A 54,312-nucleotide genomic window follows, 5' to 3' on the forward strand; every position below is an offset into this window, starting at 1 on the left:
GCCGGCGGACGAGCAGGTGCAGCGGGCCACACCTGCTGAAGCCGAGCCGGCACCGGCAAGACATGAGCCGATCCCTCTCTTCGGCATCTGATCCGGCGGCAAGAAGCGCATAGGTCTCAATGCGGCGGGCTCGTCCTGGGGCGAGCCCGCCCGCTCAGCCGTGACGCCAGTCCGGCTGGCGCTTCTCCATGAAGGCGCCGATGCCTTCTTCCGCGTCGCGCGCCAGCATGTTCTCGACCATCACCGCGGAGGCGTGGTCATAGGCCGCCTTCAGCCCCATCTCGCGCTGCTCGTAGAAGGCGCGCTTGCCGACCTTCACCGTTGCCGCCGATTTCGAGGCGATGATCGCGGCGAGCCGCTTGGCCTCGTCAACCGCTTCGCCCGCCGGAACGACGCGGTTGATAAGGCCCATGCGCGCGGCTTCCGGTGCCGGCACCATCTCGCCGAGCAGCAGCATCTCCATCGCATGCTTGGCGGAGAGATTGCGCGAGAGCGCCACCATCGGCGTCGAGCAGAACAGGCCGATATGGACGCCGGGCGTGCAGAAGCGCGCGGCTTGCCCGGCGACGGCGAGGTCGCAGCTCGCGACGAGCTGGCAGCCGGCGGCGGTCGCCGTGCCTTCGACTGCGGCGATCACCGGCTGGGGCAGGGCGGTGACCTGCTGCATCGTTGCCGAACAGCGCCCGAGGATATCGGCGAAATAGGCGCGGCCGCGATCGGGATCGGCGCGGTGCGCGCTCATCTCCTTGAGATCGTGCCCGGCGCAGAAGACCGGGCCGGCGGCAGCCAGCACCACGGCGCGGACGCTTGCGTCCGTCGCGATCGCGGCGAACGTCTCCGACAGGGCGGCGAGCATCGCCTCGCTCAGGGGATTGCGCGCTTCGGGCCGGTTCAAGGTCAGCGTCGCGATGCCGTCGGCATCCTCGCGCAGCAGGATCTGCGCTCTGGCATGGGCGTTCATGGCAACAGGCCTTTCGCTGTTTGTCCTATTGTCGGAAGGCTGGGCGCGTGCTGCAAGGGGACTGACGTCCGATCAGACCTTGGCTTTCCGCACGATGACGACCCGTATGAGCGCCGCCGAGATCGAGGCCTATCTCGATCAGGTCTTCCCGCAGCTCCACTATGGCGGCCGCACCTATTTCGTCGAGGAGGTCGGGCCGCTCAGCGCGCGCATGCGCTGCGACTATCACGAGAAGCATCTGCGGCCGGGTGGCACCATCTCCGGCCCGACCATGATGGCGCTCGCCGATCTTGCGCTCTACGTCGCGATCCTCGCCCAGATCGGCCCGGTCGCGCTCGCGGTGACCACGAGCCTCAACTACAATTTCCTGCGCAAGCCGGGACAGGCGGCGCTGATCGGCGAAGCCAAGCTGCTCAAGCTCGGCAAGCGCCTCGCTGTCGGCGAGGTCTGCCTTTATTCGCAGGGCGATGCCGAGATGGTCTGCCATGCGACGGGGACGTATTCGATCCCGGCTGAGAGATAATTGCGGTATCTGGATACCGTTTCTTGCATTGCGCTGAAAACAATGCGTTTTTCGCCAAAGGGACGCATTCTCTTCGCTTGACATTCATAGGGTAGCCGCCTATCCAGCGCCCACACCGCCGCCGGCCTGCCGGCGGCTTGTCCTTTTTTCAAGCAGCCGAAGGGTGCCGCGATGAAGACCATCTCGCTCAAGCCCGCCGATGTCGAGAAGAAGTGGGTTGTGATCGACGCCTCCGGGCTCGTCGTCGGCCGTCTCGCCTCCCTGGTGGCGATGCGTCTGCGCGGCAAGCACAAGGCCGCCTACACCCCGCATGTCGACTGTGGCGACAACATCATCGTCATCAACGCCGAGAAGGTGGTGCTGACCGGTCGCAAGCGCGACCAGAAGGTCTACTACCACCACACCGGCTTCCCGGGTGGCATCAAGGAGCGTTCCGCCAAGTTCCTGCTGGATGGCCGCTTCCCCGAGCGCGTCGTCGAGAAGGCTGTCGAGCGCATGCTGCCGCGCGGCCCGCTCTTCCGCCAGATCCTCGGCAATCTGCGCGTCTACAAGGGCGCCGAGCATCCGCACGCCGCCCAGTCGCCCGAGGCGCTCGACGTCGCGGCGCTCAACCGCAAGAACGCGAGGGTCTGACGATGGCCGAGGTTCTCCAGTCTCTCGAGCAGCTCGGTCAGGTCGCCAAGGGCGTCCAGCCCGAGGCTCCCGTCCACGTCAAGAAGGTCGACGCGCAGGGCCGCGCCTATGCCACCGGCAAGCGCAAGAACGCCATCGCCCGCGTCTGGATCAAGCCGGGCTCCGGCAAGATCACGGTCAACACCCGTGACCAGGAAGTCTACTTCGCCCGCCCGGTGCTGCGCCTGATCCTGCAGCAGCCGCTGATGCTGGTCGATCGCATGACCCAGTACGACGTCGTCGTCACGGTCAAGGGCGGCGGCCTCTCCGGCCAGGCCGGCGCGGTCCGTCACGGCATCTCGAAGGCGCTGACCCACTATGAGCCGGAGCTGCGCAGCCCGCTCAAGAAGGAAGGCTTCCTGACCCGCGACTCGCGTGTCGTCGAGCGCAAGAAGTTCGGCAAGGCCAAGGCCCGCCGCAGCTTCCAGTTCTCGAAGCGCTGATTTCAGTATCGGCTTTGGCCGGTATCGATCGGAAGGGCGGCTCTTGCGAGCCGCCCTTTTTCGTTCAGGCGTTGGTTTTCAGCGAGGCGAGGAGTTCGGCGCGTGGCGGTGCCGCTCTCACATCCCGCAGGATGTCCTGACCAGGAGTGTGAACGGATCGATCTGGAAGTCCTCTTCGAGCGTTTCCCCGAAGAGCCTCAGCCACTTCTCCTGCAGTTCAAAAGCCTTGGCCTCGCGCGCTGCGTCGCATTCGAATTTCGTCTGGTGCGTTTCCTGGAAATGATGGACCAGTTCGTGAACTAGGACAGATAGATCCGCCGCCGTCGCGCCGCTCCAGCTGTCTCTCAGATAGATGATGTTCTCGCGGGCATCGTAGATCGAGATGATCGTTGGCTGAGCCTGTTGCTTTACGAGCTCGGACGCATATTGCCTGAACCGCAGTACGGCGACTTGCTCAGCTGGTTTGAAGACGAGCCTCGGCAATGAGGCGGGGACCGGCTGCCCCAGCTTCGCGCCGACCCAGATCGCAAGGGCCTCCAGCAGCCGTCCGCCCGGATCGGATTGCCTCTCGCCGATGACGATTTCGAAGCCCGAGCCGAGGCGCAGGCGTTCAATTGTCTCGTCGCGTGCCTGAGTTCCAGGGGGCGAGGATGAGACCAGCAGGGCAGCAACCGCGATCAGACAGCGTCCGACAGCTTTCATGGCATTCGTCCGCAGCAAATGCCGTTGATTGCGATACTGGAACACACTCCGATCAGCTTGCTCCGCAAGCTGATCGGAGTGTGTTCCATCTTAAAGTCAGAGACGGATTCACCAATGAGATTGAGTCAATCTGATCGAATCCGGCTCCAGCCGCTGGCACCACCGCGCGTGGTTCACGGAGGGATCGCCTGTTCCGCAAGGTAACACGGCTTGGAGGCGATCCCTACCGACCGGGCCGCTTCTGCTGCATCCGCTGCAACCAGCAGAGGCACGCACTGCGGACTGACGCTAACCAACGTCAACGCGCGTCATGGAAGATGATGCCGACGGTGTGGCGCATGCCGGAACGGACGCGGCTGACGCCATGGCGCAGGTTGACGCGATAGTTGCCCTTCGAGCCCTGCACCGGCCGGTTATGGACGGCGAAGGCGACCGCATCGCCCTGGCGCAGCGGCACGACCTCGACACGGCTCTGCATGCGCGGCCGCTGCTCGGTCAGCGCGAATTCCCCGCCGGTGAAGTCGCGGCCGGGCTCGGAGAGCAGGATCGCCACCTGGATCGGAAAGGCGAGGTCGCCATAGAGGTCCTGGTGCAGGCAGTTGAAGTCGCCCGGGACGTATTGCAGCAGCAGCGGCGTCGGGCGGGCTTGGCCGGCCTGATGGCATTCCCGGAGAAACGATGCGTGTTCGTCGGGATAGCGCTCATCGATCCCCATGCGATCGTTCCAGGCGTTCGCGACACCGGCGAGATGTGGATAGAGCGCCGTCCGCAGGCCGCCGATCAGGTCCGGGAGCGGATACTTGAAGTAGCGGTACTCGCCCTTGCCGAAGCCATGCCGCGCCATGACGATATGGCTGCGGAAATGGCTTTCGTCGGGATAGAGCGCCGCGACCCCGCGGCACTCGTCCGGCGTGAGCAGCCCGGGCAGCACGGCGCAGCCGAAGCCGTCGAGTTCGCCGGCGAGCGCTGTCCAGTCATAGGCGGCGACCCGCGTCTCTGCGGAGGTGCCCGCGGAGGCGCGGGAGAGCGTGGCGATCTTCGCGTTCATGCTGCGGCTTCCTTCTGAATGAGCGCGCGCTTGCGTTCGATGCCCCAGCGATAGCCGGCGAAGCCGCCGTCGCTGCGGACGACGCGATGGCAGGGAATGGCCAGCGCGATCGGGTTGGCGCCGCAGGCGCTGCCGACGGCGCGCGGATTGGCGTACGGGCTGATCCAGCTGGCGAGCTCGCGATAGCTCACGGTCCGGCCGGCCGGGATCGCCCGCAGCTTCTCCCAGACACGGCGCTGGAACGGCGTGCCGCGTATGTCGAGCGAGAGGTCGAGCCCCTCGGTCGGGTTGTCGATGAAACGGCGGACCTTGGCCAGATCGGCCCGGATCGCCGCATCGCTGGGGACGAGCGTGGCCTGCGGGAAGCGGCTGGCGAGATCGCTCGTCAGTTCTTCGGCGCTGTCGCCGAGCAGGATCGCGCAGACGCCCCTGGCGCTGCGAGCGAGCAAGACCTTGCCGAGCGCGGTGTCGGCCGTGGCGTAGAGCAGGATGTCGAGCGGCTCCGCTTTGGAGGCGTTCCGCGACATGTCGTTGGCGATCACGAGGTTCATCGTCGTGGCTCCCTGTTCGGACCTCATGATCGAACGCTAAATCCGGAGGGAGAATCTCGAACTCCGATCCTTGCTGCCAAATCGAAAGGTTGCTCGAGCGGCGCGGCGCAGTTTCCGCTGGAAGGCGGCGCTGCGGGCGGCGAAGCATGCGAGCAGGTCACTTTGCAGGGCTGCCGCAACGAGGCGCGTCCCAGTGCGCGCGACGCGGCTGACGGCGCATTACAACTTTCAACCTGTCCGAAACATTCGGAAACACCGCCGCCGGCATTCCGCCCGACCGCGTGCCGAAACGTCCCATGGCAACGAACGGGGCGGACATGCTCTCAATCCTCCTTCATCCACTGTCTCGCGCCTCGCGGTTGCTGCATCCGCGTGCGGGCGTGCTGCCCCCGATTGCGCTTCTCGTGGTCCTGCTGTCCCTCGCCGTCGCGATCGGCTGGGTCGCGCATGGCTGGGGTGCGAGCAACGGTCCTGCCGGCGCCTTCGGCGGCTTTCGCCAGCTCCGCATGAAGACGATCCAGGCCCAGCTCGACCAGGTCAGGGGTCCTTACCTCGCGATCCTGGGTGATTCCCACGCCGAGCATCTGTTCCTGCCTACGCTCTGCGGATTGCCGCTCGTCAACGCCGGCATCTCGGGCGCGACATTGGCCGATGTTCTCGATCTCGCCAGGACGATCACGCCGCCGCGGCAGGCACAGGCCGTTCTGCTGGCGGTCGGCACCAACGATATCTGGGTGAAACGCAAGCCGGAAACCGAGGAGGCCGAAGGCGGCTTTCGGGCCGGTCTTGCCGCGTTGGCGCAGCGTCTCACCGTCTGGGGCCGCCGCCGGGCCCTGATCGCGATTCCCCCCGTCGGGGACAAGGAGGAGGCCCTTTATCCGCGGGCGACAGCCGCCCGCTATTCCAGCCTGCTGGCCCAGTCATGCGAGCCGGAGCGCTGCGTCTATTCCGACCTGTTCGGCGAGGCGCTGGATAGGACGGGGCGGCCATCATCCTTCAGCGATGGCGTCCACCTGCGCGATTACGCCGGTTTCGTGCAGAGCCGGGAAGCGGAGCTTTGCGACAGGCTTGGCCTTGCGTCATCGAAGAGCGCGAGGTGAGAGGGCCCACGGTCCGGATCAGGCGCTAGCTTCCAGCCAGGCGACGAGCTCGGCCCGCTGTGGATGCGGCTTGCCGGCGGCTGGGAACAGCATGCTCAGACGGTCGTCGCTCGGGAGTTCTTCCGCGAAGGGCGCAACCAGCCGCCCATCGGCGAGATAGGGCGCTACCAGGCTCCGGCGGCCGATCAGGATGCCGGCGCCGCCGAGCGCGGCATCGAGCGCCAGCGCATAGAGCGAATAGGACGGCCCTCGACCGGGATCGGCGCCGCTGACGCCGGCATGGCGCAGCCAGCGCACCCAGTCGCTGCGCCAGACCGCGTCGTGCAGCAGGATCCGGCCGGCGAGATCGGCCGGGCTCCGCAGCGTGGCGGCGAGCGAGGGGGCGCAGACCGGGAACAGGCTGTCCTCGCCGAGCGCGAGCGCGTTGGCCGGCGGCCTGGCGAGGTAGAACAGCGCCAGATCAAAACTCTCGTGCCGGCCTGCCGGTGGCTCCTCCATCGCGCTGATCGAGACGGCGAGGCCGGGAAAGGCCTGCTGCAGTGCCGGCAGGCGCGGCGATAGCCAGAGCTGGGCGATGCAGGGCAGGGCAGCGATGGCGAGCGCCCGGCCGGCATGACTCGCCTTGAGCTCCTGCACGGTCAAGGCGAGCGCATCGAAGGCGGCGCTGAGCCGGGGACGCGCGCCCTGGGCGGCGTCGGTCAGCGCGACGCCCTGCGGCAACCGCCGGAACAGCGTCAGGCCGAGGAAGGCTTCGAGATGCCGAACCTGCTGGGCGATGGCGCCTTGCGTCACCCCGATCTCCTCGGCCGCCCGCGAGAAGCTGCCGAGCCGCGCCGCGGCCTCGAAGGCACGTAGCGCGTTGAGCGGCGGCAAGGGCGGGCGGGGTGGTCTGACGGGCATGGCGGCACGAGGTTCCAGGCCTAGATTTTCTATGCCTCCCGGCGACGATAACTGGTTTGCATAAGCGCCGGCAAATCGCTGCAATGGCCCGACGAAACAAGGCTCGGCGAGGGATGGCGATGACGGTGAAACTGGCGCGGCGCGGTTGGGTGCCGGCGGCGAGCGAGGACTACGTGCTGAGGATCGCCGGTGAGGTCGCCGGCCAGGACCGCACGGCGCGCGAGGCGAGGCTCGCCAGCCTCGTCGCCGAGAACCGCACCATCCACGAGCGCGACTGCGTCAACCTCAATCCCGCGACCAATGTCATGAACCCGCGCGCCGAGGCCGTGTTGGGGCAGGGGCTGGGGACGCGGCCCTCGCTCGGCTATCCCGGCGACAAATACGAGATGGGCCTCGAGGCGATCGAGCAGATCGAGGTGATGGCGGCCGAGCTCGCAGCGCAGGTCTTCGGCGCGAACTATGCCGAGATCCGTGTGCCCTCCGGCGCGATCGCCAATCTCTATGTCTTCATGGCGGCAGCCAGGCCCGGCGACGTCGTGATCGCTCCGCCGCCGGCGATCGGCGGCCATGTCACCCATCACGGTGCCGGTGCCGCCGGGCTCTATGGCGTCGTCACCCATCCGGCGCCGATCGATGCCGACGGCTACACCGTCGATGTCGAGAAGCTGCGCGAGGATGCGCGGCGGCTGAAGCCCAAGGTGATCAGCATCGGCGGCAGCCTCAATCTGTTCCCGCATCCGATCCGCGAGATCCGCGCCATTGCCGACGAGGTCGGCGCGATCGTGCTGTTCGACGCCGCCCACCTCTCCGGCATGATCGCGGGGCATGGCTGGCAGCAGCCGCTGGAAGAGGGCGCTCATGTCATAACGATGAGCACCTATAAGAGCCTGGGCGGCCCGCCCTCCGGCCTGATCGTCACCAATGACGCCGCGCTCGCCGAGAAGCTCGACGCCATCGCCTATCCCGGTCTGACCGCGAATTTCGACGCGGCCAAGTCCGCGGCGCTGGCGATCACCATGATGGACTGGCAGGAATTCGGCCGCGATTACGCGACGATGATGGCCGCGACTGCAAAGGCGCTGGCTGATGCGCTGGCCGAGCGGCAGGTCCCGGTCTTCGCCCGCCATCGCGGCATGACGACCTCGCATCAGTTCGCGATCGAGGCGGCGCCCTATGGTGGCGGGCAGGCGGCAGCGAAGCGGCTGCGCGTCGTCAATATCCTGAGCTGCGGCATCGGCCTGCCGATCGCGGAGGTCGACGGCGACGTCAACGGCCTCAGGCTCGGCACGCCCGAGATCGTCCGCTTCGGTATGAAGCCCGAGCACATGCCCGAGCTCGCCGGCTATATCGCCGATGGGCTGTCGGGCGCGCGTCCGGACGAGGCGATCGCTCGCGACGTCACGGCTTTCCGCCGGCGGTTTGGAAGGCTGCACTATGTGAGGTGAGGCCGGAGCGCGTCATTCTCGGGCGGAGCGCAGCGCAGACCCGAGAATCTCATGACGAGAAGGTGCCGACGGGGGCTTCGTCCGGCATGAGATGCTCGGGTCAAGCCCGAGCATGACGCTGGTCATACCGCTCCAGCATCTCCGCCTTCAGCGCGTCTTCCCCGATCACCTGCGCGGCGCCAATCCAGGCTTCCTCGATCTCGCTTGCGGCGCTGCGGACGAGCTTCACCGGCTCGCCCGGGCTGGCGAAGGCCGAGGCCTTGACGATCCGGCCCTGGTCCTCGCCCTCCAGTGCGATCTCACCAGCGTCGAAGAACGGGTTGAACAGCGCCGGATTGGCCATCAGCACCTTGCCATCGACCGGGACGAGGTCGCCGGCGCCCCAGATCGTCCAGAGCCGCTTGCGCCAGCGCTCGGTCGTCGGCGTCGGCGCACCGTGCTCGGCGAAAGTGCGGAAGATCTGGATCACGCCGTCGAGCCAGGGATGGGCGAGGCCGTCGATGGCGTTGGTCAGCACCGAGACGGTGAGGCCCTGTTCCGGCACGGTTGCGGTGCGGGTGATGAAGCCCTGGAAGCCGCCGGAATGGCCGACCCAGTCCCAGCCATCGCCACCGCCCGAGATGGTGCCGAGCCCGTAGTGGCGGCCGAGGCTGCTCTCGCTATCTGGCCAGAGCCGGCGCGTCATCTCGCGGCGGCTCAGCGCCGACAGGACGCTGCGCTCGGCCTTGGGCGAGAGCTGGGCGATATAGCGGGCGATGTCGGCCGCCGTCGCGACGAAGCCGGCGGCCGAGACCATGGCGTTGCCGGGGTTGTCGGCCGGGATCACCACGCGCCGGCCGAGCGGCAGCGTGCCGCTATGGCCCTTCGCCATCGGCCCGGTCCAGAGGGTGATGTCGGGCCTGGTCTCCTTCAGCCCGGCCGGCGCGACGATCTCGCGGGCGATCCAGTCGGCATAGGGCTCGCCTGTCACCGCCTCGATGACGAGGCCGAGCAGGCCGAAGCCATGATTGGAGTATTTCAGGCGCTGCGAGGCCGGGAAGACCGGCGGTCTGGCGAGGTCGGCAAGCAACTCGTCTTTCCGAGCATAGGGCTTGCGATCGAAGAACTGGCCGCAATCGACGCCGTCGCGCAGGAGCCCGGCGCTGTTGGAGAGAAGCTGCGTCAGCGTCACCGCCGCGACCTCGGGATGCAGGCCGTCGACATAGGCGCCGGCCTTGTCGTCGAGCCGGAGGCGGCCTTGTTCGGCGAGGCGTAAGGTGCCGGCGGCGGTGAAGCTCTTGGAATGCGAGGCGATCCGGAAGCCGTGGCGCGGCGTCAGCGCTTCGCCGGTCGATAAGTCGGCGCTGCCGAAGGCGGCTTCCAATACGATCTCGCCACCGTCGGCGATCGCGACGGCGCAGCCGGGCTGGTCGTGGAACCGGCGCTGGAATTCGAGCCAGCTTGCGACATAATCGAGCGCTGCGGGCAGCCAGGGCTTCATCGGACAATCCATCGTCGATCAAGGCGGGAGCCGGAGCTTGGCACGGGCAATGATCCTGCGTCAGCGCAGGAAAGCGGCGCGGCCATGCGTTGTGGCCGGATCGCCTTCGTTCTTGCTCTCGCGGCTCACGCGTGGCATCCGTCCGCGCAACGCATAAGGATCGTCACCGTGGACAAGACCGAACTCGCCAAGCTCGAAGCCTATCTCCGCCGCACCTTCGCCAACCACAACATCAGCGTGCGCGCGCGTTTGAAGAAGACCGATTCGGCCGAGGTCTATCTCGCCGACGAGTTCATCGGCATCATCCATGTCGACGACGAGGACGGCGACCGCTCGTTCAACTTCACCATGGCGATCCTCGACGTCGATCTCGAGGACTGAGGCAGGGCCCCCGCTCTCAGCGCATCAGCCCGTCGATCGTGCGGCGCACGCCGCCGAGCATGATCTGCCAGTCGGCGACGATCGCGCGCGGGAAGCGGATGTTCACGTCGACGCCGCGATGACGGAAGGTCACGCGGCAGGGCTCGTCGAGGCCGCTCTGGGCGGCCTCGACCGGGCAGCGTGCCGCAAAGCCGCGCCCGTCCGGCACCGAGACATAGAGCTCGTCGCCCTCATAGGGCGAGCCCTTGCGGAAGCCGCGCACCACCAGCCCGCCGGGATTGGACCAGACCGTCGGCGTCAGGAAACGGGCATAGGTCGAGAGCTGCGTCGCCGGCTCGTTGACCTTGTCCGGCGGGCTCAGGGTCACCAGCAGGCGGTGCCGGGTATCGGGCGTCACCGGGCCGAGGCTCGGCCAGTCCAGGCGCAGGCGCGCCATGCCGACGAGGCGCCCATCCTCGCCATCGGCACCCGTCAGGTTCTCCGGAATCGCCAGCACGACCTCGCCGACCCGCGACGCCTGCAGATCGGTGCCGGCGTCGGGGTGGGGGCGGGTGGCGAGCAGGGCAAGCCCGGTGCCGGCCAGTCCGAGTACGACGATCGCTGCCGCGAGCCGCAGCAGGGCCCGGTCGCCGCGTGGCAGCGCCGGCGCAGGGCGGCGCCTGAGATGGTTGCGGATCAGCGCTGCGACATCGGTGGCGCTGGCGAGCGGCTGGGTCTGGTCGGGCGCGTAGAGGCTCATCGGATTCGTCTCCGGGGCCGACGCGCGGCCCTGTCAGGAAACTGAAACAGAGCCGCCTTAACGCCCCGTAAACCATGATGGGGCCGGCGTGGTTAACCAAAGGTTAAAGCTTCGCTTCCGCGTTGAACGACCTTGCGCCATGGTTGGGCCGCATCCGCTGGAAGCCGCGCCCGTGACGCTCGAACCCTCCGCCGTCGAGGCCTTGAAATCGCTGGTCCTCGGCTTCGCCTTCGCCGGCCTGCTGGCCAGCGCCTTCGAATTGTTCACCCAGAAGCGCGCCGGTTTCGAGCTGTTGCAGAGCGGTGGCGTCGGCGCCGTGGCGAGCGTGCCGGTGGTGGTGTTCAGCGCGCCTTTCCTGATTCTGCGCAACACCGTGCGCGGCCGGCGGTTCGAAGGGCGGCCCTTCTTCTTCGTGATGGCGGCGAGCATGATCGCCTCGCTCTGGAGCCTGATCAGCGGCCGGGTCGTGCTCGACCTGCTGATGATGCTCGGAGCCGCTTGACGGCGAGGGCGCCAGCCCTGCAATCCTCCAGAGCAGTTCCAGCAAAAGTGCGTAGCGGTTTTGCGCCCGGAATTGCGTGAAGCCAAAGAGCTGGAACTTTGAAGGCGATCTGTATTCGCCGGCAAGGCTCTAGGTGAAGTAGGAGGATCTGCCATGCCGCTCTATTCGCTCGACGGGACCGCACCCGAGACGCCGCCGGAAGGGCAGTGGTGGCTCGCGCCCGACGCCCATGTCATCGGCCGGGTCCGGCTGGCGAAGGATGTCGGGATCTGGTTCGGCTCGGTGCTGCGCGGCGACAATGAGTGGATCGAGATCGGCGAGGCCACGAACATCCAGGAAGGCTGCGTGCTCCACACGGACATGGGCGCGCCGCTCAAGGTCGGTGCCGGCTGCACCATCGGCCACCGCGCCATCCTGCATGGCTGCACCATCGGCGAGAACAGCCTGATCGGTATGGGCGCGACCGTGCTCAACCATGTGAAGATCGGCCGCAACTGCCTGGTCGGCGCCAATGCGCTGGTGACCGAGGGCAAGGAATTCCCTGACAATTCGCTGATCGTCGGCTCGCCTGCCCGCGCGCTCCGCACCCTGGACGAGGCGGCGGCCGCAGGCCTGCGCGCTGCCGCCGTGGGCTATTCCGAGCGCTGGAAGCAGTTCGCCAAGGGCATGAAGCGGATCGACTGACCGCTTATCTGCTCCACAGCTCGGCTCTTCTGAAAACGAAGCGGGCCGGCTCCCGGGGAAGGAGCCGGCCCTGGACGTGCCCGGTCGGGGACGGGTGGGTGGGGACGTGACCGGACTCGTCGTCTGGTGGCGAAGCCCGTCTAGACTTCGCCGGTCTGGTATTCGCGCCGGGTTTCGTCCCCGCCCGGCGCGTTGTCTTGTTCAGCGCAGCGATGCGACCGTCGAGGTCGAAAGGCCGCCGAGTGAGGCCCAGCCGGTGCGGGCCTGGGATTCACGCTTGACGTAGGTGTAGCCGGTCTGGCTCCACGGCAGGATCGCGTTGCGCTTGTTGTCGAGGATGAAGTCGCCGCGGTCGGTGCGGATCATCAGCACGGCGTGGCCGGCATTCTCCTCGTCGATCACGACGGTGACGCGCATGGCCCGGCGCGGCAGGCCGGCCTCGGCGAGGCGCTGGCGCTTCAGCAGGACATAATCCTCGCAATCGCCCTTGCCGTCGGTCGGAATGTCCCAGCGGTCGACCACGCCCCAATGGTCTTGGTCGGTGATGGCCTCGATGTCGCGGTTGGCCTTGACGTTGGCGGCGACCATCAGCTTCCAGGTCTTGGCTGTCAGCTCGATCTGCTCGGCCTCGCGGGTGTCGACGGCGCATTCGCTCGGCATGCGCTTGCAGAAGTCGACCCAGGCGTAAGGCGCCCGGGCGTCGCCGCCGGCGACGATCGGCGCGCTGGCGACCGGCAGGCCGCTGGTCTGCTGTGCCTCGGCACCGGTCACGCCGGCGAGGGTGATGATGGTAGCAGCGGCCAGGCCGCGAAATCCCCGAAAACCCGAAAACATGTCGTCCCCTTTCCTGTCCCGGGAACGACCATGCTCTTGGGCTGTAGAGATCGCTTGAAATGAAAGCGGACAATTTTACTGAAATCGAGCCTATTGAAGATCAAAGTACTTACAGAAAATCAGGTATAAAACGGTGGGTAAGAATTTTCAGCGCTCGCGTCAGAAAATCTTAACTATGGGTCTCCTTAACCATCCAGTCTCTTAACCATGAGGTGGAGGCCGTCAATCCCATGTTAAGGGTTGCCGCGCCGAGCGGGCAAGGCAGGGGCATTCCTTTTCCCGGTTGGATTCCTCTGCGAAACCGGACGAAGCGCAGGAAACCCCTCCCCCTTGTGGGGAGGGGCAGGGGTGGGGGCGCAAAGTCGGAGCGAATTCGTCGGGAAACGGGCCGATCCGCTTCTGCGATTAGCCTTGCACCCAGTCGTTCGTTCCCCATCCCCATACCCTTCCCCACAAGGGGGAAGGGAGGAGACAGAGCGACCCGCATTTCGCAGAGGAATCCGGCTGGGAGACGGGTCGGAGTGGGAGGCCGACATTGGTCGTTAGGGAGAGGTTGCTGCCACTGCGCCTCATACGGAGGGGCCGACCTTCATCCGCGCCGTTCTCCCGCGGGCGAGGGGAAGGTTCAGCGAATACCTCTTCTGCCGAAGACTTCTGGAGCCGGTATGCATGGCGAGTGCTGCCTGGCCCTTATCGGGGCCGGCGCAGTACCGCTCGATTGCTTGAAGGCTCAGCCGAAAGGAAGAAGCGCTTGCGCGCCCTCAGAGCTCGAGATTCTCGTCGAGCGCGTCGGCCGAGAGCGGCATGCGGAACTGGGCGGCGTAGCCGCCGTCGAAGCGGCGCACGATCATCGCCGCGGTCCCGCCGAGCCGGATCGCCGTGCCCATCTCGAACTGGTGGTCGCTGGCGAAGGCAGCGCCCGACAGCGAGATGTCGATCAGCCGCACGGCATGTTCGCTGCCGTCTTCCAGGGTGATGATGCAGCGCGGGTTGCGCGGTACGATGCGCTCATGGCGCCGATCCTCGGGCAGGCCGAGCTCGTCGCGATTGGCGAGCCAGGTCAGCTGCGCGGTGAACTTCTCGCGCTTGCGGCTGGTCGCGGTGATGGTCATCGCGAAGCCGGCGGGCGTGGTGCGCACCGCCGTGCCTTCGATTCGGCCGAGATGCTCCAGGTAGACGATGACGCGATCGCCGATCATCGGCTTGGCCGGCGCGACCATGTGCAGGCCGCCCGGCGAAATGTCGGTGGTCTGGCAGGGATATTCCATGCGATTGGGCAGCATGTAGCGTCCGAGCAGGACGACTTTCATGCGCTGATGCCGCCGGCGCTCGACCGGGACCGAGCCCGTCTTCGGATTTTGGGGCGCCGTGAGCATTGCAAACTCTGTTTCTACCAGAGTGATGCTACCGGCTCGCGGGTTAAGAGGTAGTTAGGGCAACCTCACACACGTCCACCGGGCAGAAGCATCAGCTTCGGCCGCTTGTCCTGAGCTGCAGCTTCGGTCGGGCGCTGCGTGCGCGCATCCGGCCAGATCATCCTGAGCGAGATCATCCGCATCGAATCGAGCGTGTCGAGTCCGAGCCATTCCGGCGACAAGGCCGGGGACAGGGCGCCGAGGATGCGGGCATGGGTGCGTCCGCGATAGCGCAGCGGCAGCAGCAGCAGTTCGAGATGGACGCTCGCGCCGTTCTGCGTCTGGGCCGAGAGCCCGGCGACGGCGCCTGCTGTCTCGTCCATCACGGTCTGCACGAGGCGGCGCATGTCGCCCTGCGCCTCGACATCGGGCCAGAGCGCGGTGAAGGCGCGTCCGCGCAGTTCGCGGCCGAACAGGGCGCAGAGCCGCGTCCCGGCCAGGCGGAAGACCGGGCCGATCGGCTCGTTCTCCAGCACGAAGGTGTCGGCCAGCGCATGGCGCAGCGCGCCCGGCTCGATTTCGCCCCGTTCGGGGGCGCTCCGTTCGCCGCGCAACGTGTCCCAGTAGTCGAAAACCAGGCGGGTGCTCGGATTCTTCATGTCGTGTCCAGTCCGGTCTGCGCCGTCCCTGTTCGTGCGAATGCGTGTCAAATCGGAGCGCTTTCGTTCGAGGTGGGGACTGTCGGGCCCTTGCGAATCGGCAGGACGCAGCCCGCATGCCGTCTTGCCACGCGACCCGGACAGGGGGAGGCGGCAGGGGCTGTTAAGGTTAATCAGGCGTTAAGCTTGTGGAAGATCCCTAAAATGCCGCATAAATCGGTCGTCGAATTCGAGCCGGCGCGCAGCGTCCGGGCTTAACGGAAATGGCAGGGGCGCGGGGGCGTGACCGGCCGGGGAGGAGAGGGGAGAGCGACCGCTCTCCCCTTTTCTGTTGCCTGCCGCAGGCCCATGCGCCAGTGAGGCACGATGTCGGCGAACCCAGACGATCCCCATGGCCCGCCAGCGCGCGAGCCTGTCTTCAACCTGCCCGGCGCCGTCGTCTGGCTGATCGCAGCCTTGGCGCTGATCCAGGGCGCGCGCGAGCTGCTCAGCGAGCGCGACGATTTCCTGCTCGTCTCCTGGCTTTCCTTCGTGCCGGCGCGCCTGACGCTCTGGTTCGCCCCGGAGCGCCTGGAGGAGATCGCCCGTTCGCTCGGCACCTCCGGCACGCCCGATTTCGTCCAGCGCCTGCAACTGGTCCGCCTGCTGCTGGCCGATGGCGGTGGCCAGCCCTGGACGCTGCTCAGCTACGGGCTCCTGCACGGCTCCTGGCTGCATCTGGTCTCGAATGTCGTCTGGCTCGCGGCTTTCGGCAGTCCGGTCGCGCGCCGGCTCGGGGGCGGGCGCTTCCTGCTGCTGATGGCGGTGTCCACCATCGGCGGCGCCTTGCTGCACTGGTGGTCGCGCGAGCTCGACGTGCTGCCGCTGGTCGGTGCCTCCGCCGGTGTCTCAGGGGCAACGGCGGCGGCGATCCGCTTCGTCTTCTCGCCGGGGGTGCATTTCGGTGGGCTCGGCCATGACGAGGTGGTGCGTGCGATTCCGGCCGAGCCCCTCGGCGGTCTCTGGCGCAATTCGCGGGCCATGCTGTTCGTGGTGATCTGGTTCGTCACCAACATCATCTTCGGTGCCGGCCTGGTGCCGATCCTCGGCGAGGAGACCAGCATCGCCTGGGAAGCGCATATCGGCGGCTTCCTCGCCGGGCTCCTGCTGTTCCCGCTGCTCGATCGCGGGCCGGTCCGGCGCTAGACATCACGGGAAGGCGCAACCGTAGCGCGCAGGCTTCGTCCAGCAATCGCCTTGCCGTCGCCTCAGAGTTCGCTCACATTGAAATCAGTCCAGCGTGATGCCGCGCCTCGGAGGGCAACGCTCCGTCCGATCCGGCATTGCGATCGTCGAACCCATCAACGAGCGCCGGTCAACGGTGCCGCTACCGTCGGAGGAGAAGTCGATGAACGTCGTTCATATTCTCGGCAACAAGGGCGCGGAGGTGGTCTCGGTGCAGCCGCACCGGACGCTCGGCGAGGCGGCGCGGACCCTGGCCGAGAAGCGGATCGGTGCGGTGGTCGTGACCGGCGCCGATGGCGGCCTGCTCGGCATCCTGTCGGAGCGCGACATCATCAAGGCCCTGGGCACGGACGGCGCTGCCGCACTGGAAACGCCGGTATCGCGCGCCATGACCGCCAAGGTCGTGACCTGCCGGCCTGACACCAGCGTAGACGATCTGATGGAGATCATGACCTCGGGCCGCTTCCGGCATGTGCCGGTGGTCGATGGCGGCCGGATCGCCGGCATCGTCTCGATCGGCGACGTGGTCAAGCATCGCGTCGCGGAGATCGAGGCCGAAAGCCGGGCGATGCGCGACTATATCGCGATGGCCTAGGGTCCGAGCCGCGACCTGCCGCCTAGTTCAGCGGCAGGTGATTGGCCGCGACGATCGCGGCGATCTCGTCGAGCGCGCGTTCAGCCGCCTGCCGGCCGAGCGCGATCGCCTCGTCGGCGCGGTGGAAGTCGAACAGGCCGACGCGGCCGAGCCTGGGGCCGATCATCACATCGGGCGGATCGCCGGCGAGGCGCGAGCGCGAGATCCGGTCCTGGGTGATGTTGAAGGCGTCGATCATCACGCCGGCGAGCCCAGGCTGCTGCTCGTGATTGGCCTTGCCGACGATGCCGCGCATGCGCTCGCGCACGCTGCCGAACCAGCCTGTCGCCGGGCGCTGCTCGGGCGCCGGCTCAGGGTCGGGATCGGCGCCGTAGGACTGGATCACCGTACCGCGACCGGTCATGTCGCTGTTCAGGTTGACGCAGAGCACGACGTCGGCGCCGAGCGCACGCGCCACCGTGACCGGCACCGGATTGACCAGCGCGCCGTCCATCAGCCAGCGCCCGCCGAGCTTCACCGGATCGAACACGCCGGGCAGCGCATAAGAAGCGCGCAGCGCATCGACCAGCGAGCCTCGGGTCAGCCAGATCTCATGGCCGGTGCCAAGCTCGGTCGCGACGGCGGCATAGGTCTGCTTGAGGTCGCTGATCTGCAGGCCGGCGAGGTCGCGTTCGAGCAGGCGCTTCAGTCGGCCACCGGAGATCAGTCCGGCGCCGCCGAGATGGAAGTCCATCAGCCCGACGACGCGGCGCTTGGTCAGGCCGAGCGCGAACTCGCGCAATTGCCCGAGCTTGTCGGCGGCGTAGCAGCCGCCGACCACCGCGCCGATCGAGGTGCCGGCGATCACTTCGGGTGCGTAGCCGGCCTCGGTGAGGACATCGAGGACACCGATATGGGCCCAGCCGCGCGCGGCACCGCCGCCGAGGGCGAGGCCGATCCGCGGCCGGCTGAGGCGCGGGACGGGTTCGGAAACGAGATCGTTCATCGCAGCTCCGCCGCCGCCCAATCCAAAGGCCCGTCTGGCGATGTTCTCCAGTCTCATCGGCGCGATCCCTCCGCGGGAGAGTCAGGATCGCGCGAGCCGATGAGCGAAAGATGAACGGCGCCGGGACCCTAGGCGGCTATCAGTCGCTTTTGAAGGAAACATGAAAGCTTGGTGAAAGGATTGCCAACGAAGCAGGCAGTCCGGGTTCAGATGGTCAGGGGGCCGTCCGCAGCGGTGCCGACCGGCTTAACCCGATAGAAGCAGCTGTGGCGGCCGGTGTGGCAGCAGCCGCCGTCGCCGCCGACATTGACCTTGATCCAGATCGCGTCCTGGTCGCAGTCGACGCGCATCTCGACGATGCTCTGGAGCTGGCCGGAGGTCTCGCCCTTGCGCCAGAGGCTCTGGCGCGAGCGCGACCAGTACCAGGCTTGCCCCGTCTCGATGCTCAGGCGCAGCGATTCGGCGTTCATATGCGCGACCATCAGCACCTCGCCGGTCACAGCGTCGGTGGTGACGCAGGTGACGAGCCCGTCGCGATCGAATTTGGGGGCGAGGACCGTGCCCTCTTCGATTTCGGCCTTGGCTGAAAGGGTGGGGAAGGCAGTCATGAGAGGATCCTGGGGGATAGTTCGCGCTATATAGCGGCGGCGAGGCCAGCCGTCATTGCGAGCGCAGCGAAGCAATCCAGGGGCCGTCGATCGAACCGTTCTGGATTGCTTCGTCGCTTGCGCTCCTCGCAATGACGGTTGGTGCTACAGCCCCGGCGACTTCACCATGGTGAAGAAGCGCACCTGTTCGGCGGGGTCGCGGAAGCGGCCGGTATACTGCGTCGTCATCGTCGACGAGCCCTGCTTCTGCACGCCGCGCATCGACATGCACATGTGCTCGGCCTCGACGAGGACGGCGACGCCGCCGGGCTTCAGCGTCCGCTCGATCGCCTGGGCGATCTGGGCCGTCATCGTCTCCTGCGTCTGCAGGCGGCGGGCATAGACCTCGACGACACGAGCCAGCTTCGACAGGCCGACCACGCCGCCGTTCGGATAGTAGCCGATATGGACCTTACCGACGAAAGGCACCATGTGGTGCTCGCAATGCGAATAGAACGGGATGTCACGGACAAGGACCATGTCCTTGTAGCCGTCGACCTCCTCGAAGACCCGTTCGAGCATGTCGCCCGCGTCCTCGCGATAGCCCTTGTAGAACTCGCGATAGGCCTTGGCGACGCGCTGCGGCGTATCGAGCAGCCCCTCCCGCGACGGATCGTCGCCGGCCCAGCGGATCAGCGTGCGCACGGCCTCCTCGGCCTCGACCTGCGTCGGTTGCTTGACGATGAACTTGTCTGCGGAGGGGCTGCGCGCCCGCTCTACGGACAAGGACTTAACCACATTATCCATGTGGAGCCTCCCGTTTCGGTTGCGCCGGTCTTGCGACCGGCAGGTCAGACAAGTTCGCCCGCTCGTCCAGCGACATGACACGCTCTCCCTAAGAGCGCATCGGCACTCTATATTGGTTGCGAACGCCGGCAACTCCAGACCCGGCCGGGGCAACCCATGCTGAACGACGTCTACAACAAGCGAATCCTGGAATTGGCAGGAAACATCCCGCTGCTCGAGCGCCTGCCGGCGCCCGACGCGACGGCGAGCGCCCATTCGCGCCTGTGCGGCTCGACGGTCACCATCGACCTGACCATGGACGAGGATGTCGTCACCGGCTTCGGCCACGATGTCCGCGCCTGCGCCCTCGGCCAGGCTTCGTCCTCGATCATGGCGCGCCATGTCGTCGGCTCGACCGCCGCCGAACTGCGCGAGGTTCGCGAGCAGGCGCGCGCCATCCTGAAGGAGGGGGCGCAGCCGCCTGACGGCAAATGGGCCGATCTCTCCGTGCTCGTGCCGGTGCGCGATTTCAAGGCGCGCCACGCCTCGACCATGCTGACCTTCGACGCGGTGGTCGACGCGATCGGCCAGATCGAGGCGAAGCGGCGCGAGACGGTCGCGGGCTGAGCGCTATTTCAGCCCGAAGGCCAGCCGGATCTCCGGCTTGGTCTCGTCATAGCGGACCCTGAAGGTCTTATCGGCCAGCAGCGCCTTGGCGACGACGCGACCGATCTTGTCGCCGGCTTCCAGGTCGCTCGGATAGTGGAAGCCGCAGACGAGGCGGCTCTCGCCATAGCTCTTGACCCGCTCCTCGAACTTGTCGGCGAGCTCGGGCACGGCGTCTGAGAGCAGCGTGGCGTAGAGCGCCGCGGTCGCGGCATGGGCCGACGGGAAGGAGGTTCCTTCGGGCCGCCCGCCGGGGCAGGGCTTGACCCTGACCTTGTTCCACATCTGGAAGGGACGGATGCGGCTGGTCAGGCGGTTGACGCTCTTCAGGAGGATGGCGAGCTCTATCTGCGCCTCGCGCATCAGGAGCCGCGTCTCGCGATGGGTGCCGTCGATATAGTTGTGGTCCATGCCCTTCAGGAAGGCATTGAGCGTCTGGTACTGGTCGGCAATCGCCTGCTTCTCGCGCTCCGGCGTGCGGGCCGAGGAGATGGCGAGCACCTTCTCGAACTCGGCGCGATGCTCCGGCGAATTCTGCGCAGGCGGCAGGCCCATCACCTTGGCGACGTCTATTTTGGCGGCGTCGAGCCAGATCAGATAAGGTCGCTGCTGTGCCGCCGCCGGTGTGGCGAGGGCGAGCGCGAGCAGCGGCCCGCAGAGGGCGGTAGCGGAGGCTAGGAAACGTGCGCGCATCATGACCGGGATCTGGGAAGGCGGGATCGAAAAGGGGCGATGGAAGAGTGGCTGGAGGGAGTCGGCAGGGTTTGCCTGAGTCATACTTGCCTAAACATGCTGAAAAAAGCCTTTCTTGGCGACGCAGCGTCGCGCTTGCGCCGCGCCGGGGCGCCCACCTGCTGATCCGCGGCTACCAGCTCAGCCTGTCCCTGTTGATCGGCCGGCAGTGTCGGCACTGGCCATCCTGCTCGGAATACACCGACGAGGCGATCCAGCGGCACGGGCTCTGGGCCGGTGGCTGGGTCGGCTTCGCCCGCATCTGCCGCTGCACGCCGCTCGGCACCTCCGGCATCGACATCGTCTGCGAGGAGCTGCCGCCGGAGGGGGCTTGGTACAAGCCCTGGGCCTATGGCCGCTGGCGGGGCGTCAACGATCCGGCATCTTGACCGGCGCGCTCGCCGGCTGCTCGGCGATCGTCCTCTGCTCGGGCGCGGAGAGAGGTTCGTTGAGCCAGTTCCGGGCCTTGAGCAGCGACTGGCAGTTGCGCCGGTGGTAGGTCTGCCGGTCTAGGTACTCCTGGACCGGCTTCGACAGCCACCAGCTCATCGAGACCTCCTTCAGCACCGTTGCCCGGTTCGGCACGGCCGGAGGAGGCGCTCCCTCGGCCGGGGCTTTTGCTCCGGTGGCGAGCTCGATCGTCGGATTGGTCCGCTCGAAGCATTTCGGTCGTTCGATCTCGGGCGGCACGTATTCGAAGCCCGTCAGCCTGTCGACAACGGCGAACTTGTCCTGCGTCGGGGCCGAGGGTTCGCCGAAGACGAGGAAGTCGGCGACATTGTCCTTGCCGACCACGCCCGCAAGCGTGGCAAGGGCATAGGAGCCGCGCGCCCCGCGGGTCGACAGCACTGTGCTCACCGGTGCCATCAGCAGTGGCATCAGCGAATCGTCGCGTGGAGGAGGACGTTGGTCGCGCTCCGGATCGGCGGTCAGGTCGACCGGATCATTGGCGATGTGGATCACGACGGGCGCGAGCCCGAAACGCTTCAGGGCATCGGCGATCTCCGCGGTGGTCGTTGCCCCGTCATTCTCGAAATAGCCGCCGTCGACAGCCCGGAGCGTGACATCGCAGCCATCGGCGAAGCGCCCGGCCGGTGAGATGATCGGAAAGCGCGCGCTGTTCAGGGCGGCGCTGGCGAGGGTGAGGTCGAGGCCGTTGCCGCGTGCGATGGCGCAACTCGGCCTTGGCGAGGTCAATTCGCCAAGGAAGCGTGACGCTTCGAAGGCGTCGACGAACAGCGTCGGCCGATCGAGCTTGATCTGGGTGGCCGGCTCCAGCTGATTGGCGAGCTGGCTGGCGAGAACCCGCTTGCCGGTTTCCTCCGAGGTCGCATTGAGCACGAGGAGCGGCAGCCAGTTGCCATCCTTGCGCGCGCCCTGCCCGAAGCGGCTGAACGACTGGGCGAGATCGCCCCGGGCCGGCAGCGTCTGCGCGCCTTGCGCCGCTGCGACGACATTGTCCTGATAGTGGTTGATCCAGCTGTTCTCGAGAATGGCGGCGCGGTCGAGGAAATGGCCGTTCGGCCAGAAGCGGCCGAGCAACGGCTCGAGAAACAGGAATGGTTCGCTCGTCACCAGCGCGAGCACGGTCGGCGAGAGGAAATCCTCGCCTGCGAGCACCTGGAGGCAATCACGCCATTTGCTCTCGTTCGGGGACTTGAAGAAATGCGCCGGGCTCTTGTCGATGCAGGGCGGCGACAAGGCCCGAGACTTCGGATCCCGGCGCGCATCGCTCATGGCGGCGACAGCCTGGATCGCGCCGAGCGAGCCGCCTGACACGCCCGAGATCGCGAAGACCCGCTGCGCCAGCAACGGCGCGGTGGCGTCCGGCTTTTCGCAGGCGCGGCCGGGCTGGCGGCAGGGGTTGTCGAGCAACTCGCCGAGGATCGTCGCAGCGAAGAAGGCAGCGCGTGAGGCGCCGCCCGCGATCGTCACCAGCACCGGGCGCGGGCAGGTGCCACCGCTTACGCAATTCGCCTGTTTCCAGGCTGCGACGGCCTCGCCGAGCTCCATGGCCGGCTGCGGTTCCTGCTTGGCGCGCGAGACGAGATTCGAATGGCCGCAGGAATTGGCGGCCAGGAGCCAGGCGACCAGAAGCAGCACGGTGAAGGGGAAGCGGGTCCTCTGGCTCGCCATCCCGATCTGCGTGAAGACCGGAATCCAGGCGCCGAGCAGGATCGGAACGAGATAGACGCCGGAGACGACCGCCAGCAGGCGATCGCCGAAGGCTGCGACCGCCCCGAGCATCAACAGGCCGAGCGCAAGCCAGACGGACGCGTGCAGGCTCACCGCCTCGCGCCATTTGCTCCCGCGTTCGCTGTCCGCCGCCTTCTTCTCACGGAAATGCGCCTCGGTTTTCGCGATGTCCCTGATGTTGCGGCCCCACAGAAAGAGATGAGCCGCGATGCCGCAGGCGAGGGCGACATAGAAACCCGCCGAGCCGCTGCGGAGAATGCCAGCGGACAAGGCCAGGGAACCGACGCCGTCGCGAGGCAGATCGGCCAGCGCAGCCTCATAGCCGCGCCAGACCGCGAAGAAGGTCAGCAGCGCGAGCGCATAGGGCACGATGACGACGAAGGCGCGGAAGCGGCGATCGTAGATCGCCATGTCGCGCGGCGTGAGTTCCCGGGACGGGCCGATCAGCCAGGCGCTTTCGCCGAGCAGATGCTCGGCCGAAGCCTGGACGGCGCTGCTCCAGGCGATGATGTGGATGAGGAAGTAGACCAGCCAGCGGAAGAGCATCTCCCAGAAGCGGGGATAGTCGGTTCCCGGCCCGAAGGCGGGTCCCTGGAAGACCAGGAAGAGGTCGCGTGCTTGCGGAACCTTGGTCAGCAGCAGGTAGCCGAGCAGGACGGAGATCGCGGCGACGCGGCAGGCATAGATCACCCGCAGCAGGTCGCCGATCCAGTTGAATGGCCACGAATCCACGTCTCGCAGGACGGGCGCCGCGGCGTCCGGTGACATCGCTGGCTGCATGGCTGTCGAACCGATTGCCGAGATCGGAGGTCGATTGCGTAACCTATCGTCAGTCTAGCCATGGTTGCAAGCGGCGAGGCCGCGATCTGCAATCCCGCGATTGCCTGCGTCCTCCCGCTCGTATACGCCTCCCCGGCGCGTCCGATCCGGCTGCCGGCCGCGCCCCTCAAAGGCAGCCGGCCTTGACTTACGGGGCTCGTATCCCCGAGTGAGCAGGAGCGCGATCGATGACGATCTCCCTGACATTTCCCGATGGCGCGCAGCGCGAATTCCCGGCCGGCATCACCGGCAAGGATATTGCCGGCGGCATTTCTCCCTCTCTTCTGAAGCGCACGGTCGCGATGGCGCTCGACGGCGTGGTCGTCGACCTCGGCGATCCGATCGAGCGTGACGCGAAGATCGAGTTCCTCAACCGCGAGGACCCGCGCGCGCTGGAGCTGATCCGGCACGACACCGCGCACGTCCTCGCCGAAGCCGTGCAGGAGCTCTTCCCCGGCACGCAGGTGACGATCGGCCCGGTCATCGAGAACGGCTTCTTCTACGATTTCGCCCGCAACGAGCCCTTCACCCCGGAGGACTTCCCGGCGATCGAGAAGAAGATGCGCGAGATCATCGCGCGCGACAAACCTTTCACCAAGGAGGTCTGGAGCCGCGACAAGGCCAAGGATTTCTTCGCGAAAAAGGGCGAGGCCTACAAGGTCGAGCTGGTCGATGCGATTCCCGCCGACCAGACGCTGAAGATGTACGCGCAGGGCGATTGGATCGACCTCTGCCGCGGCCCGCACATGACCTCGGTCGGCAAGGTCGGCAACGCCTTCAAGCTGATGAAGACGGCCGGCGCCTACTGGCGCGGAGACAGCAACAACGCGATGCTGACCCGCATCTACGGCACGGCCTTCGCCCGGCAGGAGGAGCTCGACGCCTATCTCAAGCAGCTCGAGGAAGCCGAGAAGCGCGACCATCGCCGCCTTGGCCGCGAGATGGACCTGTTCCACTTCCAGGAGGAGGGGCCGGGCGTCGTCTTCTGGCACTCCAAGGGCTGGCGGCTGTTCCAGGAGGTGCTGACCTATATGCGCCGGCGGCTTGCCGCCGACTATGAGGAGGTCAACGCTCCGCAGGTGCTCGACAAGTCGCTCTGGGAGACCTCGGGCCACTGGGGCTGGTACCAGGACAACATGTTCGCGGTGAAGTCGGCCTCGGCTTTCGAGAATCCGAACGACCAGGAGCGCGACCACAAGGTCTTCGCGCTCAAGCCGATGAACTGCCCGGGCCATGTCCAGATCTTCAAGCACGGCCTGAAGAGCTATCGCGACCTGCCGATCCGGCTCGCCGAGTTCGGCAACGTCCACCGCTACGAGCCCTCGGGCGCGTTGCACGGACTGATGCGCGTGCGCGGCTTCACCCAGGACGACGCGCACATCTTCTGCACGGAAGAGCAGCTCGCAGCCGAGTGCATGAAGATCAACGACCTGATCCTCTCGGTCTACGAGGATTTCGGCTTCACCGAGGAGCTGGTGATCAAGCTCTCGACGCGGCCCGAGAAGCGCGTCGGCTCCGATGCGGTCTGGGACCATGCCGAAGAGGTGATGAACCGGGTGCTGGAGACGATCGCCAGGCAGTCCGGCAACCGGATCAAGACCGAGATCAATCCGGGCGAGGGCGCCTTCTACGGGCCTAAGTTCGAATACGTCCTGCGCGACGCCATCGGCCGCGACTGGCAGTGCGGCACGACGCAGGTCGACTTCAATCTGCCGGAGCGCTTCGGCGCCTTCTATATCGGCTCCGACGGCGAGAAGAAGCAGCCGGTCATGGTCCATCGCGCCATCTGCGGCTCGCTGGAGCGCTTCGTCGGCATCCTGATCGAGCACCATGCCGGGCATTTCCCGCTCTGGCTGGCGCCCGAGCAGATCATCGTCGCGCCGATCACCTCGGAGGCCGATGCCTATGGCGAGGAAGTCACCATGGCGCTGCTCTCGGCCGGCCTGCGCGCCCGCGCCGACCTGCGCAACGAGAAGATCAGCTACAAGGTGCGCGAGCACTCGCTGGCCAAGGTCCCGGTCATCCTCGCCGTCGGCAAGCGCGAGGCCGAGGAGAAGACGGTGACCATCCGCCGCCTCGGCAGCCAGGCCCAGACGGTGATGAGCCTCGATGCAGTGGTTGCAGCGCTGGTCGAGGAGGCAACGCCGCCCGATCTTGCGCGGAAGAAGAAGGTCAAGGCGGCCTGAAGCGGCCGCCCTCGCCAAAACCCGTCAGCCCATGCCAAATAGGCCGCGATGCTGACGGGTTCCTATCGCAAACGGCTTGAAGCCGATCTCGGTCGCTGGGTGGGGGAGGGGCTGGTCAGTCCCGAGAGCGCCGCGATCATCCGCCGTTCGCTGGCCCAGGAGGGCGGCGGCTTCAAGCTGCCGGCCCTGATCGGCCTGTTCGGCGGACTGCTGATCGCCTCCAGCGTCTCCGCCTTCGTCGCGGCGAACTGGGAGGAAATCCCCAGGGTCGCCAAGCTCGTGATGATCCTGCTCGGCCTCGCCGGCGCGCTCGGCATCTCGGCACGTTTGGAGAGCCGTGGCTCGACCGGTGGCGCCGATGCCGCCGCGACCTGCGGCACGCTGATCTTCGCCGCCGGCGTCGCCCTCGTCGGCCAGATGTATCATCTGCCGACCGACTGGCCGGGCGGTGCGCTCCTCGTTGCGCTCGGTGCGCTGATCGTCGCCTTCCTGCTGCGCTCGAACGGCGCACTGATCATCGCCATCGTCGCGATCGGCAGCTGGGCCGGCGGTCGCTGGGACGAGGGCGAGAGCAGGGCGCATCTGCTGTTCTGGCTGCCCTTCCTGCCGGCGCTCTGGCTGGCTGCGACCCGGCACAACCGCCTCGTCCACCATGTCGCGGCTTTGGCGCTGCTCGGCTGGTTCGCGACGCTCCCCGGTCAGCCGGCCTTCCTGCGCTTCGACTATGGCCTGCTCGCCTACGGCCTCGCCGTCTCCGCGCTGTTCGTTGCGCTCGGCGCGCTGGTGCTCGACCGCGGCGGGCCGGGCCTGCTCACCGCCTTCCTGCCCTGGGGCCTGATCGGGCTGATCCTGTCGCTCAATGTCGAACTGATCCGCATCCTTGAACCCGGCGAGGCGCGCGCCGGCACGGCGCACTCGCTGAATTATTTCGCCTATGCGCTGGCGCTGCCGGTGGTGGTCGGCCTCGGCTTGCTGGCGCGCGAGCGCCGCTTTGCCTGGCCGCTGGCGGCAGCGCTCGTCATGTCGCTCTTGGTGCCGGTGCTGTTCTGGAGCGGCGGCGCGGTCAGCATGGCCGGCAAGATCGTCGTGGCGGCGCTGATCCTCTCGATCGCGATCGGCATCGTCGTCGCCGGTGCGGGCGGCGGCGTCCGCCGGCTGAGCATCGCCGGCTCGCTGCTGTTCGCGATCGCGATCGTGACCCTGCTCTGGCAGACCATCGGCACCTTGCTCGACCAGTCGCTGTTCTTCCTCGTCGGTGGCGCGGCCCTCATCGCCATCGCCAGTGGGATGCGCCGGCTCCTCGCCAAATTCAGCAAGCCGACGGAGGCCGCGCCGTGATCCGCTTGCCCTCCGCCGACGCCTTACTCGGGCGCGTCTCGCCGCTCTGGCGCGGGCTTGCCGCCATCATCCTGCTTTGCGGGCTGATCCTGGCCCTCGTCGAGTCGCGTGCGAGCATCCTGCGCTCCGGCACGGAAATCCGGCTGGCGACCGCACCGCTCGATCCACGCGATCTCTTCCGCGGCGACTATGTCATCCTGAGCTACAAGATCAGCACGCTCGAACCGGCCAAGCTCGACGGCGACAAGGCCTTCGAGCGCAACCAGACGGTCTTCGTCCGCGTCGCGCCCGGTGCCGACGGGCTGGCCGAGGCGAAGGGCGTCTATCTGTCCCGCCCGCCTGCGCCTGCGGGTGGGGTCGTCCTCGAAGGCAAGGTGGTTTCGACGGCCGCCTGCGCGGTCAATCCGAACGGCGACCAGGATTGCAATGCCGGCCGCAGCGCCATCCGCGTCGAATACGGGCTCGAAAGCTATTTCGTGCCCGAAGGCACCGGCCGCGCCATCGAGACGACCGAGCGCAAGCGGCTGGAGATCGTCGCAGCCGTGTCGAGCTCCGGACAGGCGGCGATCAAGCGCCTGCTGATCGACGGCAAGCTCGTCCATCAGGAGCCGCCTTATTGAGAAGCGCCCGCGCTAGGCTGCTCGTTCTGACTCCTCCCTTCCCCCTTGTGGGGAAGGGTATGGGGATGGGGGTGGTGCCGCTTGGCGATCGTTGGCAGGAGTCTGGCAGCAGCGGCAGTGCCGCCTTGTTCGACAGATCGCTTCGGCTTTGCGACCCGCACCCGTGCCCCTCCCCATAGGGGGAGGGGTTTCCCGCGCCCGCCTGTCCCGCCCGCATCCGCGCCACGCCGACGCAGCGCTTCCGTGCCGACGCGGCATGCTCTAGAGCATCAGCCGATTCCACAACGGATCGGCTTGAGCGATGTACGACATCAGATGGATTCGCGAGAACGCTGAGGCGTTCGATCGGGGCTTGCAGCGGCGCGGGCTTGAGAAACTGTCGTCGTCGCTGCTGGCGCTCGACGATCAGCGCCGGGCCGCGATCGGCAAGTCGCAGGCCGCGCAGGAGCGCCGCAACGCCCTCTCCAAGGAGATCGGCAAGGCAATGGGCCAGAAGGACCTTGCCTTGGCCGAGCAGCTCAAGGCCGAGGTCGCCTCGCTGAAGGAGCAGGTGCCGGCGCTCGAGGCCGAAGAGAAGGCCGCGGTCGAGGCGCTGAACGCCCAGCTCGCCGCGATCCCGAACACGCCCTTCGACGACGTGCCGGACGGTGCCGACGAGCACGGCAATGTCCTGCTGCACGCCCATGGCGCTAAGCCGGAGGAGCGCGGGCTGCTCACGGGCGTCAACGATCCCAAGGAGCATTTCGAGCTCGGCGAGGCGCTCGGCCAGATGGACTTCGAGACGGCCGCGAAGCTTTCCGGCTCGCGCTTCGTCGTGCTGGAGCGCCAGATCGCCAGGCTGTCGCGCGCCATCGGGCAGTTCATGCTCGACACGCACACCGAGGAGCACGGCTATACCGAGGTCAATCCGCCCCTGCTGGTGCGGGACGCGGCGGTCTACGGGGTCGGTCAGCTACCGAAGTTCGAGGAAGACTTGTTCCGGACCAACACGGGCCACTGGTTGATCTCAACCTCCGAAGTGACGTTGACGAATTTCGTCGCGGAGATGATCGTCTCCGAAGAGGAGTTGCCGCGTCGCTATACCGCGCTGACCCCCTGTTTCCGCTCCGAGGCCGGCTCGGCCGGGCGCGACACGCGCGGCATGCTGCGCCAGCACCAGTTCGAGAAGGTCGAGCTCGTCTCGATCACCGCGCCGGAAAAGTCGCGCGAGGAGCATGAGCGCATGCTGTCTTGCGCCGAAAACGTGCTGAAGAAGCTCGATCTGCATTATCGCGTCATGACGCTGTGCACCGGCGATATGGGCTTCGCCTCGCAGAAGACCTACGACATCGAGGTCTGGCTACCCGGCCAGAAGACCTATCGCGAGATCTCGTCCTGCTCGGTCTGCGGCGATTTCCAGGCCCGGCGCATGAACGCCCGCTACAAGACCAAGGACGGCAAGGGCCCGTTCTTCGTCCACACCCTCAACGGCTCGGGCACGGCGGTCGGCCGCGCCTTGATCGCGGTGATGGAGAATTACCAGAACGCCGACGGCTCGATCTCCGTGCCGGATGTGCTGGTTCCCTATATGCGCGGGGTCACCCGCATCGAGAAGGCGGCCTGATCCCATGCGCATCCTGGTGACCAATGACGACGGCATCCATGCCGAGGGCCTTGCCGTCCTCGAGAAGATCGCCAAGCAGCTCTCCGACGATGTCTGGGTCGTCGCGCCCGAGACCGACCAGTCGGGCGTGGCGCATTCGCTTTCGCTGTCGAACCCGCTGCGCCTGCGCCAGATCGAGGAGAAGCGCTTCGCCGTGCAGGGCACGCCGACCGATTGCGTGATCATGGCGGTGCGCTCGGTCATGGCCGAGATGAAGCCCGATCTCGTGCTCTCCGGCGTCAATCGCGGCCAGAACGTCGCCGAGGACGTGACCTATTCCGGCACCATCGCCGCGGCGATGGAAGGCACGCTGCTCGGCATTCCCTCGATCGCGGTGAGCCAGGCCTATATGGCGGGCGACCGCACTAAAATTATCTGGGAATGCGCCCTGCAGCATGCGCCCGGCATCATCCGCCGCCTGCTTGAGGAGGGGATTCCCGACGGCATCCTGTTCAATCTCAATTTCCCGAATGTCGCTCCCAGCGAGGTCGCGGGTGTCGCCGTCACGGCGCAGGGCCGGCGCGACCAGGAGCTGATGCGGCTGGAACCGCGGCGCGACGGGCGCGGCAATCCCTATTACTGGATTGCCTTCCAGCGTTCGAAGCACGAGCCGGCCAACGGCACCGACCTGCGCGCGCTCGCCGAGCATAAGATCTCGGTGACGCCGCTCGAACTCGACCTGACGCATGAGCCGACGATGACGCGCTTCGCGCGCGTATTCGCCTGAAAGCGGCGGGGATGATCGAGGAAGGCGCCAGCAGCGAGAGCGAGCGCACGGTCGCCTTCCTGTTGTCGCTGCGCGCGCGCGGCGTGCGAGACCTCGCCTTGCTCCGGGCGATGGAACGCGTGCCGCGCGAGCATTTCGCGCCGTCGCGCTTCGCCGATCTCGCCCGCCAGGACGTCTCGGTGCCGCTCCCCTGCGGCCAGACCATGACTGCGCCGCACACGGTCGCAGCGCTGGTCGGCGCGCTCGAGATGAAGCCGGGTTGCCGGGTGCTCGAGGTCGGCTCCGGCTCCGGCTATGTTGCGGCGCTGCTCGCGGCGATGGGCGGCAAGGTCGTTTCGCTGGAGCGCTACCGCACGCTCGCGCTCGCTGCGCATGAGCGCCTCACCGGCGGCGGCTTCGCGCAACTGGTCGAATTGCGCCATGCCGACGGTTTCCAGCCCGACCGTACGCTCGGCCGCTTCGAGCGCATCCTGGTCAACGGCGTGATGCAGACGGTGCCGGAAGCGCTGCTGGCCCGGCTGGAGACCGGCGGGCGGCTGGTCGGAGCGCTGCGCGTCGAGGGGGCAGGGCGGCTCGTCATCGTCACACGCAGCGAGGACGGCTTCGACCACGCGCTCGGCGGGGTCGTTCGCATCCCGCCGCTGGCGCCCGGGCTGTCGCAGGCGCTGTAGGCGATTCCCCTCCACCGTCATGCTCGGGCTTGACCCGAGCATCTCAGGCCGGAGAAGGCGCCAGCCAGCGCCCTATCGTCAGGAGATTCTCGGATCTCCGCTGCGCTCCGTCCGAGAATGACGACTCTGGCCCCTCAGAAATTCACCTGACCTGTCAGCAGCGAAACGCCTTCTTAACCTAACCGGCTCTTTAATGCGGACCGTAGAGTTGCGTCGTTCGCGAGTGCAGAGTCCATGCGTAAGCAAGTCGAGCTGGCCGTCCCGAAATCCGTGGTTCGCGTCGTGTCGGTCTGCGCCCTTGCAGCCGGCCTGGGCGCCTGCTCCTCGGAGGCCATGCGCTTCACCGAGGCGCCCTTTGGTAACCCCTTCAAGACCGCTCAGGCCCCGGCTTCCCAGCGCGATCCAGCCACGACCGGCTCGATCGGCCGCAGCGGGCCGAGCCAGTCCTATGAGACGGCGTCCGCCGCGGGCAATCCGGGCGTGCGTAGCCAGCCTCTGGCGCCGCCGGCCGCGTCCGTCGCGCCGCGCTCGGCTCCGCAGGCCGCTCCCGCTCCAAGCGCGCCGGGCTCGGCCGCCGGCTGGAGCGCCCAGGGCGGCACCCCGATCGTCGTCGCCCATGGCGAGACGCTCGATGTGATCTCGGGCCGCTATGGCGTGCCGCGCTCCGCGCTGATGCAGGCCAATGGTATCCACGGCGAGGTCACGCCAGGCTCGCGCATCGTCGTTCCCGTCTATAACGGTGGCGGCGCCCAGACCGCCGCGCGCCAGCCAGCGCCGAGCGACAACCGTTTCGAGCAGCCGCGTTCGGCGCCGCCGCCGGTCTCGCGCCCGGTCGCTGCTGCGCCGAACACGCTTGCCCCGAAGGTCGCGGCCGTCGATGCCCGGGCGCAGGCCGCCCAGACCAAGGCGCAGGCTGCGGCGGACGCCAAGGAGAAGGCTGCCGCCGACGCCAAGCGCATGGGCGAGGCTCGCGCCCGCTTCGCTGCCGAGGCCAAGGCCAAGGCCGCCGCCAAGTCTGCGGGCGAGGCCAAGACCGCTGCGCTGCCTGCTCCGGCACCCGCTGCCCAGCCGGCCAAGCCGAAGGCGGCCGCGCCGGTCGTCGTCGCCAACGCTCCGGCCGACAAGGTTACCGCGCAGCCGAAGGCGGTTGCTCCCGCTCCGGAGCCGAAGGCCGCCGAGCCGCAGACCACGGCGAGCCTGCCCAAGGCCGAGGAGCCGGCCTCGTCCGGTGCCGAGTTCCGCTGGCCGGCCCGTGGCCGCGTCATCAACGGCTATGCCGGCAAGGGCGGCAATGAGGGCATCAACATCGCGGTGCCGGAAGGTACCCCGGTCAAGGCGGCCGAGGGCGGCGTCGTCGCCTATGCCGGTAGCGAGCTCAAGGGCTACGGCAATCTCGTGCTGATCCGCCACCCGAACGGCTATGTCTCGGCCTACGCTCACAACGGTGAGCTCAGCGTCAAGCGCGGCGAGCAGGTCAAGCGCGGCCAGGTCGTCGCCAAGTCGGGCCAGTCCGGCAACGTCAACTCGCCGCAGCTGCACTTCGAGCTGCGCAAGGGTTCGACCCCGGTCGACCCGATGCCCTATCTCAGCAGCAACTGATCCGGTTTAGTCTTCGGCCGGTATTCGCGAGACCCCGCCGGTCGAACCAGGCGGGGCGGTCCCAGGAAAGGCCGCCCCGTTTTTCTTTTTTACATGCGTCATGCTCGGGCTTGACCCGAGCATCTCAGGCAGGGCGGGGCGCTGGTTGGCGCCCTTCTCGTCATGAGATTCTCGGATCTACGCTTCGCTCCGTCCGAGAATGACGCCCTTTTCACCCCTCCAGCCGCTTCTCCAGCCGCCCGGCCAGATCCTGGATGTATTGCCAGGCCGTGCGGCCCGAACGCGAGCCGCGCGTCGTCGCCCATTCCAGCGCTTCCCGCCGCAAGGCTTCAGGCTCGATCTTGAGCCCGAAATGGCCGACATAGCCGTCGATCATCGCCAGATACTCGTCCTGGCTGCATTTGTGGAAGCCGAGCCAGAGGCCGAACCGGTCCGACAGCGAGACCTTCTCTTCCACGGCCTCGCCGGGGTTGATCGAGGTCGAGCGCTCGTTCTCGACCATCTCGCGCGCCAGCAGATGCCGACGATTCGAGGTCGCGTAGAACACGACGTTCTCCGGCCGGCCCTCGACGCCGCCGTCGAGCGCCGCCTTCAGCGATTTGTACGAGGTGTCCTGACCGTCGAAGGAGAGATCGTCGCAGAAGACGATGGCGGGGTGCGGATCGGCCTTGAGCAGCCCCATCAGCACCGGCAGGCTCTCGATGTCCTCGCGATGGATCTCGATCAGCTTGAGGGGGAGAGCGCCTTTCGGCAGGCGTTTGTTGGTGTCGGCATGCACCGCTTTGACCAGCGACGATTTGCCCATGCCGCGCGCGCCCCAGAGCAGGACGTTGTTGGCCGGCAGGCCGCGGGCGAAGCGCTCGGTGTTCTCGGCCAGCGTGTCGCGGACCCGGTCGACGCCGCGCAGCAGCGACAGAGCGACGCGGTTGACCTTGGCGACCGGCGCAAGCTCATGGCCGGCGGCGTGCCAGACGAAGGCGTCGGCGGCGGACAAGTCGGGCTTGCGCTTGGCGGGCGGCGCGAGGCGCTCCAGCGCGTCGGCGATGCGCAGCAAGGTGGCGAGCGTCGGGTCGGGGGCGGTGTCGGTCATCGCAGCTGGTCCGCTAATATGGCGTACCGAACGGTACGGTACGCTCATAACGCCTCTCTGCTCGTGAAGGCAAGGCCATTGCGCGCAGGGCAGGGAGCGCTTAGCTGGGAGAACGGTCGGAAGACCGGTCGCTTTCGATTGATTTCACGACATCGCTGGCTATAGTCCGCGCGATTTTGCAACCCCCGCGCCGGCCGGCCGTCAATCGGCGGCGACGTGAAGGAGCCTTCCCGTGATCACCCCCGCTTTTGCCCAGGGCTTTGGAGGCGGCGGCACCAACGACGTCCTGATGTCGCTGGTTCCGTTCGTCCTGATCTTCGTCATCATGTGGTTCCTGATCATCAGGCCGCAGCAGAAGCGGGTGAAATCGCATCAGGAGATGATCAAGAATGTGCGCCGCGGCGACACGATCGTCACCTCGGGCGGCATCATCGCCAAGGTCTCGAAGGTGATCGACGACGCCGAGCTCGAGGCCGAGATCGCCGATGGTGTGCGCGTGCGCATCCTCAAGGGCATGGTGTCGGACGTGCGCGCCAAGGGCGAGCCGGTCAAGAGCTGAAGGCCGTGAGGCGCGGGGCCTGAAGGCGCCCGCGCCCGCCAACAAGGCTGTTCAAACAGATGCTTCGTCTCCAGGCCCGCAAGGTCATTCTCGTTCTGCTCGTGCTGGTCTTCGGCTGCGGGCTCGCCGTGCCGAACCTGTTCTCGCCCGAGACCCGCAAGGCGATCGAGCAAGGCGCTCCGGCCTGGATTCCGCGCTTCCTGCTGCCGATCCATGCGATGACGCTCGGCCTCGACCTGCAGGGCGGCTCGCACGTCCTGCTCGAGATCGACCGCGCCGACCTGATCCGCAGCCAGGTCACGCAATTGCGCGACGACGTCCGCCGCATCCTGCGCGAGGAGCGCGTCGGCCTTCAGGGCGGCATCGGCCTGACCCCGCGCGGCGTGCAGCTGCGCGTTCCCGAGGCGGCCGACCGCGCCAAGCTGATGCCGAAGCTGCGCGAGCTCGCCCAGCCGATCGGCACCTTCGGCGCCTTCGGGCCCTCCGGCAACCAGTCGATCGAGGTCACCGAGAACCCCGACGGGCTGATCCAGCTCAACGTCACCGAGGCCGGTGCCAACGAGCGCATCCGCCGTGCCGTCGAGCAGGCGATGGAAGTGTTGCGCCGCCGCGTCGACGCGCTCGGCACCACCGAGCCGAACATCCAGCGCCAGGGCCTCGACCGCATCCTGGTCCAGGTGCCGGGCCTGCAGGACCCGCAGCGCCTGAAGCAGATCCTCGGCGAGACCGCCAAACTGCAGTTCCGCATGGTCGCGGATGCCAATGCCGGCGATGTCGACATGCTGCCGTCGCAGGATCAGGGCGGCCAGCCGATCCCGATCAGCCGCCAGGTCATCGTCGAGGGCGAGGACCTGATCGACGCCCAGCCGGCCTTCGACCAGCGCTCGAGCCAGCCGATCGTCAATTTCCGCTTCAACATCCGCGGCGCCCAGCGCTTCGGCCAGGCGACCACCGAGAATCTCGGCCGCCAGCTCGCCATCGTGCTCGACAACAAGGTGATCTCGGCCCCGGTCATCCAGTCGCCGATCACTGGCGGCTCGGGCCAGATCTCCGGCAATTTCACGGTCGAAGCGGTCAACAACCTCGCCATCCTGCTGCGCGCCGGCGCGCTGCCGGCGAAGATGACGATCGTCGAGGAACGCACCGTCGGCCCCGGCCTCGGCCAGGATTCGATCCAGGCCGGCAAGATGGCGACGATCATCGCGACCGTGCTGGTCATCCTCTACATGATCGGCAATTACGGGCTGTTCGGCATCATCGCCAGCATCGCGCTGCTCGTGCACGTCTGCCTGATCCTCGGGTTGATGTCGCTGCTCGGGGCAACCATGACGCTGCCGGGCATCGCCGGCATCGTCCTGACGATCGGCACGGCGGTCGATTCGAACGTGCTGATCTACGAACGCATGCGCGAGGAATCGCATCTCGGCAGATCGCTGGTCTCTGCGCTGGAGGCTGGCTTCCAGCGCGCCTTCGCCACGATCATCGATTCCAACGTCACCATGCTGATCGCCGCGGTTGCGCTGTTCGCCCTCGGCTCCGGCCCGGTGCGCGGCTTCGCCGTCGTCTTCATCCTGGGCATCCTGACCACGGTCATCACCGCGGTGACGCTGACGCGCATGCTGATCGCGCTCTGGTATCGCTGGGCGCGGCCGAAGGCCCTTCCGTTCTGACGCCGCAGGCCAGGAGATAACAGACCATGCGCCTGCTTCGCATCGTTCCCGACAACACCCGCTTCCGCATCGTTCACTGGCGCCGTCTCGCCTATCCGTTCTCGGCCGCCTATTCGGTGCTGGTGCTGGTACTGTTCCTGACGGTCGGCCTCAATTTCGGCATCGATTTCCGCGGCGGCACGCTGATGGAGATGCAGGCCAAGAGCGGCAAGCCCGACATCGCCCAGGTCCGCCAGACCGCCAACAGCTTCGGCTTCGGCGAGGTCGAGGTCCAGGAATTCGGCAATGCCGGCGACCTCTCCATGCGTTTCGCGCTGCAGCCGGGCGGCGAGGTCGCGCAGCAGGCGGTGGTGACCAAGGCCCGTGCCGCCTTCGCCGACGCCTACGAGTTCCGCCGCGTCGAGACGGTCGGTCCGCGCGTCTCGGGCGAGCTGGTCCAGGCCGGCACGCTCGGCGTCGTGCTCGCGATCATCGGCGTGCTGGTCTATCTCTGGTTCCGCTTCGAGATGCAGCTCGCCATCGGCGCGATCGTCGGCACCATGCACGACATCGTGCTGACCATGGGCTTCTTCCTGATCACGCAGCTCGAATTCAACTTGACCTCGATCGCGGCGATCCTGACCATTGTCGGCTATTCGCTGAACGAGACCGTCGTGGTGTTCGACCGCACGCGCGAATTGCTGCGCCGCTACAAGACCATGCCGATCCCGGAGCTGCTCGACCTATCCGTCAACTCGACCCTGTCGCGCACCGCGATCACCTCGACCACCACCATCCTGGCGCTGATCGCGCTGGTGTTCTTCGGCGGCACGGCGATCGAAGGCTTCGCGCTGGTCATGCTGTTCGGCGTCATGGTCTGCACCTATTCGGCGATGTTCGTCTCGACGCCGGTGCTGCTCTATCTCGACGTCCGCGCCGGCCGCCTCGACCAGAGCGAGGAACTGGCCGAAGCCAAGGCGCGGGTCTGAGGGGTTGGTAGAACGTCGCTTCGACGGCTTCGTACCCGGCCGCTACCAGCTCGACGGCTTCGGCGCCGGCGGCTTTCGCTTCGCCGAGATGAGCCATCGTGGCTCGATCCTGGCGACGCCGGCCGGCATCCGGATCTGGCCGGTCACATCCTTTGCGCAGGTGACGCTTGAGAGCTTGCAGCCGGTTCTCGACGAGGCCGGGACGATCGACTTCTTGATCCTCGGCATCGGCCACGACATCGCTTTCCTGCCGGCCTCGCTGCGCGATCCGTTCAAGGCGGTCGGCATCACCGTCGAGGCGATGGCGACGCCGGCCGCGGCACGCACCTGCAATGTCCTCGTCGGCGAGGAGCGGCGCGTTGCCGCAGCGCTGATCGCGGTCGACTGATTAGCGATCAAATCCAACCAGCCATGTCGCTCCCGCGTAGCCAAGGCCGCCGGCTGAGCCTAGACTGCCGCCGCTTCGACCCGCGTGGCGGCGGGAGCGGGGAGGGCGCATGACCACGAAAACCGAGGACCGCGCCGGCACTGCGCCGGGCCCGCTCTCCCAGGCCTATGGCCATTGCCTGGCGCTGGTGCGCGAGCATGACCCGGACCGCTACATCGCCTCGCTCTATGCGCCCGAGGCGCTCAGGCCCGGCCTGTTTGCGCTCTATGCCTTCAGCCACGAGATCGCCCGCGTGCGCGAGCAGGTCAGCGAGCCGTTGCCCGGCGAAGTCCGCCTGCAATGGTGGCGCGACGTGCTCGAGGCCGGTCCCGACGCGCCCGCGCCGGGCCACCCGGTCGCGCAGGCGCTGCTCGACACCGTCAGGCGCTTCCGCCTGCCGATCGCCCCGCTCTCAGGCCTGATCGAGGCGCGCGTCTTCGATCTCTACGACGACCCGATGCCCTCGCTCGCCGATCTCGAAGGCTATGCCGGCGAGACCGCGAGCGCGCTGATCCGGCTCGCCTGCCTCGTGCTGGGGCAAGGGCGCGATCCCGGCGGCGCGACGGCCGCCGGCCATGCCGGCGTCGCCTATGCGCTCTGCGGGCTGATGCGCGCCTTCCCCTGGCATGCGGCGCGCGGCCAGGTCTATCTGCCGGCCGACCTGCTCAGCCGCAACGGCGTCACCCGCGAGGACATCGTCCGAGGCCGCGGCGGGCCGGGGCTGACCTATTCGCTCAAGGAGATGCGGGCGCTGGCGCGCATCCATCTGCGCAAGCTCAACGACCTCGGAGCGACGGTGCCGGCCTCGATTCGGCCGGCCTTCCTGCCGGCTGCGCTGGTCGAGCCCTATCTCAGGCAGATGGAGCGGCGCAGCTACGATCCCTATCGCACGATCATCGGCCTTTCGCCGCTGCGGCGGCAATGGACGTTGTGGCGCGCGGCGCGGGCGTAGCAGAGAAGCGCGTCATGCTCGGGCTCGACCCGAGCATCTCAGGCAGATGAGGCACCTTCTGGCGCCTTCTCGTCATGAGATTCTCGGGTCTGCGCTTCGCTCCGCCCGAGAATGACGGTGATTACTCTGCCGCCTGCGTTTTCACCTCGCCAACCCAGCCATCGAGCTCGACTTTCGCCCGCGCCGTCAGCGCCTGCTTGCGGGCGACGCTCTTGGCCGGGCCCTTCAGGCGCTTGCCGTCGGGCCCCGTCGTCGCCACCCCCTCGATATGCGGAAACAGGCCGAAATTGATGTTCATCGGCTGGAAAGAGCGCGGACCCTCGTCGATGGTGACAATGTGGCCGCCGGTGATGTGGTTGACCAGCGCCCCGAGCGCCGTCGTCGCCGGCGGCAGTTCGAGCGGCCGGCCGAGCCGTTCGGCGGCGGCGAGCCGGCCGGTCAGCAGGCCGATGGCGGCGCTCTCGACATAACCCTCGCAACCGGTGATCTGCCCGGCGAAGCGCAGGCGCGGATCGGCCTTCAAGCGCAATTGCGGGTCGAGCAGCTCCGGCGAGTTGAGATAGGTGTTGCGGTGGATGCCGCCGAGGCGGGCGAATTCGGCGTTCTCCAGCCCGGGTATCATCCGGAAGATCGCAGCCTGCTCGCCATATTTCAGCTTGGTCTGGAAGCCAGTCATGTTGAACAGCGTGCCCAGCGCATTGTCCTGGCGCAGCTGGACGACGGCATAGGCCTTCACCGTCGGGTTGTGCTTGTTGGTCAGTCCGACCGGCTTCATCGGCCCCCAGCGCAAGGTCTCGCGGCCGCGCTCTGCCATCACCTCGATCGGCAGGCAGCCGTCGAAATAGGGCGTGCCCTCCCATTCCTTGAACTCGGTCTTCTCCGCCGCGAGCAGCGCGTCGATGAAGGCCTCGTACTGGTCGCGGTCGAGCGGGCAGTTGATGTAGTCGGCGCCGGTGCCGCCGGGACCCGCCTTGTCGTAGCGCGACTGGAACCAGGCGACGTCCATGTCGACCGAATCGAAATGGACGATCGGGGCGATCGCGTCGAAGAAGGCGAGCTCGCCCGCACCGGTCAGCGAGCGGATGCCTTCGGCCAGCGCCGGCGAGGTCAGCGGGCCGGTCGCGACGATGACCTTGTCCCAGTCCGCCGGCGGCAGGCCGGCGATCTCGCCGCGTTCGATCGTGATGTTTGGGTGCGCTTCGAGCGCGGCGGTGACGGCCTGCGAGAAGCCGTCGCGGTCGACTGCGAGCGCGCCGCCCGCCGGAACCTGATGGGCATCGCCCTTGGCCATGATCAGCGAGTCGAGCCGGCGCATCTCCCAATGCAACTGGCCGACGGCGTTCGAGGACGAATCGTCCGAGCGGAAGGAATTCGAGCAGACCAGCTCGGCGAGGCCTTCGGTCTTGTGGGCGTCGGTGCCGCGCTGCGGGCGCATTTCGTGCAGGACGACGCGAACGCCGGCCTCGGCGATCTGCCAGGCGGCTTCGGAGCCGGCGAGGCCGCCGCCGACGACATGGATGGGGGCGATTGCGTTGGATGTTGTCATGGCCGCGATGTGTCCGCGGCGGCGCCCAACGTCAAGGGCGCCAGAGCAAAAGCAGGCCCGGAAACGCAAAATGCCCGCTCGAAAGCGGGCATTCGCTCTTCGACCAGACCCTGAGGGGAGGAACGCAGGGTCTAGGAGAAACTACTTGAACGGAAATCAGGCAGTCGCGTGGGTACGGGCGACGTACTGGATGTCCGAGCGCGACAGGCCGAGGTCGTCGAGCTCACGGTCGGTGAGGCGGGACAGCTCGCGGACGGTCTCGCGATAGCGAAGATAGGCGCGGATCTTGGCAGCGATCATGGACAGGAACATGGTGATAACCTTTTGGTTTTTCGGGGTTTGGCCCCGACAGCGATGAATTCGTTGTGCACTGCATATAGAGAGATCAGCGTGCCTCTCACAGGGGCGCGGCGTCAGTTCTGTTATGCTCAGAGAGCATGACGAATTAAGAGATCGTTTGGAAACAGCGCCAGACCCGCGCAGAGCGCTTAACGATTTTGTCAGAACAGTGAAAATTTGGCCTAATTTTTAGGCGATGCGTGGCGCGGGATCTCTCTGTGCCAAAATATGGCGCGAAGTCGCGCAAATCAGGTCCGGTTCGCTATGCGATTTGCACTGCAACATTGGTTGCCGAGGCGAAAGGCGGTGTAACACCCTGTTCACCATGCCGGGATTCGCTGAGAATTGCGCCGGTTAGGCTGACGGCGTCATGCGCTCGCATGAGTCTGGCCGCATGATTCGACGATTCGGACAGGCGCGGGGCGGGGCATGCAGGGCGTGGGCTATTGCGAGCGGCTGAGCGCAGCCTTTTGGGCCGAGCCGCTCAATGCGGTCAGCAATGCCGCTTTCCTGCTCGCTGCGCTGGCGGCATTCCTCCTGCTGCGCCGGCAGGGGCGCCGTGACTGGCCGGCCGAAGCGTTGACGGCGTTGATCGCGATCATCGGGATCGGCTCCTTCCTGTTCCACACCATGCCGCGGCGTTGGACCTTGCTGGCCGACGTCGTGCCGATCCAGCTCTTCGCGCTCTGCTATTTCGGCCTGGCGCTGAGCCGGTTCCTGCGTCTGTCGCCCCTGGCCGCGGGGATAGGGGCGATTCTCTTCCTCGCCGCCTGCTTCGGCCTGGCCTCTGGCCTCTCGCCCCAGCTGCCTGCAGGCATGCGTGGCTCGGCCGGCTATGCCGGCTTCCTGATCGGCCTCTTCGGCGTCGCGCTGGCGGCAGGGTGGCGCGGGGATGGCGCCACAGCGGCTCGAATGGCCGTTGCCGGTTTCGTCTTCGCCGCGTCGCTGACTTTCCGCTCGCTCGATTCCGTGCTGTGCGGCGCCGTCCCGTTCGGCCTGCACTGGGGCTGGCACCTGCTCAACGGGCTGCTGCTCTATCTGCTGCTGCGGGCAGCGATCCTCGCGCCGCGCTCCTGAGCCCCATCGCCATGCCAGTCTCGCGCAGAAAAGGCGCTTGACCATGCATAATTGGTTATATAACAAGATAGCTACATAAAGAGGTCGACATGAATAGGTTGGACGCAGCCTTTTCCGCTCTCGCCGATCCGACGCGCCGGGCGATCCTGGCGCGGTTGGCGCTCGGCGAAACCACGGTGATGGAACTCGCCGAGCCCTTCGCGATGTCGCAGCCCGCGGTGTCGCGGCACCTGAAGGTGCTGGAGGAGGCGGGGCTGATCGCCCGGCGGATCGAAGGAACGAAACGGCCCTGCCGACTCGCGCCGGGAGCGCTCGAGGAGATCGACAGATGGCTCGCCATGGTCCGGCGGGCCCTGGAAGCGAACTACGGCCGGCTGGACCACCTTCTGGCCGAGATGGAACCAGACAAGGAGGAAGATCGGACATGACAAAGCTGACTCTGACCACCGAGGGCGATACCCATGTCGTCGTCACCCGCCGCTTCAAAGCCTCGCCCGAGGCGGTCTACCGCGCCCATACCGATCCGGCGCTGATCCAGAAATGGCTGCTCGGCCCCGATGGCTGGACCATGCCGGTCTGCATCAACGAGGCGAGGCCGGGCGGCAGGATCCGCTATGAATGGAGCGACGGAAAAGGCAACGGCTTCTACCTTACCGGCGAATACATCGCGCTCGAGCCATTCAGCCGCATCCAGCATGTCGAGCGCATGCATCTGCCGGAGCCGTGCCCGGACAACCATGTCGAGACCCGCTTCGAGGCCGACGGCGCCGGCACGCTGATGACGATGCGCATGACCGTGCCCGACCGCGCCACCCGCGAGGCCATGCTCGCCACCGGCATGGAGCACGGCATGGAGGCGAGCTATGCCCGCCTCGACGCGATGGCGCCCTGAGCCGTTCCATCCCACGCAGCGGCGACGGCTTGACCCGCCGTCGGCGCGCCCGGAAGCTTCTCCTCACTATAAGGAGAGGGGAAGCGCGCATGCCGGACCTGGCCCAGAAACTCGATCTCGCCGAGCTGAAGGGCCGGCTCTATTCGGCCGTGCTTTCCGATGTGCTTGACGAGCTCGGCCATCCCAACCAGGCGGTGAAGCCCTTCGTGCGCCCGCTCGACGAGGCCAGCGTGCTCTGCGGCTTCGCCCGCACCGGGCTCTACATGAAGCGTTACCATCTCCCGGCCGGGCACAACCCCTATGCGCTGGAGATGGACCTGATCGACAGCCTGAAAGCCGGTGAGATCCCGGTGCTCGCCTGCGATGGGCCGACCGACCGGATCGCGCCCTGGGGCGAACTCCTCACCACCGCCTCGAAGGTGAGAGGCGCCGCCGGCTGCCTCACCGACGGGCTGGTGCGCGATGTCCGCCGCATCCGCGAGCTCGGCTTCCCGGTTTTCCACGGCGGCATCGGCCCACTCGACACCAAGGGCCGGGCCGAGATGATGGCCGCCGACGAGCCGGTCGAGCTCGGCGGCTCCCGCGTCGCGCCGGGCGATTTCATCTTCGGCGACGTCGACGGCGTCGTCATCGTGCCCCGCGCCATCGCGCCCGAGGCGATCCGGCTGGCGCTGGCCAAGATCGAGGCCGAGGATTCGACCCGCGAGGAGCTGCTCGCCGGGACAAGCCTGCGCTCGGTGTTCGAGCGCCACGGGGTGCTGTAGCCCACCACCTCCGTCATTCCGGGGCAGGCCGAAGGCCTGAGCCCGGAATCCAGAGCCGGTGCGCTCGATCGTTCTACAATCGGATGCAGCGCCTTATCCGGCGACGGCATCGGTTCTGGGTTCCGGGCCCTTCGCTGCGCGAAGTCCCGGAAAGACGCGTAACCTTCAGCTACACCGTTCCAGCAGCCGCGAGGCCGCGGTCACGCCTTCGAGCGAGAAGGTGTAGCTGGTCTCGTTGCCGCGGGCCGAGCGCGCCGCCAGCACCATCTCGTCGCCGGCCTTCATCGCTGCGAGCAGTTCGCCCTCGCGCTCCAGTCGCTGCAGCCAGGCATTGTTGCCCGAGGTCAGCATGCGGAAGCTCTCGTCGCCGATCGTCACGGTGACGGTCGAATCCTTGGCGAAATCATAGCCGGTCTGGAAGCTCGACTCGGTGCGGGCCTGCGCGTTCGGCGCGGTCTGCACGAAGAAGAACACGTCGCCATGACGCAAGGTCGCAGGTGTTTCGGCATTCGGCGAGGAGACGATATAGCAACGCTTGCCTTTATCCCCGTCATAGGCGGCCGCGTTCCACTGCTTGAACTGGCCGAGTGGCTGGGCCGGTGCGGCGAAAGCCGAGACCGTGGCCGAAAGAAGGCTGAGCGCCGCGAGAGGGGCCAGTCTGATCATCGGGTCATCTCCTGTTTGCATCGCAGGGATGTCCAAGAGCGGTTTAACAAGGCGTAAACAAGACCCTCACAATGCCGTGCGACGGAAGGGCGCGGGGAGGGGATGAAGGGGCCCTTCTCCGAGCGCGAGCATGCTCCAGGTCGTCGTCCTGTCGCAGCGTCTTCACGCGAAACGCTGCCCGCTTCGCTCGACAGGGCTCTAGCCGATCAAACCGACCATGCTGACGACGATGGGGCCCATCAGCGGCAGCAGCACATTGGAGATCGCGTAGGTGACGGTATAGCCGATGACCGGTGTGGAATTGCCCGCGAGCGAGACGAGCGCGCTGATCGCGGGCGTGCTGCAATGCTGCCCCGCAATGGCACCGAGCAGAATCGGCGCCTCGATCCTGAGCAGATAGCGGCCGATATAGAGCGAGGCGAGCGCGGGCAGGGCCGAGACCAGGATCGACAGCACCGGCAGGATGAGCCCGTATTGCTTGAGCAGGGCGAAGGCCTCCGGCCCGACCGAGAGCCCGACCGCGGCGATGAAGGTCGCGAGCCCGAAATCCTTCATGAAATCGGCGGCCGCATGCGGGATCGCGCCATGCTGCGGCCGGTGCATGTGCAGCCAGCCGAAGACCAGGCCGGATACCAGCGCGCCGCCGCCGGTGCCCAGCGTCAGGTTGAGCGCCCCGATTTGCAGGCTGAGCTCGCCGAGCAGCAGGCCGACGACGATGCCGAGCCCCAGCATGACGAAATCCGTCGCGGCGCTCGCCGGCAGCAGATGGCCGAGCTCCGGGGCGGCGCGGATAATCGCCTCCTCCGAGCCGTAGAGGGTCAGGATGTCGCCCTGCTCGAGTACCGAGCCGGGCAAGGCAGGGATGTTCTGGCCGAGCCGGCGAATGCGCGAGATGAAGACGCCGCGCCGCTGCTCGGCGCTGGCGAGCCGGCGCAGATCGCGGATCCGGCGTCCGCTGACCTCGCGGCGCACGAGTACGACCTCGCGCTCGACCAGCGGGACATTGTCGCCGGCCGGCATCGGCACCTCCGCGCCGAGGCGCTCGCTGACGGCGATGACGGAGCGCCGCCGGCCGAGCACCAGGACGATGTCGTCCGGCTCCAGCGCGGTCTCGGTCGTAGCCTTGGTGAAGCCTGAGCTGCGCCCGACCTGATCGATGGTCACGACGCCGTTGACGCTGTTCTCGAAGGCGCCGACGGTGCTGCCGGCGATCGGCCCGACACGGAAGCTGCGCGAGACGATCTCGGGTACGCCGTTCTCCTTGCCTGCCTCGTCTTCGGCCCCAAGGTCGCGGGCAAGCGCCGCCGAGGCCTCGCGGATATCGACCCCGAGCAGCAGCGGTCCGATCTGCGTGACGACGACGACGATGGCGACGAGGCCGAACAGATAGGTGACGCTGTATGCGGTGGCCATGTTGGCCTGAAGCCGGTCGATCTCGCCGGCCGGTAGAGCGAGCCGCGCAATCGCTTCCGAAGCCGTGCCTAGAACGGCCGATTCCGTCGCCGAACCGGCGAACAACCCCGAGGCCGTGCCGTAGTCGAGCCGGAACAGCGCGACGGCCGCTGCCAGCAACAGCAGCACGGTGACGACCTCGACGAAGGACAGGATGCCGTAGCGCCAGCCGCCGCGAATATTGTTGAAGAATTGCGGGCCGGCCGTAAAACCGAGCGCGAAGATGAAGAGCGCGAAGGCGACGTTCTTCAGGTCCGGGCTGATCTTAACGCCGAGTTGTCCGATCGCCAGCGCGACGAACAGCGTGCCGCAGACTCCACCGATCTGGATGGAGCCGATCCGGACCTTGCCGATCAGGTAGCCGAGGGCCAGCGAAATGAAGAGCGCAACAACCGGTTGTTCAACGAATGACACGATGAAACCCAGTCTTGGAGCAATCTGCGACCAAGACTATCGATTGCCCTCTCGAAGCGCGCAAGGCCAAGCGATTTCGTTGCGTCAGCCGCGGGGCGATGTGATCAGCGAAAGGGGGTCGGGGGCAATGGCGGCTCTTCACTGAGCAGCGTAATCCTCACCCGTCGGTTTGGCGCGATGTAGGGATTGTCGGGGAAGACCGGCTCGGTATCGGCGCGCCCCACCACGGAAGCGAAGCGGTCGTTGGGGAAGCCGGCGCCCGACAGGATCTCGCGGACGGCGAGCGCGCGCCCGGTGGTCAGGCTCCAGGGCTCGGCGCCCTCCGCCGCGCCCGGGCGCGCGGCGGAGGTGTGGCCGGTGATCGCCAGGCGGTTGGGCAGGCGGCGCAGAGTCGGCGCGAGCGTCTCCAGCACGCGACGGGTGCTCGGATAGGGTTGGACTGAGCCCTCGGGGAACATGGAGCGGCCGGACTCGTCCATGAGGGCGACATCCAGCCCCTCCTTGGTCGGCTCGATCACGATGTTGCGCGACAGATCGGCGATTTCGGGCATGCTCTGGAGCGTCTGCCGGAGGCTGGCGATCGCGCTGTGGCTGGCCTGCTGGCCGGCGGCCGAGCGGTTGGCCTCGCGGTCGCCGCTGCCGCCGGAACTGGTCCGGCGTGCCTTGTCCTCCGGCTTGGAGGTCCCCGTCGCCGCCTCGCGTGGCGGCGACGGCTTGCTGCCTGACTTGTCGAGCGCGGTACCCCATAGCATGCCGCCGGCGCCGCTGGTGCTGGGGCTCAAGGAACCCGGCGCGAAATACTCCGCCAGGCCTTCCTTCTGCTCCTGCGTCGTCATGCTGATCAGCCACATCAGCAGAAAGAACGCCATCATGGCGGTCACGAAGTCCGCATAGGCGATCTTCCAGGCGCCGCCATGGTGCGCATGCGCGGCCTTCTTGACCTTCTTGACGATAATCTGCTGGGCGGGCTTGCTCATCGGGTCCCTGCTGGATCTAGGCGGCCAGTTTGGCGGTTGCCGCTTCCACTTCGCTGAAGCTCGGGCGGACGTCGCTCATCAGGGCCTTGCGGGCAAATTCGACCGCCATCACCGGCGGCTGGCCGCTGATATGGGCAAGGAGACCCGCCTTGAGCGACAGGAAGTATTTGGCTTCCGCATCGAAGGTGCTCTTGAGCGACGCCGCCATCGGCGCGAAGAAGCCGTAGGCGACGAAGACGCCGAAGAAGGTGCCGACGAGCGCGCCGCCGATCAGGTGTCCCAGCACCTCCGGCGGCTCCTTGATCGCCCCCATCGTCTTGATCACGCCGAGCACGGCGGCGACGATGCCGAGCGCCGGCGTTCCGTCGGCGATCGACTGCATGGCCGAAACGAGACGCTCCTGCTCCTGGTGGTGCGTCTCCAGTTCCTCGTCCATCAGCGCGTCGATCTCGTGGACGTTGTTGGCGCCCAGCGTCAGCATGCGCATGTAGTCGCAGACGAACTCGACCGCGTGATGGTTCGCCGCAAATGTCGGGAAGGCATTGAACAGCGACGAGCTGTGGGGGTTTTCGATGTGCTCCTCGACCGCGAGCATGCCCTTCTGCTTCACGAGCTTGTACAGGGAATACTGCATCCCCAGCAGCTCGACATAGCATTCCTGGCTGTACTTGGACCCCTTGAAGATCGTGCCGAGCATGGACGGCACGGCCTTGAGGACCGGCGGAGGATTGCCGATGACGAAGGCGCCGATCGCTGCGCCGAGGATGATGACGAACTCGAACGGCTGCCAGAGCACCTCGAGATGGCCACCCATCGCCGCGTAGCTGCCGAAGACGCAGACGAAGACAATGATTGCGCCGACGATCAGCCGCATGGTGTGTCACCCTCGCACCGCAGCAGCTTTAGCCCGTGCGAAGCCACCACTCCTCCGAGGAAATGACTGATCAAGGTTAAGGGCGAGTTAGGGACCTGGCAGGCGAGGGGCGGCAAATTGGCCCAGGGGCGGACGTCGGCGTGCAATGACGAGCCCGCGGCTCCGGTGCGGCCTCTCCACAGGCGTCATGCTCGGGCTTGACCCGAGCATCTCAGGCCGGAGGAGATTCCAACCAGCGCCTTCTCGTCCTGAGATTCTCGGGTCTGCGCGGAGTTTATCCTTGGGCCGACCGAAGGTCGGACCCGAGGGCTGTGCCCGAGAATGACGCATGATCCTGCCCGCCCGCAGGCCTGCCTGCGGGCGCTTCGCGATACGGGGCTGGCGGAGCGCCGCGAGGCGCGTCGAGTAGCATCCGCTTCCGTTGAGCCAGGAAGCGGCGCGGATGGTCCCCATCCGCACGCCCCGTGGCGCTCCGCCTTCGGCTCTTTAAGCCTTCGGGCCGCGCTTCTGCGGTTGGCCTGCCCGTCCTCCCGCTCCTGCCCGGCGCCAGTGCCCCTCAACGGGTGGTCGCGCCGGTGTTCGAGCGGGGCGGCGCCTGGCGGGCCGTCCATCTAGCGAGCTCCTCGCACAGGGATCGTAGTGTCCCCAGGGCGGTGCCCCGAAGCCTCCCGGGAGCGGGGCGTAACCCCCGCCCGCAGGCGCCGACCCTCACCCAGCCTCTGGCATACCTCCGGACGGCCGCCCCGTATGGGTGATGGGCGAGGGGATCATACGGGAGGTTTTGGGCGCGGGGATAAGTTTGCCGCTCCCGTCATGGTCGCCCTTGTGGCGACCATCCACGTCTTGGCGCCGGAACGACTGGAAGAGCGGCGTTTCGTAGGCTGGCGGCTGCCATTTGCGTCGCAAGACGTGGATGGTCGGGACAAGCCCGACCATGACGATGGAGCCCTTGTCGATGCCTTGGCGCCACCGCATCCTGACGCCATGAAGCAGAAGGGCGGCTGGGTCTACATCATGACGAACCGGCCGAACGGCACGCTCTACATCGGCGTGACGAGCGACCTTGGTCGGCGCGTTCACGAGCATCGCGAGGGCCTGATTGCCGGCTTTACGAAGCAGTACGGGCTGAAACGTCTCGTCTGGTACGAATGGCATGAAGAGATCGAAGCCGCGATCCAGCGCGAGACCTCCATGAAGCGTTGGTATCGCGCCTACAAGACCCGCACGATCATGGCTCGCAATCCCGACTGGAACGATCTTTACGACGAGCTGGTCTGACCAATCCGGCAGCTCCTGACCTTTATCGCCGCTCCTCCGTCATGGTCGCCCTTGTGGCGATCATCCACGTCTTTGCGCCAGAACGGCCGGGCGAGCGGCGTTTCGTAGAGTGGCGCCTGCCATTTGCGTCGCAAGGCGTGGATGCTCGGGACAAGCCCGAGCATGACGGAAAGGCGAGGGAACCGCGACCCAACCTTCTCCCGGATGGGAGAAGGTGGCGCGGAGTGCCGGATGAGGGCCTGCCCTCTCCGCTGAGGGCGCTGCGGCTCCCTTGAACCCCAACAACTAGCGATCGCCGCTCTCATTCGGGCCAGGGGAGCGAGCAAAAAATTGGCTCGGGGGCACGAGATGTTGCTATAGTCGTATGAAAGGCAATTTGCTGATTGCGCTATTGATCAACTACATAAAAATTCTTTTCTCCTCGAGGACAGTTCTCTCGGAGAAGCAAGGCGCATCTCATAAGCGAAGCGTCTCCAGTCCCAAAGCTTTCCTCTGAGTGGCCGCACCGATCGCACGTTAGCTCCACGCCTTCTACGGTTCCATAGTCACCATCAAGCTCAACATGGGCTGTCTGCGTCGAAATTCTTGCCATGGCTTACCTCGGTTTTAGGTCTTGCCGATGATAATTTACGACCATCCTAGTCCTTGGATAGAAGGCGAACTCTTAAAGCCTTACGTTGCTGAGCTGGCGTTTTGTTCGCAGTTTTTTGACGATAGAAGCTACGAAAGTCTAGCAACCTGCGGTCAATTTCAAAGTCGATTCGTTCAAATATTTCTGGGCAGTTCGAAGATTGAAAAGAGCCTCGCCATCCGTGAACAGTCAGGTCAATAGCTACCAGTGTCTGAGCATAGCATCTATCTTGGCGCGAAAGTGGGAGATCCGTAACAGCCCTACTGATCGAACGTTGACCGTTCGCGATCAGCAATTGGATTTGAGCCATAAGCCGCATAGAGGCTGCCTCTGCAGGCGGATAAACGCCCGGTACCAGTGCGTACCCTAGAAAAACATGCGGATCGCCGATATTCCCGATAAAAGCTTTTGATGGAGATTTGATCGGATCGTATATGTCCATGTTTAATTCGGATAGAAGCCTTTTTGCAGAATCCATAGCCTTTCTAACTGCCGATAGGGATTTTCCTGTTATAATAAAGTCGTCAATATATCTTATGCACGTGATGCCCTGACTATTCATTTCCCTGTCGAAATTTTCAAGGACAATATTTCCCGCTAGCGCTGAAAGAGGACACCCTTGCGCTACGCCGTCACTTCCTGTTGGAAACAGTTTTCGGTCGTCATTGCTTAGTTTATCGTTATTAGAAAGTTCAACTGTGAGTGCGTTCTCAATAAGTTGAATGAATTCAGATTCGATAGGTTCTTTTCTAAGGAAATCAATCACATTCAATCGGGGTATTTTTGTAAAAAATCCAGAAATATCTGACCCCGCCACAAATCGATCACCGGCTTTAACACGTTCATCGAACAGCGTTATCGCATGATCTACACCGCGGCCGCGGATGCCGCCGATCGACGTCGGGGTCTGCAGAACGCGTTGAACCCCCGAAATTTCCAGTGAATCCTGCAGAACATCTAAGATAGCGCGCTGAACAATCCGATCTTCCAAGGGAGCGACGACAATGGGACGTTTGCCGGGTTTGCCACCACCTTTGGGAGGTGTGGCGCCATATGCTTTGTCGAATCGATAGTTGTCTCTCAAGCGATCTTGAATTTTTCGGAGATTAGTTGGCAAATCTTCCCCGAATTTACGCGCTTTTAGCTTGGTGTTTTCCTGCTGTGAGGTCTCAGCATTTCTGCGGATTGCGTGCCAGGCTGCCACCAGAACACGCATTGAACGGATACGTTTACATAGAGACTTTGACTTGAACCTAGCTGTGGGGCCTGCCGACAAAGTTATCCCCCCGGCCAGTTGCGTCCTTCAAGCGAAGCCCCGACAACGAAAGCCGCCGTGGCATCGACCTGCACCGCGAAGCTACTCGCCACGCGATGGTCCCCGCCTCTCGGACCTGCACCCGATACGGGCCAAGCGAGAATAAGGGCCAGTGACAAAACGGCAGCCGCCCTAAGGCTCAAGGCCAAAGTAACCGACACCGATCCAGCTCCGCGTCCACTCAAGATGACCTCCCCCTTCAGCTTAGCAGCTTTTTGGGCGCGTCAAGTCCTTGCGCGGCTCCCCGCCCAGGCCGACACATAAATTCGGAGACTGATCGGCAGGCCGCCAGCGACGGAACACCAGTCTCGCACATGTCAGCCGGGGTGTGCGGGCGTCCTTCAAGCGAAGCCCCGACAACGAAAGCCGCCGTGGCATCGACCTGCACCGCGAAGCTACTCGCCACGCGATGGTCCCCGCCTCTCGGACCTGCACCCGATACGGGCCAAGCGAGAATAAGGGCCAAGTCAGCTTCTGACACTTACTCGATTAGAGATGAGAAGAAAAGGTGAACATTGGGGTTTCCCCAGCGCGTTTGAAGCAGCCCGCTACTCCGCCGCCTGCCTTGCCCCCTTGCCCTTCAACGGCCGCCGCTGCAGCACTTCCTTGAGGAAGCGCGCGGTGTGGCCCTTGCCGATCCGCACGACATCCTCCGGCGTGCCTTGCGCCACGACCTCGCCGCCGCCGTCGCCGCCTTCGGGGCCCATGTCGATGATCCAGTCGGCGGTCTTGATCACTTCGAGATTGTGCTCGATCACCACCACGGAATTGCCCTGCTCGACCAGTTCGTGCAGCACCTCCATCAGCTTGGCGACGTCGTGGAAGTGCAGGCCGGTGGTCGGCTCGTCCAGGATGTAGAGGGTGCGGCCGGTGGCACGCTTGCTGAGCTCCTTGGAGAGCTTGACGCGCTGCGCCTCGCCGCCCGAGAGCGTCGTCGCCTGCTGGCCGACCTTGACATAGTCGAGCCCGACGCGGGCGAGCGTCACCATCTTGTCGCGGATCGAGGGCACGGCCTTGAACAGGTCCTTGGCCTCCTCGACCGTCATGTCGAGCACGTCGGCGATCGAGCGCTCGCGGTATTTCACTTCGAGCGTCTCGCGGTCATAGCGCTTGCCCTTGCAGACGTCGCAGGTGACGTAGACATCGGGCAGGAAGTGCATCTCGATCTTGATGACGCCGTCGCCCTGGCAGGCCTCGCAGCGGCCGCCCTTGACGTTGAACGAGAAGCGGCCGGCCTGGTAGCCGCGCGCCTTGGCCTCGGGCAGGCCGGCGAACCATTCGCGGATCGGCGTGAAGGCGCCGGTATAGGTCGCCGGGTTCGAGCGCGGGGTGCGGCCGATCGGCGACTGGTCGATGTCGATGACCTTGTCGAGATGCTCCATGCCCTCGATGCGGTCATGGCTGGCCGGGTGCTCGATCGAGCCGTTGAGCTTGCGCGCGATCGCCTTGTAGAGCGTGTCGATGATCAGCGTCGACTTGCCGCCGCCCGAGACGCCGGTGATGCAGGTGAACAGGCCGAGCGGGATGTCGACCGTGACGTCCTTGAGGTTGTTGCCGCGGGCGCCGACGATCTTCAGGCTCCGGCCCTTCTGCGGCTTGCGGCGCTTCAGCGGCACCGGCACGCTCATCTCGCCGGTGAGGTATTTGCCGGTGAGCGAGTTCGGGTCGGCCAAAATGTCCTGCGGCGTGCCCTTCGAGACGATCTCGCCGCCATGGATGCCGGCGCCGGGGCCGACATCGACGACATAGTCGGCGGTGAGGATCGCATCCTCGTCATGCTCGACCACGATCACGGTGTTGCCGAGGTCGCGCAGGCGGCGCAGCGTGCCGAGCAGGCGCTCATTGTCGCGCTGGTGCAGGCCGATCGAGGGCTCGTCCAGTACATAGAGCACGCCGGTGAGGCCGGAGCCGATCTGCGAGGCGAGGCGAATGCGCTGGCTCTCGCCGCCCGAGAGCGTGCGCGAGCCGCGCGCCAGCGTCAGGTATTCGAGGCCGACATCGAGCAGGAAGGTCAGCCGGTCGCGGATTTCCTTGAGGATGCGCGGGGCGATCTCGTTCTGCTTGTGCGACAGCCGAGAGGGCAGGGCGCTGACCCAGGCGAGCGCGTCCTTGACCGAGAGCTGCGAGATCTCGCCGATATGGCGCATGTCGATCTTGACCGCCAGCGCCTCGGGCTTGAGCCGGAAGCCGTTGCAGGCGGCGCAGGGCGTCTCCGACATGAAGCGGCCGATCTCCTCGCGGGCCCAGTCGCTCTCGGTCTCCTTCCAGCGCCGTTCCATATTGGTGATCACGCCCTCGAAGGGCTTCTTCACCTCATAGGCGCGCAGGCCGTCATTGTAGGCCATGCGCACCGCCTCGGTGCCGGTGCCGAACAGGATGGCGTCGCGGGCGCTTTGCGGCAGTTCGCTCCAGGGCTTGGCCGTCGAGAAGCCGAAATGCCTGGCGAGCGCATCGAGCGTCTGGCCGTAATAGGGCGAGGTCGACTTGGCCCAGGGCGCGATCGCGCCCTTCTTCAGGCTGAGCGAATGGTCCGGGACGATCATCTCCGGATCGATCCGCATCTCGTGGCCGAGCCCGTCGCAGGCCGGGCAGGCGCCGAACGGATTGTTGAACGAGAACAGGCGCGGCTCGATCTCGGGGATGGTGAAGCCGGAGACCGGGCAGGCGAACTTGGAGGAGAAGGTGACGCGCTTAGCCTCGCCGTTCTCCTCCTTCTCGTCGGCATATTCGAAGACGGCGATGCCCTCGGCGAGGTCGAGCGCCTGTTCCAGCGAGTCGGCGAGGCGGGCGCCGAGATCGGGCCGGATGACGATGCGGTCGACCACCACGTCGATGTCGTGCTTGAACTTCTTGTCGAGCGCCGGAGCGTCCGGGATCTCGTAGAACTCGCCATTGACCTTGACGCGCTGGAAGCCGCGCTTCAGCCAGTCGGCCATCTCCTTGCGGAACTCGCCCTTGCGGCCGCGCACCACCGGCGCCAGCAGGTAGCCGCGCGTCTTCTCCGGCAATTCGACCAGGCGATCGACCATCTGCTGCACGGTCTGGCTCTCGATCGGCAGGCCGGTCGCGGGCGAATAGGGGATGCCGGCGCGGGCCCAGAGCAGGCGCATATAGTCGTGGATCTCGGTGACGGTGCCGACCGTCGAGCGCGGGTTCTTCGAGGTTGTCTTCTGCTCGATCGAGATCGCCGGCGAGAGCCCGTCGATCTGGTCAACGTCGGGCTTCTGCATCATCTCGAGGAACTGGCGGGCATAGGCCGAGAGCGACTCGACATAGCGGCGCTGGCCCTCCGCATAGATCGTGTCGAAGGCGAGCGAGGATTTGCCCGAGCCGGAGAGGCCGGTGAACACCACGAGCTTGTCGCGCGGAATCGCCAGGTCGATGTTCTTGAGATTGTGCTCGCGCGCGCCGCGCACCGAGATGACACGGGCGTTCGGATCGGCCGCACGGTTGCGGTCGAACATGTCTTCCAGCGTCGCGGCCTGTTCGGCGAGCGTGGTCTTGCGAGCCATGGTGGTGTCCGAATTGAGCTTAAGCCGTACAGATAGGGCAATCGCCGGGCCATGCCAGTGCGGCCGGGCGAGAGGCGGGCATGAGTAGCACGCAGCCGCCGATGTTGCCGCATTGTTCTTGTGGGGTGTGCTGACAGCGATTGTCAGGAGCGTGGCAGGCCGCGGAAGCGCCGCCGCAGCAGGATTGCCGAGACCAGCATGGCCAGCGCCAGCGCCCCCGACAGGATCAGCGCCGCCGAGGCGCCATAGCGCTCGATCAGCAGCGCATAGGCGAGCGGCGAGGCGGCCGAGAGGAAGAAGCCCGGCGCCAGCAGGCGGCCGACATAGGCGCCATAGCTCTTCGGATCGAACAGCATCAGCGGCAGCGTGCCGCGCGTGATCGTCAGCACGCCGTTGCCGGCGCCGTAGCAGAAGGCGAAGACGAGCGCCGCGATGGCGCTGGCGCCGCCGGCGAGCCCGACGACGAAGCAGAGCGGCAGCACCAGGCAGGCGATCAGGTTGAGGTCGAACGGGCTGGTCTTCGCCCCGAACAGCACCTCGCCGAGCCGCGCCAGCGA

Annotated in this window: 55 protein-coding genes (2 of these 55 running past the window's edge); 30 read left to right on the top strand and 25 right to left on the bottom strand. The window is 66.4% G+C overall.

Translation table 11 applies throughout. From position 1 onward, the window contains the following. Window positions 1-91, top strand: the 3' end of a protein-coding gene (locus AC3WLC_RS21825; RefSeq protein ID WP_493686003.1) for a hypothetical protein. Its footprint begins 350 nt before the window's first position; only the last 91 of its 441 coding nucleotides appear in the window; its start codon lies beyond the left edge, outside the window; its stop codon occupies window positions 89-91. 63 nt (window positions 92-154) lie between these two features. Here AC3WLC_RS21825 and AC3WLC_RS21830 read toward each other — a convergent pair whose 3' ends face one another. Continuing rightward, window positions 155-961: an enoyl-CoA hydratase gene (locus tag AC3WLC_RS21830; protein WP_493686004.1), complete on the bottom strand. Its 807-nt coding sequence runs from the start codon at window positions 959-961 to the stop codon at window positions 155-157. Window positions 962-1,055: 94 nt separating this feature from the next. Here AC3WLC_RS21830 and AC3WLC_RS21835 point away from each other — a divergent pair, with 94 nt between their 5' ends. The 3 genes from AC3WLC_RS21835 (at window position 1,056) to rpsI (ending at window position 2,599) form a co-directional block, all read left to right on the top strand. Beyond that, a complete protein-coding gene (locus tag AC3WLC_RS21835) occupies window positions 1,056-1,484 on the top strand; it encodes a PaaI family thioesterase (protein ID WP_493686005.1) in 429 nt (142 codons plus the stop codon). A 171-nt stretch (window positions 1,485-1,655) separates the two neighbouring features. Next, complete coding sequence (rplM, locus tag AC3WLC_RS21840; protein ID WP_092158606.1) at window positions 1,656-2,117, top strand: 50S ribosomal protein L13; 462 nt, start codon at window positions 1,656-1,658, stop codon at window positions 2,115-2,117. A 2-nt stretch (window positions 2,118-2,119) separates the two neighbouring features. Next, window positions 2,120-2,599 carry a 30S ribosomal protein S9 gene (gene rpsI / locus AC3WLC_RS21845; protein WP_092158604.1) on the top strand — a complete coding sequence of 160 codons (480 nt, stop codon included), beginning with the start codon at window positions 2,120-2,122 and terminating at the stop codon, window positions 2,597-2,599. 117 nt (window positions 2,600-2,716) lie between these two features. Here the strand turns inward: rpsI and AC3WLC_RS21850 are convergent, their stop codons facing one another. The 3 genes from AC3WLC_RS21850 to AC3WLC_RS21860 all read right to left on the bottom strand — a co-directional run bounded on the left by AC3WLC_RS21850 (window position 2,717) and on the right by AC3WLC_RS21860 (window position 4,900). Beyond that, window positions 2,717-3,301, bottom strand: a complete 585-nt coding sequence (locus AC3WLC_RS21850; protein WP_493686006.1) for a DUF6647 family protein — start codon at window positions 3,299-3,301, stop codon at window positions 2,717-2,719. A 298-nt stretch (window positions 3,302-3,599) separates the two neighbouring features. After that, window positions 3,600-4,349, bottom strand: a complete 750-nt coding sequence (locus tag AC3WLC_RS21855) for a 2OG-Fe(II) oxygenase (RefSeq protein ID WP_493686007.1) — start codon at window positions 4,347-4,349, stop codon at window positions 3,600-3,602. After that, window positions 4,346-4,900 carry a methylated-DNA--[protein]-cysteine S-methyltransferase gene (locus AC3WLC_RS21860; RefSeq protein ID WP_493686008.1) on the bottom strand — a complete coding sequence of 185 codons (555 nt, stop codon included), beginning with the start codon at window positions 4,898-4,900 and terminating at the stop codon, window positions 4,346-4,348. Before AC3WLC_RS21860 ends, AC3WLC_RS21855 begins: the two co-directional genes overlap by 4 nt. A gap of 404 nt (window positions 4,901-5,304) precedes the next feature. On the opposite strand from AC3WLC_RS21860, the gene AC3WLC_RS21865 reads away from it, so the two are divergent. After that, window positions 5,305-6,000 carry an SGNH/GDSL hydrolase family protein gene (locus tag AC3WLC_RS21865; RefSeq protein WP_493686009.1) on the top strand — a complete coding sequence of 232 codons (696 nt, stop codon included), beginning with the start codon at window positions 5,305-5,307 and terminating at the stop codon, window positions 5,998-6,000. Window positions 6,001-6,018: 18 nt separating this feature from the next. On the opposite strand, the gene AC3WLC_RS21870 is transcribed toward AC3WLC_RS21865, so the two are convergent. Next, a complete protein-coding gene (locus tag AC3WLC_RS21870; RefSeq protein WP_493686010.1) occupies window positions 6,019-6,900 on the bottom strand; it encodes a LysR substrate-binding domain-containing protein in 882 nt (293 codons plus the stop codon). A gap of 119 nt (window positions 6,901-7,019) precedes the next feature. On the opposite strand from AC3WLC_RS21870, the gene glyA reads away from it, so the two are divergent. Next, complete coding sequence (gene glyA, locus AC3WLC_RS21875) at window positions 7,020-8,345, top strand: serine hydroxymethyltransferase (RefSeq protein ID WP_493686011.1); 1,326 nt, start codon at window positions 7,020-7,022, stop codon at window positions 8,343-8,345. Between the two features lie 100 nt (window positions 8,346-8,445). Here the strand turns inward: glyA and AC3WLC_RS21880 are convergent, their stop codons facing one another. Then, entirely contained in the window at window positions 8,446-9,825 is a 1,380-nt protein-coding gene (locus AC3WLC_RS21880) for a serine hydrolase domain-containing protein (RefSeq protein ID WP_493686012.1), read from the bottom strand. Window positions 9,826-9,993: 168 nt separating this feature from the next. Here AC3WLC_RS21880 and AC3WLC_RS21885 point away from each other — a divergent pair, with 168 nt between their 5' ends. Continuing rightward, a complete protein-coding gene (locus AC3WLC_RS21885; RefSeq protein WP_057192263.1) occupies window positions 9,994-10,206 on the top strand; it encodes a DUF3126 family protein in 213 nt (70 codons plus the stop codon). A gap of 16 nt (window positions 10,207-10,222) precedes the next feature. Here the strand turns inward: AC3WLC_RS21885 and AC3WLC_RS21890 are convergent, their stop codons facing one another. After that, window positions 10,223-10,945 (bottom strand): hypothetical protein, encoded by a 723-nt coding sequence (locus AC3WLC_RS21890; RefSeq protein WP_493686013.1) that lies wholly within the window; start codon window positions 10,943-10,945, stop codon window positions 10,223-10,225. Between the two features lie 172 nt (window positions 10,946-11,117). Between AC3WLC_RS21890 and AC3WLC_RS21895 the strand changes: the two genes are divergently transcribed. Together AC3WLC_RS21895 and AC3WLC_RS21900 are read left to right on the top strand one after the other, a co-directional pair. Then, window positions 11,118-11,447: a DUF6949 family protein gene (locus tag AC3WLC_RS21895; RefSeq protein WP_493686105.1), complete on the top strand. Its 330-nt coding sequence runs from the start codon at window positions 11,118-11,120 to the stop codon at window positions 11,445-11,447. A 153-nt stretch (window positions 11,448-11,600) separates the two neighbouring features. Next, a complete protein-coding gene (locus AC3WLC_RS21900) occupies window positions 11,601-12,131 on the top strand; it encodes a gamma carbonic anhydrase family protein (RefSeq protein WP_493686014.1) in 531 nt (176 codons plus the stop codon). A 201-nt stretch (window positions 12,132-12,332) separates the two neighbouring features. Here AC3WLC_RS21900 and AC3WLC_RS21905 read toward each other — a convergent pair whose 3' ends face one another. The 3 genes from AC3WLC_RS21905 to AC3WLC_RS21915 all read right to left on the bottom strand — a co-directional run bounded on the left by AC3WLC_RS21905 (window position 12,333) and on the right by AC3WLC_RS21915 (window position 14,979). Beyond that, on the bottom strand, window positions 12,333-12,965 hold the full coding sequence (locus AC3WLC_RS21905) for a transglutaminase-like cysteine peptidase (RefSeq protein ID WP_493686015.1): 633 nt from the start codon (window positions 12,963-12,965) through the stop codon (window positions 12,333-12,335). Window positions 12,966-13,726: 761 nt separating this feature from the next. Further along, window positions 13,727-14,341 carry a PilZ domain-containing protein gene (locus AC3WLC_RS21910; RefSeq protein ID WP_291679818.1) on the bottom strand — a complete coding sequence of 205 codons (615 nt, stop codon included), beginning with the start codon at window positions 14,339-14,341 and terminating at the stop codon, window positions 13,727-13,729. A gap of 65 nt (window positions 14,342-14,406) precedes the next feature. Continuing rightward, a complete protein-coding gene (locus tag AC3WLC_RS21915) occupies window positions 14,407-14,979 on the bottom strand; it encodes a PAS domain-containing protein (RefSeq protein WP_493686016.1) in 573 nt (190 codons plus the stop codon). Window positions 14,980-15,345: 366 nt separating this feature from the next. Here AC3WLC_RS21915 and AC3WLC_RS21920 point away from each other — a divergent pair, with 366 nt between their 5' ends. Together AC3WLC_RS21920 and AC3WLC_RS21925 are read left to right on the top strand one after the other, a co-directional pair. Next, the gene (locus AC3WLC_RS21920) at window positions 15,346-16,164 is read left to right on the top strand and encodes a rhomboid family intramembrane serine protease (RefSeq protein ID WP_493686017.1); all 819 of its coding nucleotides are present in this window, start codon (window positions 15,346-15,348) and stop codon (window positions 16,162-16,164) included. A 202-nt stretch (window positions 16,165-16,366) separates the two neighbouring features. Next, entirely contained in the window at window positions 16,367-16,798 is a 432-nt protein-coding gene (locus AC3WLC_RS21925; RefSeq protein ID WP_346359739.1) for a CBS domain-containing protein, read from the top strand. A 22-nt stretch (window positions 16,799-16,820) separates the two neighbouring features. On the opposite strand, the gene AC3WLC_RS21930 is transcribed toward AC3WLC_RS21925, so the two are convergent. The 3 genes from AC3WLC_RS21930 to folE form a co-directional block, all read right to left on the bottom strand. Beyond that, on the bottom strand, window positions 16,821-17,783 hold the full coding sequence (locus tag AC3WLC_RS21930; RefSeq protein WP_493686018.1) for a patatin-like phospholipase family protein: 963 nt from the start codon (window positions 17,781-17,783) through the stop codon (window positions 16,821-16,823). A gap of 206 nt (window positions 17,784-17,989) precedes the next feature. Next, a complete protein-coding gene (gene hisI / locus AC3WLC_RS21935) occupies window positions 17,990-18,391 on the bottom strand; it encodes a phosphoribosyl-AMP cyclohydrolase (RefSeq protein WP_493686019.1) in 402 nt (133 codons plus the stop codon). Window positions 18,392-18,535: 144 nt separating this feature from the next. Continuing rightward, on the bottom strand, window positions 18,536-19,177 hold the full coding sequence (gene folE / locus AC3WLC_RS21940) for a GTP cyclohydrolase I FolE (RefSeq protein ID WP_493686020.1): 642 nt from the start codon (window positions 19,175-19,177) through the stop codon (window positions 18,536-18,538). A gap of 156 nt (window positions 19,178-19,333) precedes the next feature. Here folE and AC3WLC_RS21945 point away from each other — a divergent pair, with 156 nt between their 5' ends. Continuing rightward, window positions 19,334-19,783 carry an iron-sulfur cluster assembly scaffold protein gene (locus tag AC3WLC_RS21945; RefSeq protein WP_493686021.1) on the top strand — a complete coding sequence of 150 codons (450 nt, stop codon included), beginning with the start codon at window positions 19,334-19,336 and terminating at the stop codon, window positions 19,781-19,783. A 3-nt stretch (window positions 19,784-19,786) separates the two neighbouring features. Here AC3WLC_RS21945 and AC3WLC_RS21950 read toward each other — a convergent pair whose 3' ends face one another. Further along, entirely contained in the window at window positions 19,787-20,518 is a 732-nt protein-coding gene (locus AC3WLC_RS21950; protein WP_493686022.1) for a phosphatase PAP2 family protein, read from the bottom strand. A gap of 83 nt (window positions 20,519-20,601) precedes the next feature. On the opposite strand from AC3WLC_RS21950, the gene yidD reads away from it, so the two are divergent. Then, the gene (yidD, locus tag AC3WLC_RS21955; RefSeq protein ID WP_346359745.1) at window positions 20,602-20,943 is read left to right on the top strand and encodes a membrane protein insertion efficiency factor YidD; all 342 of its coding nucleotides are present in this window, start codon (window positions 20,602-20,604) and stop codon (window positions 20,941-20,943) included. On the opposite strand, the gene AC3WLC_RS21960 is transcribed toward yidD, so the two are convergent. Beyond that, entirely contained in the window at window positions 20,924-23,482 is a 2,559-nt protein-coding gene (locus AC3WLC_RS21960) for a hypothetical protein (protein ID WP_493686023.1), read from the bottom strand. The genes yidD and AC3WLC_RS21960 overlap by 20 nt on opposite strands. Before the next feature lie 275 nt (window positions 23,483-23,757). On the opposite strand from AC3WLC_RS21960, the gene thrS reads away from it, so the two are divergent. The 7 genes from thrS (at window position 23,758) to AC3WLC_RS21995 (ending at window position 32,352) form a co-directional block, all read left to right on the top strand. Further along, window positions 23,758-25,755, top strand: a complete 1,998-nt coding sequence (gene thrS / locus AC3WLC_RS21965) for a threonine--tRNA ligase (RefSeq protein WP_493686024.1) — start codon at window positions 23,758-23,760, stop codon at window positions 25,753-25,755. A 48-nt stretch (window positions 25,756-25,803) separates the two neighbouring features. Continuing rightward, window positions 25,804-27,093, top strand: a complete 1,290-nt coding sequence (locus AC3WLC_RS21970) for a DUF2157 domain-containing protein (RefSeq protein ID WP_493686025.1) — start codon at window positions 25,804-25,806, stop codon at window positions 27,091-27,093. Next, window positions 27,090-27,713: a GDYXXLXY domain-containing protein gene (locus AC3WLC_RS21975; protein WP_493686026.1), complete on the top strand. Its 624-nt coding sequence runs from the start codon at window positions 27,090-27,092 to the stop codon at window positions 27,711-27,713. Before AC3WLC_RS21970 ends, AC3WLC_RS21975 begins: the two co-directional genes overlap by 4 nt. A 301-nt stretch (window positions 27,714-28,014) precedes the next feature. Then, window positions 28,015-29,316, top strand: coding sequence for a serine--tRNA ligase (serS, locus tag AC3WLC_RS21980; protein WP_493686027.1), 1,302 nt, complete (start codon window positions 28,015-28,017; stop codon window positions 29,314-29,316). Between the two features lie 4 nt (window positions 29,317-29,320). Next, the gene (surE, locus tag AC3WLC_RS21985) at window positions 29,321-30,082 is read left to right on the top strand and encodes a 5'/3'-nucleotidase SurE (protein WP_493686028.1); all 762 of its coding nucleotides are present in this window, start codon (window positions 29,321-29,323) and stop codon (window positions 30,080-30,082) included. 11 nt (window positions 30,083-30,093) lie between these two features. Further along, window positions 30,094-30,753: a protein-L-isoaspartate O-methyltransferase family protein gene (locus AC3WLC_RS21990; RefSeq protein WP_346358695.1), complete on the top strand. Its 660-nt coding sequence runs from the start codon at window positions 30,094-30,096 to the stop codon at window positions 30,751-30,753. Window positions 30,754-30,987: 234 nt separating this feature from the next. Beyond that, entirely contained in the window at window positions 30,988-32,352 is a 1,365-nt protein-coding gene (locus AC3WLC_RS21995) for a peptidoglycan DD-metalloendopeptidase family protein (protein WP_493686029.1), read from the top strand. A gap of 211 nt (window positions 32,353-32,563) precedes the next feature. On the opposite strand, the gene AC3WLC_RS22000 is transcribed toward AC3WLC_RS21995, so the two are convergent. Further along, window positions 32,564-33,442, bottom strand: a complete 879-nt coding sequence (locus tag AC3WLC_RS22000) for an ATP-binding protein (RefSeq protein ID WP_493686030.1) — start codon at window positions 33,440-33,442, stop codon at window positions 32,564-32,566. 289 nt (window positions 33,443-33,731) lie between these two features. Here AC3WLC_RS22000 and yajC point away from each other — a divergent pair, with 289 nt between their 5' ends. The 5 genes from yajC to AC3WLC_RS22025 all read left to right on the top strand — a co-directional run bounded on the left by yajC (window position 33,732) and on the right by AC3WLC_RS22025 (window position 38,018). Continuing rightward, window positions 33,732-34,001 (top strand): preprotein translocase subunit YajC, encoded by a 270-nt coding sequence (gene yajC, locus AC3WLC_RS22005; protein WP_291674929.1) that lies wholly within the window; start codon window positions 33,732-33,734, stop codon window positions 33,999-34,001. A gap of 59 nt (window positions 34,002-34,060) precedes the next feature. After that, a complete protein-coding gene (gene secD / locus AC3WLC_RS22010; protein WP_493686031.1) occupies window positions 34,061-35,671 on the top strand; it encodes a protein translocase subunit SecD in 1,611 nt (536 codons plus the stop codon). Between the two features lie 26 nt (window positions 35,672-35,697). Next, window positions 35,698-36,639, top strand: a complete 942-nt coding sequence (gene secF / locus AC3WLC_RS22015; protein WP_493686032.1) for a protein translocase subunit SecF — start codon at window positions 35,698-35,700, stop codon at window positions 36,637-36,639. A 4-nt stretch (window positions 36,640-36,643) separates the two neighbouring features. Continuing rightward, on the top strand, window positions 36,644-37,027 hold the full coding sequence (locus AC3WLC_RS22020; RefSeq protein ID WP_493686033.1) for an Mth938-like domain-containing protein: 384 nt from the start codon (window positions 36,644-36,646) through the stop codon (window positions 37,025-37,027). Window positions 37,028-37,136: 109 nt separating this feature from the next. Beyond that, window positions 37,137-38,018 carry a phytoene/squalene synthase family protein gene (locus AC3WLC_RS22025; RefSeq protein WP_493686034.1) on the top strand — a complete coding sequence of 294 codons (882 nt, stop codon included), beginning with the start codon at window positions 37,137-37,139 and terminating at the stop codon, window positions 38,016-38,018. Between the two features lie 121 nt (window positions 38,019-38,139). On the opposite strand, the gene trmFO is transcribed toward AC3WLC_RS22025, so the two are convergent. Next, entirely contained in the window at window positions 38,140-39,564 is a 1,425-nt protein-coding gene (trmFO, locus tag AC3WLC_RS22030; protein ID WP_493686035.1) for a methylenetetrahydrofolate--tRNA-(uracil(54)-C(5))-methyltransferase (FADH(2)-oxidizing) TrmFO, read from the bottom strand. 156 nt (window positions 39,565-39,720) lie between these two features. Next, complete coding sequence (locus tag AC3WLC_RS22035) at window positions 39,721-39,876, bottom strand: DUF1127 domain-containing protein (RefSeq protein ID WP_493686036.1); 156 nt, start codon at window positions 39,874-39,876, stop codon at window positions 39,721-39,723. 456 nt (window positions 39,877-40,332) lie between these two features. Here AC3WLC_RS22035 and AC3WLC_RS22040 point away from each other — a divergent pair, with 456 nt between their 5' ends. The 4 genes from AC3WLC_RS22040 (at window position 40,333) to AC3WLC_RS22055 (ending at window position 42,636) form a co-directional block, all read left to right on the top strand. Beyond that, window positions 40,333-40,980, top strand: coding sequence for a ceramidase domain-containing protein (locus tag AC3WLC_RS22040; RefSeq protein ID WP_493686037.1), 648 nt, complete (start codon window positions 40,333-40,335; stop codon window positions 40,978-40,980). 89 nt (window positions 40,981-41,069) lie between these two features. After that, the gene (locus tag AC3WLC_RS22045) at window positions 41,070-41,408 is read left to right on the top strand and encodes an ArsR/SmtB family transcription factor (protein WP_493686038.1); all 339 of its coding nucleotides are present in this window, start codon (window positions 41,070-41,072) and stop codon (window positions 41,406-41,408) included. Beyond that, window positions 41,405-41,872, top strand: coding sequence for an SRPBCC domain-containing protein (locus AC3WLC_RS22050; protein WP_493686039.1), 468 nt, complete (start codon window positions 41,405-41,407; stop codon window positions 41,870-41,872). Before AC3WLC_RS22045 ends, AC3WLC_RS22050 begins: the two co-directional genes overlap by 4 nt. A gap of 89 nt (window positions 41,873-41,961) precedes the next feature. Beyond that, the gene (locus AC3WLC_RS22055; protein WP_493686040.1) at window positions 41,962-42,636 is read left to right on the top strand and encodes an RraA family protein; all 675 of its coding nucleotides are present in this window, start codon (window positions 41,962-41,964) and stop codon (window positions 42,634-42,636) included. A gap of 165 nt (window positions 42,637-42,801) precedes the next feature. Here the strand turns inward: AC3WLC_RS22055 and AC3WLC_RS22060 are convergent, their stop codons facing one another. The 4 genes from AC3WLC_RS22060 to motA form a co-directional block, all read right to left on the bottom strand. Then, complete coding sequence (locus AC3WLC_RS22060) at window positions 42,802-43,302, bottom strand: invasion associated locus B family protein (RefSeq protein ID WP_493686041.1); 501 nt, start codon at window positions 43,300-43,302, stop codon at window positions 42,802-42,804. 198 nt (window positions 43,303-43,500) lie between these two features. Continuing rightward, a complete protein-coding gene (gene aspT, locus AC3WLC_RS22065; protein ID WP_493686042.1) occupies window positions 43,501-45,168 on the bottom strand; it encodes an aspartate-alanine antiporter in 1,668 nt (555 codons plus the stop codon). 104 nt (window positions 45,169-45,272) lie between these two features. Beyond that, entirely contained in the window at window positions 45,273-46,145 is an 873-nt protein-coding gene (locus AC3WLC_RS22070) for a flagellar motor protein MotB (protein ID WP_493686043.1), read from the bottom strand. Between the two features lie 16 nt (window positions 46,146-46,161). Continuing rightward, window positions 46,162-47,019: a flagellar motor stator protein MotA gene (gene motA / locus AC3WLC_RS22075; RefSeq protein ID WP_493686044.1), complete on the bottom strand. Its 858-nt coding sequence runs from the start codon at window positions 47,017-47,019 to the stop codon at window positions 46,162-46,164. An 813-nt stretch (window positions 47,020-47,832) separates the two neighbouring features. Here motA and AC3WLC_RS22080 point away from each other — a divergent pair. Continuing rightward, window positions 47,833-48,297: a GIY-YIG nuclease family protein gene (locus tag AC3WLC_RS22080; protein WP_493686045.1), complete on the top strand. Its 465-nt coding sequence runs from the start codon at window positions 47,833-47,835 to the stop codon at window positions 48,295-48,297. A 638-nt stretch (window positions 48,298-48,935) separates the two neighbouring features. On the opposite strand, the gene AC3WLC_RS22085 is transcribed toward AC3WLC_RS22080, so the two are convergent. The 3 genes from AC3WLC_RS22085 to AC3WLC_RS22095 all read right to left on the bottom strand — a co-directional run. Then, the gene (locus tag AC3WLC_RS22085; RefSeq protein ID WP_493686046.1) at window positions 48,936-50,144 is read right to left on the bottom strand and encodes a reverse transcriptase domain-containing protein; all 1,209 of its coding nucleotides are present in this window, start codon (window positions 50,142-50,144) and stop codon (window positions 48,936-48,938) included. 647 nt (window positions 50,145-50,791) lie between these two features. After that, window positions 50,792-53,707 carry an excinuclease ABC subunit UvrA gene (uvrA, locus tag AC3WLC_RS22090; RefSeq protein WP_493686106.1) on the bottom strand — a complete coding sequence of 972 codons (2,916 nt, stop codon included), beginning with the start codon at window positions 53,705-53,707 and terminating at the stop codon, window positions 50,792-50,794. A 191-nt stretch (window positions 53,708-53,898) separates the two neighbouring features. Next, window positions 53,899-54,312, bottom strand: the final stretch of a protein-coding gene (locus tag AC3WLC_RS22095; RefSeq protein WP_493686047.1) for an MFS transporter. The gene runs 786 nt beyond the window's last position; the window shows 414 of its 1,200 coding nt (coding positions 787-1,200); its start codon lies off the right edge, out of view; its stop codon occupies window positions 53,899-53,901.

Source organism: Allobosea sp. GW821-FHT03A12, from assembly GCF_058986765.1.

What these genes read in the sequence shown, in the direction of transcription:
- AC3WLC_RS22045 (WP_493686038.1), top strand. Translation starts at nt 41,070, where the DNA reads ATGAATAGGTTGGACGCAGCCTTTTCCGCTCTCGCCGATCCGACGCGC.
- AC3WLC_RS22085 (WP_493686046.1), bottom strand. Translation starts at nt 50,144, where the DNA reads ATGCGTGTTCTGGTGGCAGCCTGGCACGCAATCCGCAGAAATGCTGAG.
- AC3WLC_RS21920 (WP_493686017.1), top strand. Translation starts at nt 15,346, where the DNA reads ATGTCGGCGAACCCAGACGATCCCCATGGCCCGCCAGCGCGCGAGCCT.
- AC3WLC_RS21950 (WP_493686022.1), bottom strand. Translation starts at nt 20,518, where the DNA reads ATGATGCGCGCACGTTTCCTAGCCTCCGCTACCGCCCTCTGCGGGCCG.
- rplM (WP_092158606.1), top strand. Translation starts at nt 1,656, where the DNA reads ATGAAGACCATCTCGCTCAAGCCCGCCGATGTCGAGAAGAAGTGGGTT.
- AC3WLC_RS21945 (WP_493686021.1), top strand. Translation starts at nt 19,334, where the DNA reads ATGCTGAACGACGTCTACAACAAGCGAATCCTGGAATTGGCAGGAAAC.
- secF (WP_493686032.1), top strand. Translation starts at nt 35,698, where the DNA reads ATGCGCCTGCTTCGCATCGTTCCCGACAACACCCGCTTCCGCATCGTT.
- AC3WLC_RS22070 (WP_493686043.1), bottom strand. Translation starts at nt 46,145, where the DNA reads ATGAGCAAGCCCGCCCAGCAGATTATCGTCAAGAAGGTCAAGAAGGCC.
- AC3WLC_RS21855 (WP_493686007.1), bottom strand. Translation starts at nt 4,349, where the DNA reads ATGAACGCGAAGATCGCCACGCTCTCCCGCGCCTCCGCGGGCACCTCC.
- serS (WP_493686027.1), top strand. Translation starts at nt 28,015, where the DNA reads ATGTACGACATCAGATGGATTCGCGAGAACGCTGAGGCGTTCGATCGG.
- AC3WLC_RS22055 (WP_493686040.1), top strand. Translation starts at nt 41,962, where the DNA reads ATGCCGGACCTGGCCCAGAAACTCGATCTCGCCGAGCTGAAGGGCCGG.
- AC3WLC_RS22050 (WP_493686039.1), top strand. Translation starts at nt 41,405, where the DNA reads ATGACAAAGCTGACTCTGACCACCGAGGGCGATACCCATGTCGTCGTC.
- AC3WLC_RS22035 (WP_493686036.1), bottom strand. Translation starts at nt 39,876, where the DNA reads ATGTTCCTGTCCATGATCGCTGCCAAGATCCGCGCCTATCTTCGCTAT.
- folE (WP_493686020.1), bottom strand. Translation starts at nt 19,177, where the DNA reads ATGGATAATGTGGTTAAGTCCTTGTCCGTAGAGCGGGCGCGCAGCCCC.
- AC3WLC_RS21970 (WP_493686025.1), top strand. Translation starts at nt 25,804, where the DNA reads ATGCTGACGGGTTCCTATCGCAAACGGCTTGAAGCCGATCTCGGTCGC.
- AC3WLC_RS21880 (WP_493686012.1), bottom strand. Translation starts at nt 9,825, where the DNA reads ATGAAGCCCTGGCTGCCCGCAGCGCTCGATTATGTCGCAAGCTGGCTC.
- AC3WLC_RS21860 (WP_493686008.1), bottom strand. Translation starts at nt 4,900, where the DNA reads ATGAACCTCGTGATCGCCAACGACATGTCGCGGAACGCCTCCAAAGCG.
- uvrA (WP_493686106.1), bottom strand. Translation starts at nt 53,707, where the DNA reads ATGTTCGACCGCAACCGTGCGGCCGATCCGAACGCCCGTGTCATCTCG.
- AC3WLC_RS22060 (WP_493686041.1), bottom strand. Translation starts at nt 43,302, where the DNA reads ATGATCAGACTGGCCCCTCTCGCGGCGCTCAGCCTTCTTTCGGCCACG.
- glyA (WP_493686011.1), top strand. Translation starts at nt 7,020, where the DNA reads ATGACGGTGAAACTGGCGCGGCGCGGTTGGGTGCCGGCGGCGAGCGAG.
- hisI (WP_493686019.1), bottom strand. Translation starts at nt 18,391, where the DNA reads ATGACTGCCTTCCCCACCCTTTCAGCCAAGGCCGAAATCGAAGAGGGC.
- motA (WP_493686044.1), bottom strand. Translation starts at nt 47,019, where the DNA reads ATGCGGCTGATCGTCGGCGCAATCATTGTCTTCGTCTGCGTCTTCGGC.
- thrS (WP_493686024.1), top strand. Translation starts at nt 23,758, where the DNA reads ATGACGATCTCCCTGACATTTCCCGATGGCGCGCAGCGCGAATTCCCG.
- AC3WLC_RS21900 (WP_493686014.1), top strand. Translation starts at nt 11,601, where the DNA reads ATGCCGCTCTATTCGCTCGACGGGACCGCACCCGAGACGCCGCCGGAA.
- AC3WLC_RS22040 (WP_493686037.1), top strand. Translation starts at nt 40,333, where the DNA reads ATGCAGGGCGTGGGCTATTGCGAGCGGCTGAGCGCAGCCTTTTGGGCC.
- AC3WLC_RS21835 (WP_493686005.1), top strand. Translation starts at nt 1,056, where the DNA reads ATGACGACCCGTATGAGCGCCGCCGAGATCGAGGCCTATCTCGATCAG.
- AC3WLC_RS21925 (WP_346359739.1), top strand. Translation starts at nt 16,367, where the DNA reads ATGAACGTCGTTCATATTCTCGGCAACAAGGGCGCGGAGGTGGTCTCG.
- rpsI (WP_092158604.1), top strand. Translation starts at nt 2,120, where the DNA reads ATGGCCGAGGTTCTCCAGTCTCTCGAGCAGCTCGGTCAGGTCGCCAAG.
- AC3WLC_RS22080 (WP_493686045.1), top strand. Translation starts at nt 47,833, where the DNA reads ATGGTCGCCCTTGTGGCGACCATCCACGTCTTGGCGCCGGAACGACTG.
- AC3WLC_RS21905 (WP_493686015.1), bottom strand. Translation starts at nt 12,965, where the DNA reads ATGTTTTCGGGTTTTCGGGGATTTCGCGGCCTGGCCGCTGCTACCATC.
- AC3WLC_RS22000 (WP_493686030.1), bottom strand. Translation starts at nt 33,442, where the DNA reads ATGACCGACACCGCCCCCGACCCGACGCTCGCCACCTTGCTGCGCATC.
- AC3WLC_RS21995 (WP_493686029.1), top strand. Translation starts at nt 30,988, where the DNA reads ATGCGTAAGCAAGTCGAGCTGGCCGTCCCGAAATCCGTGGTTCGCGTC.
- yajC (WP_291674929.1), top strand. Translation starts at nt 33,732, where the DNA reads ATGTCGCTGGTTCCGTTCGTCCTGATCTTCGTCATCATGTGGTTCCTG.
- AC3WLC_RS21890 (WP_493686013.1), bottom strand. Translation starts at nt 10,945, where the DNA reads ATGAGCCTCTACGCGCCCGACCAGACCCAGCCGCTCGCCAGCGCCACC.
- AC3WLC_RS21910 (WP_291679818.1), bottom strand. Translation starts at nt 14,341, where the DNA reads ATGCTCACGGCGCCCCAAAATCCGAAGACGGGCTCGGTCCCGGTCGAG.
- AC3WLC_RS21830 (WP_493686004.1), bottom strand. Translation starts at nt 961, where the DNA reads ATGAACGCCCATGCCAGAGCGCAGATCCTGCTGCGCGAGGATGCCGAC.
- AC3WLC_RS21915 (WP_493686016.1), bottom strand. Translation starts at nt 14,979, where the DNA reads ATGAAGAATCCGAGCACCCGCCTGGTTTTCGACTACTGGGACACGTTG.
- AC3WLC_RS22025 (WP_493686034.1), top strand. Translation starts at nt 37,137, where the DNA reads ATGACCACGAAAACCGAGGACCGCGCCGGCACTGCGCCGGGCCCGCTC.
- AC3WLC_RS21930 (WP_493686018.1), bottom strand. Translation starts at nt 17,783, where the DNA reads ATGAACGATCTCGTTTCCGAACCCGTCCCGCGCCTCAGCCGGCCGCGG.
- secD (WP_493686031.1), top strand. Translation starts at nt 34,061, where the DNA reads ATGCTTCGTCTCCAGGCCCGCAAGGTCATTCTCGTTCTGCTCGTGCTG.
- AC3WLC_RS21990 (WP_346358695.1), top strand. Translation starts at nt 30,094, where the DNA reads ATGATCGAGGAAGGCGCCAGCAGCGAGAGCGAGCGCACGGTCGCCTTC.
- AC3WLC_RS21850 (WP_493686006.1), bottom strand. Translation starts at nt 3,301, where the DNA reads ATGAAAGCTGTCGGACGCTGTCTGATCGCGGTTGCTGCCCTGCTGGTC.
- trmFO (WP_493686035.1), bottom strand. Translation starts at nt 39,564, where the DNA reads ATGACAACATCCAACGCAATCGCCCCCATCCATGTCGTCGGCGGCGGC.
- AC3WLC_RS21870 (WP_493686010.1), bottom strand. Translation starts at nt 6,900, where the DNA reads ATGCCCGTCAGACCACCCCGCCCGCCCTTGCCGCCGCTCAACGCGCTA.
- surE (WP_493686028.1), top strand. Translation starts at nt 29,321, where the DNA reads ATGCGCATCCTGGTGACCAATGACGACGGCATCCATGCCGAGGGCCTT.